Genomic DNA, 41,231 nt, shown 5'->3' on the forward strand with positions numbered 1-41,231 from the left:
ATGCCGGTCAAACGACTGCTCGCCGCCCTCGTGCCCGAACTATCCCCGCACCTCATCGAGGACGACCGGTGGGAGGTCCCCGAACCGTTGGCGAAAGCGCTGGTCGAGCGGACCGGAGTCGATCCCGGACACCTGAAGACAATGACGTTGGGCGGGTGGACGCCGTGGTTGCTCGACAAAGCCGGCGTGCGCGATTTCGAAGCGCAGGAAGTGTTCGACACCTACGTGCGGCAGAACTCGGTGCTGCTGCGCCCCGGCGAGGCCGGCCGCAACCATGTGACCGAGCGGCGCTGGCGCGGGCCCTGGATGCCGGGTCCCGCATACCGGCAGCGGCACTGCCCAGTCTGCGCCACCGACCCCGCGCGGCCCCAGGCGCTGGCGTGGAAACTGCCGCTGGTGACCGGGTGTGCCGAGCACGGATGCCGCCTCATCGACAACCGCGATAGGTGGAAGCTTCTTCTTCCCGAACACGAACGCCTACAACCGATCCCGGTTCCCGAACCGCTGGCAAGGCTGGACCGTCTCACCTACGAGGGCCTGGCCACCGGCCAGGTTCGCCTGCCCGGCCGCCCGATCCACGTGGCCGTGTGGCTGCGGTTGTTGCGGAGCTTGCTGGACGAGGTCAGCCTGCTCGGTCGCCGCCAGCGTACGAAGGCGCGCCTCGAACTGATCTGGCAGAGCACCGGCCGCGGGCCGCGCGGCGGGCTGAGCGCCTGGAAACCCTACGAACTGATGGACCCGCCGACGCAGGAAGCGATGCGCCACGCGGCGGCGGTCGCGCTCGACCTCGTCGCGGCGCGGCGGATCACCGCCGACGGCGAGTTCGCCTCGGCGCTGGTGACCCCGCCGCACACCCCGGTGTACGAGGGCGACAGACCGACACCGCTGGTGACCGCCTGGAGGACCGCGATCACCGAGGTGACCGCGGCGATCGACCGCGCCCGCGTAGATCCGGCGACCGCGCAGCAGTTGCTCGCGCTGGCGACCCTGTCGGTCCGGACACTGGAGCACTTCGAGCGCGAACGCGACTTTCTCGTCATCCTCGGCATCTCCACCGACTTCCTGCCCACGACGACCGAGTACGCCACACGGCTGTGCCCGATGTGCGACGACGACGTCTTCGCGGTGATCCGCAAGATGGGCATGCGCCTGGACGACCTCCCCCAGTGGATCGGCGACCGACATGGCCTGTCGGTCCAGGCTCGCGAGCGCGCACCCGACCGCCGAAACGGATCCGTTGATGTCGTCAAATGACCCTTTGAAGACATGTAGTCAGTGCGGCTTCCGCGCCGTCCGGATCATGCGGAAACGGCGCAATCGATCCAATGCGGTCCGTTCCCGATTGACGACAGGGTTTGACGACAGATAGAACGGTGAATGGAAGCTAATCGGGTCGAGGTGAAAGGGCGCTGCGATGGCCGAACTCGTCTACACACGGGTGTCCACCGACGAGCAAAGCACCGCACGCCAGACCCACCTGATCGGCGAGGCCGGTCTCGTCGACGGCGCAGACGGTGTGCAATTGTTCGCCGACCCGGCCACCTCATCGAAGATCCCCGCACTCGAACGCGACGGGTTCCGTCGGCTGGCCGGATATGCGCGCCCCGGTGACCAGCTCACCGTGTCCGAGCTGTACCGGCTGTGCCGCGACCTCGCCGACATCCTCACCGTGCGCGACTGGTGCCGGCTGCACGGGGTGAAGCTGCGGGTCCTGTCCGGGGCGCTATCGGGCATCACCGATCTTGCCGCGGCCGACGCGACCACCACCATGCTGGTCAACGTGCTGATCTCGGTCGGCCAATTCCAGCGCGACCTGCAAAACGAACTCACCCGCGAGGGCCTGGCCGCCGCCTGGGCACAAGGCGCCCGATCCGGACGCCGCCCACAGGTCGCCACGAACGGGGCGTTGGACCAGGTACGCCAGGAATTCCGCGAAGGGGCGACAATCGCTGCTCTGGCCCGCCGGCACCAGGTGAGCCGAGTTGCGATCCGCACCGCCCTCGCCGACCTTCTGCCCGGCCGCCCCGAACAACCCGCACCCGCCCGCATGGACGAACCGGGCCCGATCCGGATCGAGATCCCGGGCAAGATCGCCCGCCACCTGACCGGCCATACCGCCGACCTCGGCGAAACCGAGCGCCGCGCTCTGCAACAGAGCCGGGAGATACGACGCGGACAGGGCTACAGCCTGCACGTCACCGCGCCGCCGCACGTCCACCGGACGCTACTGGCTGCTGCCGAAACAGTCGGTGAGAGCGCGTCGGCCGCCGACCGCAAGGCATACCGGATCTACCGGGATCGACTGCACAACGCGACTACATGATGATCATGAGCGGGTGTTCGGATGTGCCCCAACATCACACGCCCGCCTGCGCCGGGACGGGCTCATGGATGCGCCTCGCCCCTGTCGGGGTGCCACAACCAACCACCACTGGGGAGGCGATCGACGCGATCGGTTGAATGTGACTCGTACGATATCTATCTCATATTTTCTAGCTTTTGTCCGCACCAGCGGGCACAGAACGAATGTGGAGTAGATGCGCACACTCACCCAGGCAGTCAGGCTGGCCTTCGCCGCGTCGGCGGTCGTCGCTGGCTCAATAGCTGTGGCCGGCCCGGCGAATGCGGTAGCGACCCCGGCCGAGGCATGCGGCAGCAACTACCACGAAATCGATCACCACGACATCCCCGGCGCACGTATCCACCTGCTCTACAACGGCACCACCGACTGCGTAGTCACGACGAAGAACAACCCCGGAACCAAAACCATGATGTTGGCTTCCATCGCGAAAGACGTAGACGGAATTTACAGCAACATCAATGACGAGGGCGAATACACTAACTACGCTGGCCCGGTGAAGGTGACCGCTCCGGGTGTCTGCATCATCTGGGGAGGCGCCTCTGATCCGGGGTGGAACGTCTGGTATTCGGAGCCTTCGCACTGCCGCTGATCGCCGCCAAGCACATTTACGGCAGGATGCCCGCAATCCCAGGGACTGGTCGCGGGCATCCCTGGCTTCCTGCAGCTACTGCAGTCTGCCCTCTTTGTAACGCATCTCTGAACTTCGCCTTGCATCCCCGAACAGGCAAGTCGGAACTGACATCCGGTGACGAATTCTACTGACATCTCACTCTGGACTGCCTGCACCAGATCCCGGCCACACCGAACCAGCCGGTTTTCACCGGTGGAACATGATGATCCGCTCTATCTCATCGACCGAGCAGGCGACGGTCGTCGCGATCTCGGCTGGGGTCTGCCTCTGCTGGTACAACGTCAGAACGCGCACGTGCAGGGCCCGGGTCGCAGCCACGGGCCGGGACTGGCAGAGCCTTCCACACCCGTGCGGATCGAACATCTGCCGGCCGCGCGCAGACCTCGCCGCGGTGTTGTGGACGGTGTGGAATCAGCCGGGCCACGCGATCCAGGCGACATCGGTTTTGTCCCGGGACGCCGCTCATATCGAACGCCATCACCGACGGCCGCCAGTCATACGTCGGATCATCGTCATCGGGTTCGGACAGATAGTCCGCAATCGGGTAGTCGTCGGCGACGTCGAGATCGACATCGAGCGCGGCGGCCAGCGCCCACCGGACGTCGCTGCACTCCATCGACAGGGCCATACCCGCAGCGTATCCACATCGACCGACATCACGAACGACCACAAACCAAGCCGAGAAAAACGTCCGGCGCTGCCGACTCGATGGCCCGCCGGGCTGCACGCACCGCAACTGCCCGAATTGACTAGTTTAACCCGCGTTTAACCCTTCTGATGGCGTGCCCGCGTTCTCGAATCACCTCGCCCACTCGGTTCTGCCGCCCACTGTCGCTGTTCGGCAGGCCCCTGAATGCGCAGTGCAGAGCACTCCGAACATCAGTGCAGACAACTTCGAACATCGACAGATTCGGCAGGACGACCGCGCTGGACCAGTGTTCAACAAACGTGTCGAAAACGATTGGTGTTCAACAAGTCCTGTCGGACCTTTCTCGTACAGTCCGGGGCATGGCAGCCAGTCAGACCCGCGCCCTCGATATCGCCGAACCGCTCACCCTCGACGGTGACGCGCTCGATCCGATCGGCGGAGGCGGTGCCCTCGTCGGCTACGGGCGAGTGTCGACCAAAGGCCAGCTGCTCGACCGCCAGCTCGCCGCGCTCACCGCGGCCGGGTGCCAGCGGATCTTCACCGACAAGAAGTCCGGCAAGAACGCCGAGCGCGAAGAGTTGTGGGCTTGCCTGGATTACCTGCGCCCCGGCGACACCCTCGTGGTGCCGTCGCTGGATCGGCTCGGCCGCTCCCTGCAGGACCTGATCTCGATCGTCGCCGGACTTCGCAAGCGCGGCATCGGATTCCGGTCCCTGCACGAAGCCCTCGATACCACCACCCCGGGCGGCCGGTTGGTGTTCCATGTCTTCGCCGCGCTGGCGGAATTCATTCGCGAACTGATCGTCGACGGCACCAACGAGGGCCTGGCCGCCGCCCGCGCCCGCGGACAACGCCTCGGGCGGCCACCAGCCATGACCGCCGAACAGATCCGTCAGGCACGCGCCATCCTCACCCGACCGGAGGAAACGGTGTCGTCGGTAGCGAGGCTGCTCGGAGTCTCGCGCGGCACCCTCTACAAACACATCCCCGAACTCGGCAGCGGTGCACGCGTGGCCATCGAGAGCTGACCACCGGTAGGGGCGGAGATGTGAACCTCGGCGGGGGTCAGCGTCCGGCCGGGCTGGTCAGACCGCGCGCTCAAGCATCGTGAACTTTAGCGCCGGATTTCACGACTTCGGTCTTCCCGACCGTTAAAACGCCTGGCCGGAGGCGGTTTCATTCGGCTAGCGCCGGATTCCGGGTGCCTGGACCTCCCCCGATTGCCGGCGAATTCAGCGCACCCGCACCCCGCATCATACGATTGTCCCCGGCCAGCCACAGGCTGGCCGGGGACGACACGCGAATAATTCAGTAGTCCTCCTGAGGCTTAAACCGTGACACCGAATGCGCCGGTGGGGACGCTGGCGACCAAGGTGGGGCTACCGCCGCCGATCGGTGCCGACACCACCCTCAGGTTGCCGCTGTCGGTGATGAACAGGGTGCTACCGGAAACGGTGACATCGACAGGGCCCGACAGACCGGTCGTCACCAGGGGGGTTACCGCGCCGCCGGTTACCGGCACCGACACCACCCTGTTGGCCCCGAATTCGGCGATGTAGAGGGTGTTACCGACGCGGGCCAGACCCATGGGCGCATTCAGGCCGGTCACCACGGGGGTTGCTATGCCGCCGGTTGCCGGCATCGAATACACCGTGCCGGGGTTGATGCCATCGCTGGCGTAGACAAGGCCGGGGCCATAGATGTAGGGCAGCGGGTTGCTCGTGCCGTCCAGATTTGCGGTGACGGTGACGTTTACCGTGCCCGTCCCAGGCGGGGCGATGGCCGTGATCTGGGTATTGGAGTCGATGGTGAATGTGGTTGCCGTCGTGCCGAAGCGCACAGTCAACGGACCGACACCGCTGAACCCGGAGCCGGTGATCACCACAGAGTTGAAACCCGATACAGGGCCGAAAGAAGGTGTAAGAGTAGTGAGAACAGGTGCCATGGGTCTACCGCCAAACGGTGAGGGGGTGAAAGGGTTATCCTGCAGCGGATGCCGATCTTGTCGTGACACCGCTATATCCAGTAACCCTCCAGCCGAGGCACTTCGGCAATGAACCCCCGGATCCATCTTCGGATGAACCCGGATCCGGACCGATCGGTCAAATCAGTTGCGGGCCGGGTGGGTCCGGGAGGGATCGGATTCAGCCCCCGAGGGGCTCCGCTACGTCTGCGCGCTGAGTCGCGCCGAGCTTCTCCAGGATGTTGTGCACCGATCGGTTCGCCCGACGATCACGGCGATCGCATGGCTACCCAAGCCGATAGCGATGTGATCGGCGACCCGCAACTCGCGCGATCTCCCACGGCCGCCGCAGGTCTGGGTCGGTGTGGGTGGTCTCGATGCATCAGCCCCGCCTCGATCACCGCACGCGCAAGCAAGACCGGTCGGTTATTCGGTTGTCTCGCAACAGCTTCCCGTCATCAGCCTGTTCGGGCCCCGGTGCCGGATTACCAGCTTTCGCCAGATCAGGCCGAACGGTCCGGATCTGGGTTCATCCGAAGATGGATCCGGGGATTCATTGCCCGGGTACCTGTGTCGGGGCGTTACTGAATGTAGCCACCCCATCACAAGAGTCGGCACCCCACGGTGCAGAGGACCGATATGACCCGGTCCCACGGTCAAGCCCGTAGGGCTCACCGATGTGGGAGCCCATCGACCGCGGGGCCTGCTGTTGGCGGTGGGGCGGTTACACCGACGTCACCGACGTCATTGGAGGACGGTCATGCTCAGAGGTCTCGATTACGCGGGGGGCCGCCCCGACCCCGCCGCTATCGCCGCGGCCGGATACAGCTTTGTCTGCCGCTATCTGACCGACGGGGGCCCGGGTCTGCCCGGCAAGCTGCTGCTGCCCGCCGAGGCCGCCGCATTGGGTGCCAACGGCATCGACATCGTCGCCAACTGGGAAACCACCGCCGACGCCGCACTCGGCGGCTACGCCCGGGGCGTCACCGACGCGGAAGCCGCCCTCGCTCGAGTGATCGCGTGCGGCGGATCACCGAACCGACCTATCTACTTCTCGGTCGATTTCGACGCGACGCCGCAACAACAGGACGCCATCAACGCCTACCTCACCGGCATCGGGTCCGTGCTCGGCGTCGCGCACACCGGCATCTACGCGGGCTATTGGCCGTTGTCACGCGCCCTCGATGCCGGTGTCGCGCAGTGGGGCTGGCAGACCGAGGCATGGTCGGGCGGCAACCTCGACCCGCGAGCACAGATCATCCAACGCAACAGCTGGGGCTACGCAACCGTCGACGGCGTCGGATGCGACATCAACGAATCCACCGTCAGCGACTACGGCCAATGGTCGGTGACCGAACCCGAGCAGGACACGATGCCTTCCAACATGCCGTCAACCGGCTGGCTCGACGCCACGGTCCCCACCCAATACAACGCCCAGGGCCAGCTGGTGGCGCCTGACGGCAGCAACGGCCCGAACGTGGGGATGCCGGTCTGGCAACTGCTGTCATGGCTCGATGGCCGCGTCGCCCGCGCCGAAACAGCGTTGTCGGCCCTGCAGGCCCAGAACGCGACCCTGATCACCCTGCTCGACCGGGTCGCCGCGAAAGTGGGTGCGTAATGGTCCGGATCGCCCCCTGCTACCACGCCATCATCACCGGGGTCGGTGAGATGATCACCACCACCACCGCGATCATCGCGCTGATCAGTCTCGCGCCCACGCAGTACCACGGTGTCGCTGTCGTCCTGTCGATCGCGCTCGCGGTGCTCGGTATCGCCAAAACCGCTCTCATCCGGCTCATCAGGAACGAGCCGCTCATCGAGCGGATCGACGCCATGATCCAAGACGCCGCACCTGCGATCGAGGCGATCCACAAGGCCGCGATCGCGATCACCCGGCATGCGCACGCGACGCCACCGCTGACATTGCCGCCACAACCGTCCGTCTCCCAGCCCGGACCCGACCCACAGCCGAACGAATCGGAGCAGTGATCTCCCATGCGGCGCCGATACAGCCCACACCTAGCGGTCAGTCCCGGCGGCGTCTGCGGTCAGCGCCAGAGTCGGCCGCAACGTCCTGCCCGGCCGGTGGACCTTCCAGATCGTCGAGGACGTCGCCAGTTCGGTAGAAGCGGCGCTTGCCGCGGTCCTCATGGATGGTGTGAGCGTCGAGGAATTCCCGGTATTGGGTGACGGTCTTTCCGGCGAGCCCGGCGAGTCGGGCGATCTCGCCGAGCGTGCGGAGCTGGTTCGGGTCGCCGTCGACCGTGAGGGCCTGCGGTTGATGCTCGCTGTTCCAGGTGGCGAGGAACTCGGGGTCGCCGTAGCATCGGCGGAAAAACAACGGAAATGCTGGTCAGAGGCGGTCTTTCGCGCTGAAAGGCGTGGCGCTCGGGTCTACCTCAGCGTCACATCCAGCGGGCATTCGAAGTGCGTCAGAATAGGCCGCCCACCAGGTATTTCCTGACGGCTGTCCAGCGGGCCCTGAGACTTCGGATTGACATCCGATGATCCGGGCCGCGTCATATCCGCCCGAAATTCGGCGAGTTCTACGGGAACCCCAACTGACGCCCTACATCCCCATCATCGAATATCGGTAACGAAAGTCAGTGGTGATACGAAAGTCGTCTTGCCCGTCGCCTGCGACGGGCAAGACGACCTCCTGGCTAACTGGGCTCAGAGGAGACAGGCAGCAGCCTTGAGTTTGGCGTACACCTGGTCGGAGACAGTGATGGTGGCGCCAGCACGGACAGTCGCCAGCGCATCCAAGACCACCCCGGTTTGGACGGAGCAATCCAGCAGTTTTGCGGTGACGGTGATGGTTTGGTCGGCGTATGCCGCACCGGCTCCAAGGATGGTTGAACAGGCGAGTGCCAGACCGATAGCACATGTTTTGACGAATCGCACGGGTGTCCTCCTTCGAATCGAAGTCGTGCACTACTTGCGTTGGTCTCTCGTCCGGGTGGTCGAACTGGGTACTGAAGGCGTCTGTCGTCCCGGGCCGACGTCTCGCCACCCGCATTTGCAGGCTCCAACAATAGGTGTTGTCTTATCTGCCGGCCGAGCGCGTCGAAAGCAGCGGCGATTCGTCACATAGATCCGGATAACGCGGTTGATGGGGGTCGAGGGCCAAGTGAGCGAAATCCGGCGCTAAGCAAACGAGGTTTCTGGATGCTGCTGGGCGGCAATGGGTTCGAACGTGATGCTGTGATGCTGCTACTGGTAAGGGCCCGTATACAAGTGTTCGGTATTCGGCACCATCGCCATGGATCTGTCGGCTCGGAAGATTCGCTGTCACGGGACAACAGGACCACGCCAATCCGACGATTTGCCTCATGTTCAATGAGACGAACCCGCCATTCGCCGTCTCGATATGTTGAGGCACCACAGGTCAACGCCAGTGAGGTGCCTCAATTTCGATAAGACAGGACAACTCCACCCCACCCAGCCTCAACCGCATCCGAACGCTCGACGGCGGTAACTCCGCTCAACCCGCCTCGCTATCGCCGTTGGCCGGTCGGTTGCTGCTCAAGCCCCGTGTTCGCGTTCGCCAGACGATCGCTTTCCGAACACGTGGCACTCAGCTTCCCGATCACGATAGATCCGCCACCGCGGCGAAATACTCCTGGTGCACCCGGTTGAGGACATCGTGCTCGCGGGCCTCGAACGTCGACGTTCCGGCCGTTCGGATCAGCTGGGTCAACTCGTCCACCATCGCCTGCTATCGAGCCACGCGGTCTGTGCTTGTCATGCGCGACACGCTATCGACCTGTTCGCCGACGATCTGGAAAAGGTACTACACCCGGTCGCGGCCCCTTTCCGGCGTATTCGGTTGCCACCCCCAGTAACGCCCCTGCACCGGTACCCGGGCAATGAATCCCCGGATCCGTTTTCGGGTGAACCCAGATCCGGACCGATCGGTCAAATCGGTGCGGGCCGGGTGGTCCGGGAGAGATCGGATTCAGCTGCCGAGGGGCTTCGTACGTCTGCGCGCTGGGCCGCGCCGAGTTTTGCCAGGATGTGGTGCACATGATTCTTTACGGTGCACAACTCGATTCCCAAGCGTGTGGCGATCGCACGGTTACTCAGTCCGAGCGCGATGTGATCGGCGACCTCCAACTCGCGCGCGGTCAGCCGCGGGCGGTGGAGGCGATGGTCGTTGGCGAGAGTGGCGACTCGACGCATCAGCCCGGCCGCGATAACCGGTGAGCACAGCGTTTCTCCCTGTGCCACATGCCATACCACCGCAATGAGATCCTCGATGGATCCTTCGCGCGGGACGTATCCGATCACCCCTGATTCCGCACAGGCGACGACACTCTGCTCGGTTTCGGGGAGCGCGAGAGCGACTATCTTGATCTCTGGTAATTCTCTGGAGAATAGGCGTGCGGCCGCCGAACTGCTCACCGCGGACATGTCCAACAGGAGGATATGCGGAACGACTCGATGAGCGAGACGGAGTCCGTCGACGACCTGCTCGCACGTGGCGACCTCCTCGATGCCGCCGAGCGCGGACAGCACCGACGCCACCCCCTCGCGGTACAGCCGGATCGGCGCGACGATGACTATCCGCAAGGAAAATTCTCCGCATCGGCGAACGGCGTGCGTCTCATTGAACATCGCCAACCTCCCCCCAGCCGTCCCTCCGCGCGGAGCATGCTTCCCATTCTCGCGCGCTCGCCGCAGGTCAACGAGGCTGCGGCGAGGGGACATCCATGGGACAACCGCATGACCGCCAGCAACCGGCCGGGAACCCATGAGCGTCGAATCAGGTGTCGTGTCCAGAGAATGTTGGCGAGGTCCAGAGAATGTTGGTGAGTGCGTGGCGAAGTCCAGGGGACCCAAGAGAGTCGGGTTGGACAGCAAGGGTTTTCGACATGTTTTTTAGACACTCGTCCGACGAGATCGACCGGGGTTTCGGCCTCATCTGCGTGGTGTCGGTAAACCGATCGGTTTAGGGGTACCGGTAGTTTTCGCGCAAAAAACAACGGAAATGGACGTATCCCCTGTTCAGCGCTCTGGGGCTGGCACAGATAGCAGGGTCGACTCGCGCGCTGCGCGAGAGGTGTTGCCGCTGGTCGGTTCTGGTGTCGCCAGGGGATAACAGGCCCCTATCCATGGCGACAGGCAACTTCGTTGGATTTCCGCCATTGCTACCGGGACCCCGATCACCTTGGAAAGGTCGGTACCCCACCCGTCCTCGTCGGGATGCACCCGCGCAAACACCGGCGCCGTGTACTGCACCCACCGAACGGGCGACCGGCCGAACCCGAAAACGGATACAAACCGGACGAAAACGGACCGGGAATGCATTGCCAAAGTGCCTCCGCTGGAGGGTTACTGGGTATAAGCGGTGTCACGACCCAGGCCTGTGCTGCTGCGGGACAACCCTTTTCGCTGATCACTGATTAGAGGCAAGAAATGGCACCTGCAATCACCTCGCTGACACCCTCGTCCGGCCCTGCAGCGGGTTTCAACTCTGTAATCATCACCGGCTCCGGATTCAGCGGTGTCGGTCCCTTGACTGTCCGGTTCGGCACGACGGCAACCACATTCACCATCGACTCCAATACCCAGATCACCGCCATCGCCCCGCCTGGAACCGGCACGGTGAACGTCACCGTACAGGCACTGCTGGACGGCACGAGCAACCCGCTGCCCTACACCTATGCTGCGGTTCCTACCTTGACCAGCATCAGTCCGGCCTCGGGGTCGGCGGCCGGTGGGACCACGGTCGTGCTCACCGGGACGAACCTGACCGGTGCGACCGCAGTGAGCTTCGGTGGCACACCGGCGACTTCGTTCACCGTCAACTCGTCGACGCAGATCACGGCGGTGACGCCTGCCCATTCAGTCGGGACGGTGTCAGTTACGGTCACCACAGCCAGCGGAACCAGCAACGGCGTCTCCTACACCTACGTCGCAGTCCCCACCCTGGCTACGGTCGTGCCGAATGTCGGTTCGGTGACCGGTGGGACCACCGTCGTGCTCACCGGAACGGGACTGACCGGAGCCACCGCAGTGAATTTCGGTGCCACCCCGGCGACTTCGTTCGTCGTGAACTCCGCCACGCAGATCACCGCCGTCGCTCCCGCCGGTGCGGCCGGGACTGTACTGGTCACGGTCACCACCGTGGGTGGAACCAGCACCGGGGTCTCCTACACCTACGTCGCGGTGCCCACCCTCACCACAATCGCCCCGAACGCCGGTCCGGTGGCAGGTGGGACCACGGTCGTGCTGACCGGCACAGCCCTGACCGGTGCGACCGCGGTCAGTTTCGGTGGGACACCGGCAACCTCGTTCACCGTCAACTCGTCGACGCAGATCACCGCCGTCGCCCCAGCCGGTGCGGCCGGAACGATACTGGTCACCGTCACCACCGTGGGTGGAACCAGCAACGGGGTCTCCTACACCTATGCGGCGGTGCCGACGCTGACCACGGTGGTGCCCAACGCCGGTCCGGTGGCCGGTGGGACGACAGTCGTGCTCACCGGAACGGGACTGACGGGTGCCACCGCGGTGAGTTTCGGTGGCACACCGGCGACTTCGTTCACCGTCAACTCGTCGACGCAGATCACCGCCGCCACCCCGGCAGGAACCGGAACCGTGCTGGTCACCGCGACCACACCAGGTGGCACCAGCAACGCGGTCGCCTACACCTATGTGGCGGTTCCCACCCTGACCGGCATCGCTCCCAATTCCGGGCCGGTGACCGGCGGGACGACCGTCACCCTCACCGGGACGAACCTGTCGGGTGCGACAGGGGTGAGTTTCGGTGGCACACCGGCGGCGTCGTTCGCCGTGGACTCCGCGACCCAGATCACGGCGGTGACGCCTGCTGGGTCGGCCGGGACCGTGTCGGTGGCTGTCACCACTGTGGGTGGGACGAGTAATGGTGTCGCCTACACCTATGTGGCGGCGCCCGCGCTGACCGGCATCGCTCCCAATTCCGGGCCGGTGTCCGGTGGTACGACGGTCGTGCTCACGGGTACGAACCTGTCGGGTGCGACAGCAGTCAATTTCGGTGCCACACCGGCGGCGTCGTTCACGGTCAACTCGTCGACGCAGATCACCGCCGTCACCCCAGCCCATTCGGCCGGGACGGTGCTGGTCACCGTCACCACCGGAGGTGGAACTGTTGACGGTGTCTCCTTCACCTATGCCGCGGTTCCCACCCTGACCGCGATCAGTCCGACTTCCGGGTTGGTGGCCGGCGGGACGACCGTCACCCTCACCGGGACGAACCTGTCGGGTGCGACAGGGGTGAGTTTCGGTGGCACACCGGCGGCGTCGTTCGCCGTGGACTCCGCGACCCAGATCACGGCGGTGACGCCTGCCGGGTCGGCCGGGACCGTGTCGGTGGCTGTCACCACTGTGGGTGGGACGAGTAATGGTGTCGCCTACACCTATGTGGCGGCGCCCGCGCTGACCGGCATCGCTCCCAATTCCGGGCCGGTGTCCGGTGGTACGACGGTCGTGCTCACGGGTACGAACCTGTCGGGTGCGACAGCAGTCAATTTCGGTGCCACACCGGCGGCGTCGTTCACGGTCAACTCGTCGACGCAGATCACCGCCGTCACCCCAGCCCATTCGGCCGGGACGGTGCTGGTCACCGTCACCACCGGAGGTGGAACTGTTGACGGTGTCTCCTTCACCTATGCCGCGGTTCCCACCCTGACCGCGATCAGTCCGACTTCCGGGTTGGTGGCCGGCGGGACGACCGTCACCCTCACCGGGACGAACCTGTCGGGTGCGACAGGGGTGAGTTTCGGTGGCACACCGGCGGCGTCGTTCGCCGTGGACTCCGCGACCCAGATCACGGCGGTGACGCCTGCCGGGTCGGCCGGGACCGTGTCGGTGGCTGTCACCACTGTGGGTGGGACGAGTAATGGTGTCGCCTACACCTATGTCGCAGTGCCGACTTTGATCACGGTGGTGCCGAACGTCGGTCCGGTGACCGGCGGGACAACGGTCGTGCTCACCGGGACGGGGCTGTCGGGTGCGACAGCAGTCAATTTCGGTGCCACACCGGCAGCGTCGTTCACCGTGGACTCCGCAACACAGATCACCGCGGTCACCCCGGCAGGAACCGGAACCGTGCTGGTCACCGCGACCACACCAGGTGGCACCAGCAACGCGGTCGCCTACACCTATGTGGCGGCGCCCGCGCTGACCGGCATCGCTCCCAATTCCGGGCCGGTGACCGGCGGGACAACGGTCGTGCTCACCGGGACGGGGCTGTCGGGTGCGAGTGTGGTCACTTTCGGTGCCACACCGGCGGTGTCGTTCACCGTGGACTCGTCGACCCAGATCACTGCGTTCGCCCCGGCGGGGGTCGGGACCGTGTCGGTGGCTGTCACCACTGTGGGCGGGACGAGTAATGGTGTCGCCTACACCTATGTCGCAGTGCCGACTTTGATCACGGTGGTGCCGAACGTCGGTCCGGTGACCGGCGGGACAACGGTCGTGCTCACCGGGACGGGGCTGTCGGGTGCGACAGCAGTCAATTTCGGTGCCACACCGGCAGCGTCGTTCACCGTGGACTCGGCAACGCAGATCACCGCGGTCACCCCGGCAGGAACCGGAACCGTGCTGGTCACCGCGACCACACCAGGTGGCACCAGCAACGCGGTCGCCTACACCTATGTGGCGGTTCCCACCCTGACCGGCATCGCTCCCAATTCCGGGCCGGTGACCGGCGGGACAACGGTCGTGCTCACCGGGACGGGGCTGTCGGGTGCGAGTGTGGTCACTTTCGGTGCCACACCGGCGGTGTCGTTCACCGTGGACTCGTCGACCCAGATCACTGCGTTCGCCCCGGCGGGGGTCGGGACCGTGTCGGTGGCTGTCACCACTGTGGGCGGGACGAGTAATGGTGTCGCCTACACCTATGTCGCAGTGCCGACTTTGATCACGGTGGTGCCGAACGTCGGTCCGGTGACCGGCGGGACAACGGTCGTGCTCACCGGGACGGGGCTGTCGGGTGCGACAGCAGTCAATTTCGGTGCCACACCGGCAGCGTCGTTCACGGTCAACTCGGCAACGCAGATCACCGCGGTCACCCCGGCAGGAACCGGAACCGTGCTGGTCACCGCGACCACACCAGGTGGCACCAGCAACGCGGTCGCCTACACCTATGTGGCGGTTCCCACCCTGACCGGCATCGCTCCCAATTCCGGGCCGGTGACCGGCGGGACAACGGTCGTGCTCACCGGGACGGGGCTGTCGGGTGCGAGTGTGGTCACTTTCGGTGCCACACCGGCGGTGTCGTTCACCGTGGACTCGTCGACCCAGATCACTGCGTTCGCCCCGGCGGGGGTCGGGACCGTGTCGGTGGCTGTCACCACTGTGGGCGGGACGAGTAATGGTGTCGCCTACACCTATGTCGCGGTGCCGACTTTGATCACGGTGGTGCCGAACGTCGGTCCGGTGACCGGCGGGACAACGGTCGTGCTCACCGGGACGGGGCTGTCGGGTGCGACAGCAGTCAATTTCGGTGCCACACCGGCAGCGTCGTTCACGGTCAACTCGGCAACGCAGATCACCGCGGTCACCCCGGCAGGAACCGGAACCGTGCTGGTCACCGCGACCACACCAGGTGGCACCAGCAACGCGGTCGCCTACACCTATGTGGCGGCGCCCGCGCTGACCGGCATCGCTCCCAATTCCGGGCCGGTGACCGGCGGGACAACGGTCGTGCTCACCGGGACGGGGCTGTCGGGTGCGAGTGTGGTCACTTTCGGTGCCACACCGGCGGTGTCGTTCACCGTGGACTCGTCGACCCAGATCACTGCGTTCGCCCCGGCGGGGGTCGGGACCGTGTCGGTGGCTGTCACCACTGTGGGCGGGACGAGTAATGGTGTCGCCTACACCTATGTCGCAGTGCCGACTTTGATCACGGTGGTGCCGAACGTCGGTCCGGTGACCGGCGGGACAACGGTCGTGCTCACCGGGACGGGGCTGTCGGGTGCGACAGCAGTCAATTTCGGTGCCACACCGGCAGCGTCGTTCACCGTGGACTCCGCAACACAGATCACCGCGGTCACCCCGGCAGGAACCGGAACCGTGCTGGTCACCGCGACCACACCAGGTGGCACCAGCAACGCGGTCGCCTACACCTATATCTGACCGCTGTAGTTCGGCTGGGCCGTCGGTGCGCTATTGCCGACGGCCCAGCCGCGTCGCGGTAGAAGGGGGTCGAGGAGCAGATCCGCCCGATCCGGCGCCAGCGGCTGAAAGTCGAGCGGCGATGGGCTGTCAGTGGTGTTGGACTGTACCCCAGATAGGCGGCGATTGCCGATAGCTCAACTGCTCGGTGGCGTTTGCTTGGGTGGGTAGGGGTGAAAGATTGTCAGGGGCGCGCGACGTACGCGGCAGCGCTGGAATGCTGCCGATATGGCATTCCGGAACAATCCCAAGATCCTGCTGGTGACGGGTTGCGTAGTCACCGTGCTTTGGATAGGCGTCATCGCAGGTTCCGTCTGGTTGGTAGCGGCGACTGATTGGTCGATTGTCCTTGGTTGTCTCTACGCGATGCAATGCGTCTTGTTCGGACTGATCGTTGTTCGGATCTGGCGAGGGTATCTTCTCGCCCGCCGATACCGCAGCGGCAGCACAGACCATCCGCGCGGCATCACGACCCGTTATCGCTGAGGTCCTGGATTACGTGCGTTCGCTGGCCTGGTGGCGACTGAACGGGGGTTGGTAGGGGTCCCGGTAGTAATCGCCGAAAAAACAACGGATATAGGCGTTGTCGCCGGTCAGCGACGGTGTATCGCTAACCCCCGAAGGGTCGAATTTGCCGCGTACACGGCATGCGTTACAGGCTCGAACTGTGGAAACACGTTGGGGCTGACAGTGTCTCGCGAACGAAGGTCTGCGGACACACCTGTTGCGGACTCGCATCGGATGCTGGCTTCTCGCGACCCATTGGACTGAGCCTGGAGCATCAACAAGTCGCCATCGCTGCTGGTCCAGCCAACTTCGTTGTTTTTCGCGCGATTACTACCGGAACCCCTAGAACTGCCAATAATCCGGGGAGCCACCGTGAACACAGCGACGCTGACCGAGGACGAGCGCCTGGCGCTGGCCGCCGTGGGCGGCTGGATCATCGCCGATGCCCTCGCGGGCCGGGATGAGAGCCTGTGGGACTCGCACGCCGGCGGGTCGCTCGACGACCTCGTGCTCATGCTCCGGCCCGGCTGGCGCGGCAAGATGTACAAAGCCGACAAGGGCTCACTGTGGATCGGCCAGGGCCTGGCCCGTGGCACCGGCCAGGCCGTCGCCCGGGTGACCCGCTGCCGACTCGCCACCTACGCCGCGAGCCTGCCCGCGCACATGCGCGAGCAGCTGCGCGCCGACCGCCGGACCCGCACCTACGCCGAGACGACTCGGCTGATCTGGTGGGCCCTCGACCTCGGTCGCCCACCTGCGGAGGTCCGCCCGGCCATGGCCTCCTACCGAGCCACCCCAGCCGGTCCGAGCCCGGTCCGGCAGCGCGCCGCGCTCGGCAGTCCTGCAACTGCTACCGTCCAGACCGTGACCACCGACCGCGCACCCGAGACCGTGTCCGCCGCCGACCGCGTCGCAGAGCTGCGCGCCGCTTGGTCGGCAGGAAAGCCCCTCACCGGCGGCAGCCTGTTCGGGCTGCCCGCGCTGCCGGACGGCGACGTGTGGGCCGACATCGCCGGGGCGACCGTCATCACCGGGCTGCACGCCAAGACGATCACGTCCTACCTCGCGCGTGACAAGCCGAAGTCGCACCCGTTCCCCAAGCCGTCGCAGTACCTCGGCCGGAACTACTGGCCTGCCTCGGTACTGCTCGCCTGGGCCGCCGAGCAAAACGACAGCTGACAGAATTCCCCCTGCTCGACGCATGCATGTACGACACATGTAATCGCACATGTGCCGTACTGCTACGCTGCCGTCAGTAGGGATGTCGGTAAGAACCGCCTCACGAACACCGTTAAAGTGTCCAATTTCCTGGACGGTTCCGGGCTTCACGAACGGGGTTGCACGACTCCCACGAGCCTTGGTCGGTCTCGCCTCGCTCGTATCGTTCGGTGTTCCAGGCGTCGTAGGCCCGCTCGAGCTGTGGGGTGGACTGGTGCGGAATCCCGCGGCGGCGGCAGAACGCGATGAATTCCAGGGCGGGCTCGGCCACCCGTCGGCGCCGCTCCGCGCGCGGATCCACGGCGACCGCCGCCCGGTCGAGGTCGGCGACGCGGCGGGATCGGGCCAGTTCGTGAACGTCGTAGGCGATGCGCCGCAGGATGGACACGACGCGGGGAAGGTCCACGGCGACGTGGAACCGCCGGGGCCAGTCCGACTCCGGACGCAGGTTCACCATCTTTGGGTACGGCTCGCGGTCCAGGTGGTCGAGCCAGTCGGCGCATTGGCGGATCCACTCCACCTCGTCATCCAGACGCCCGGCGATATCGACTCGGCCCGCCAGATCGCCATCATCGACGTCGGGATCCTCTGGCGCGGGCCAGCCCGCTGCCCGCAGGACACCCAGCGCGGCATCGAGCGCATCCACATCGGAATCGGCGACGAGCTGGTGGACCCGCGAGGACGACAGCCCCGCCGCTTTGGCGATCTCCCTGATCGACGCGCCCTGCGTCTTCGCCGCCGCCAACGCCCAAACCCGTTCCCGTTCGGCCTGCTCCAGCCGCCACGCCGCCCGAGTCACCTGAGCCAACACCCGACGTTTCCGCCTCCACGCCACCATGTCCACGACCGGCCCCCCAATCAGAGTGTTCAGGAAACTGGACACTTTAACGGTGTTCGTGGGGCGGTTTTTTACCGACACCCAGAACTTCTCGGGGACACTTTCGCCGGCCTCGATCCGCGCTGTCATCGCGGCTAGACCCGGTCTGCTCCTGGAGGTCACTGGCGCGGCCAATCGCCGCAGATCACAGCGCACATGTACGACACATGTTTGATACATGCAAATTGGCTACATTTCTACATACATTTCACATGCATGTAGGTAGACTGGTGGTATGACTCTCCCCGCTGACCACCTCACCGACCCGACCGACTTTGTACGTGGCCTGTGGCCGACGACCGGTCCACACACCGTCGACAGCGTCACCTCGGCGGCCGTCGCCATCGAGGAGCTGACCCGCTATCTCGCTCACGCCACCCGCTCAGCTGTGGGCGATGGCGATGGCGATGGCGATGACATCGCCGCGTTGCACGGCGTTGCAGGCTCCCTCTCACGCGCCTCCCACACCGCGGGCCAGGTGCTCAACCAGATCGCCGACGGCTGCAACCGTCTCGCGGTCCGTGACGATCTGGCCCACGACGAAGACCCGAACGGCGTCCAGCTCGTCGCCGGAGCCTCTACCGCGACCGCTGCTGCATCGACCGCTGCTGTCGCGCTGGAAGACGCCGAGCGGACCGTGGGCCTGCTGGGCAGGCAGCTCGGCGAGGCCTCCGGGCAGCTCAGTCACCTGTACCTGGCAGGAGACGGCGAATGAGCGAGTCGCCCCGCGTGATCGCCATCGCCCTGCAGAAAGGCGGCACCGGCAAAACCACCACCACGATCAACCTGTCCGCCTCGCTCGCCAACCTCGGGCTCAAGGTGCTGGTCGTCGACCTCGACCAGCAAGCCGACAGCACAGACGGGCTCGGCGTGACGGTCGGAGCCGACGACGCGACCATGTGGGAAGTGCTGCACCTCAACCGCTCCGAACGGGTGCCACTGACCCAGATCATCAAGCCCTCGCGGGTACCTGGCGTGGACGTCGCACCCGGACACCTCGCGCTGCGCGATCTCGAACGGACGGGGATGGGTCCAGGCGGCCAGCTACGCCTGGCGCGGCAGCTCGATGACATCACCGGCTACAACGTGGTCCTGATCGACTGCCCACCCTCGCTCGGAGAAATCACCACGGCCGCGCTCGCCGCCGCCGACGACGTGCTCACCCCACTCCTGCCCGGCCCCGACGAAATCAAGGGCCTGCGCCGCCTCGCCGAGACCGTGCTCGACGTTCAGGACGAACTGAACCCGGACGTGGACATTCGCTACTTGCTGATCGCCGGATACGACGGCCGGACCCAGGTCTCGCGTGACATCCGCACAACGCTGCGCCGCGACTGGGGGAGCTGGGACGACGACGGCGGCACCAGGGCCTACTTCGGCGAAGTCCGCCACACGGTCAAAGTCCCCGAAGCCAAGAAGGCCCAGCGCACGATCGCCGAGTGGGCGCCCGGCTCCACCGCCGCCGAGGACTATCAGACGATCGCCCGCCGCATCGCAGAAAGGATCTCCTCATGAACGCAGCAGCGAAGCCGGGCTTGGGCGACCTAGAGAGCACTCGCCCGCTCTCACGCGAGGAACGGCGGGCCGAAGCAGCCCGCGTCCGCGCCGAGCGTGAAGCGGCGGACGCAGCAGCAGCCGAGCAGCGGGCCGTCGCGGTCGTCAACGAGCCCGGGCCGACAGCCGCGCCGGCGGCCCCGAACATCACCATCCCGATGCGGAAACGTGGCGTCGACAAGCGACCGTTCTCCACCCAAGTGAGAGCAGAGACGGCCGCCCGGCTGGCTTGGCTCGTCGACCAGGGCGCGGTGCTCACCGACACCGTGGACACGGCGATCACGAACTACCTCGACGCCGCGGGCGTACCACGGCCGGGACCGGACGGAACCATGCCGACGACCGGCTAAACGATCGGGTTTCATACCCTCGAAGAGTCCGGCCAGTTCAGCCAGGAGACGGGGGATCAGATCGTGCAGAGCTTCGAGGACAGGTACCAGGCGATCCTGGATCTGCTGCGAGACAACACGCCAAACCTCGCCGAGGTCGATGCCGTCGAGCGGCAGGTCCGGCGACTCAACCACGATGTCGAGTACGCCGATCTTGATCCGGAACACCGGCTGGAGCTGATCAAGCTGCGCAACGAGACGATGACCGCGGTGAATGCCGCGCTGCACCGCGCCCGGATCGATGACGCCCGTGCGGTCGCTCGTGCGCTGGCTGCGGGCCGCTCTACTCCGGAAGAGCGCCGGCGGTATGCAGCCTGGCGCCAGGCCATCGGTGCTGCCTCACCCAGCGTCGAGATGCAGATGCCGCCCCGGCCCGCCCGGAGACCTGAACGCGGGATCTCTCGCTGACCGACTGCCGACCGGTAGCTGTTTCCGACGCTGCAAAGTTGCTGCCGGGGTCGCTACCCTACTGACTCGACAACCCGTCCGCCTGCTTGGAGCCGCGGTAGACCAACACACCCCTCGCCTGCGCACCCCGACCCTTTTGGGCGGCCTGCCCCCGCGGCGAGCGGACGCTTTCCCGCGGCCTCCGGCCGCGATCTCGAGCTGTAGCGCTGGCTGGTCTGTGTGCTGTGTGTCCCTCTCGGTGTGGCCTGAGGGCGCCTCGATCACCACGGCGGCGGGCGTCAAGGGTGGCGCAGCCATCGGCGTAGCCGACGCGACGCAGGAGCGCCCTTGATGCCTGGTGCCGTAGTGATAGCCCTTGTTCAGGCCACACCGAGAGGGACACACAGCACGCCCGCGCGCAGGCCCGCGCGACCGCCAGGTCGCGGTACCCGCTCCCTGATCGACAGCGCGCTGCACCAACCCGTGCAGCTGCACGAGTCAGCGCCCACGCACCCGCCGTCACACGCGCTACGCCAACAGGCCAGCACGCACAGCCGCGTGCAGTAGACCGCCACATACATACCTGACCAGACCACCACGGAGGCAGCGCAGCGCGCCGACTCGTCCCTTACGCAACCAACCAACAAACCCACCGATACCCACCCAACGCAACCCAAGTCTTTTTCTTTTTCTCTCAACCACCACCCCACCCATCCCCCTTATTTGATTTTTGATTTCTGATTTCTTCCACCCCCACCCCCGTCCGACATCTCGTTGACCACGAAGTGGGTGATGAGATGTCGGACGGGGGTGGGGGTGGAAGAGAGCAGAAATCCCGCCCGTAACCGCAGCTCAGGGGATGGGTGGGGTGGTGGTTGAGAGTGCCGATAGGTAGCCGACGCGTACGCCACCTATCGGCTATGTTTTTGCTGGGGTTTTGTCGTGCTATCCGGGCGCCGCAGCCACCAAGATCGACTGTCGACACCACGCGGTCGGCCCTTCCTCGGCCGGTGATTTTGAGCCCGGTTCGCCAGTCGTTCAAGGGCGCTCCTGCGTCGCGTCGGCTACGCCGATGGCCTTGCGGCCACCCTTGAGCGACCGCCGCTCCGGGCTCGGTTGGCCTGCGGAGGAAGGGGCCGGGGGAACAGTCGGGTAAAGAAGGCCCAGCCGAGAGGCTGAAGACACGAAGAAGCCCCGGCCGATTTCTCGGCCGGGGCTTCCGGGGTGTGGCGGATCTAGTCGGCGGGCGGAATGTAGGCGCTCAGGTCGTAGTTGCGGCCGTAACCACCGCCCTCGGCGGGGCCGACATACAGCAGCCCATCCAGGCGACCGCCGATCGCGACACCACCCGCGCGGGAGCGGCGCACGCCCGCGGCAATAGCGCGCTGCACGTCGCGATCCAACGTGATCAACCGCAGACCGTCGTCAGCGGCGTCCAGGCGCTCCTCGGTTTCGAGGATGAGGGCGGAGTCGATGACCGGATCCCCGGCCGCGGCGACCATCGGCTTGCGGTTGACCCAGTACAGCGGCTGACCCTTGCTGTTGTGGCGATGCCGGCGCACGACCGCGACGATTTCGCCACCGACCATCGCGCCGATCTCGACATCACGCCCGAACGGATTCCGGGCGCCCTGGCCCATCAGCTCGGCGTTGATCTGGTCCAGGTCGGTCAATGTGCTCGTCATGATGATGTCCTCCAATGAGTGATGAAGTGCTGCGGGAGAGAAGAGGGCAGGCAGACCGCCTGCCCTCGGCGATCGGTCAGCGAACCAAACTCAGCACCTCCGCCTCGCCGGTCTCGGCGATGTCGACATCGGCTGCGACAGACAGGATCTGGGCGACACGGGAATGCGACAACCCGACCGCGGCACCGATGCGGCGCGTCGATTCACCTGCCGCGCGGCGGCGGCGGATCTCCGCGTCACGCTCGGCCAGTGGGTCGGTGTCTACCGGTTCGACGGCGGTTGTCAGCTCGCTGTCCAGCGTTGTCCGGTCGCTGTCGAGTCCTGTCCACCCGGTGTCCAGCCGTGTGGAGTCCGCGTAAACCGGTGTCAACTCCGGCTCCGGGGCCGGTGCCGGAGTCCGGGGAACCTCGATCAGCGCGGTCAGCCCGTGCGTGGCGGCCAGGCCGAACAGCGGTGCGGCACCGGCGACACATGCCGCGATCGTCGCGGGCAGGATTCGTTGCCCGGATTCCGCAGCGTGCAGGCCATTTCCGATGACGCTGATCAGCTCGGCGGCGAACAACTCACCCCAGAAAAACCAGCGCGTCGCGGGTGGAATCAGGATGTTCTGGTGGGCGCGGCGTTGCAGCGAGACCAGGGCGACGGCGGACTGGACAATCGCGCCGTCCACGAAAATGGGTCCGGCCCACGCTAGACGCGATGTAATCCCGGCCATTATCGCCAGTTCGGTCAGTGCCGCGAACGACCACGCGAACGCTCCGGCGCCGATGACGAGCGTCATCGCCAACGCGGTCAGTTCGGCCAGATCGAATCGGGCGGTAGACGGCGTGGACACCGGGTGGACAGTGGCTGTCGAGTTCATCGGTCGTATCCCTCTCGGTCGGTTGACGCGGCCCACGGGCTCCACGCCGGAGTGCGGATCAGTCGTTCCTGCTCGGCGTGCAAGGCATGCCCGGACAGCTGATCCAGGGCGTTGTCCAGATCGCTGGCAAGTTCCCGGTTACGGTCGTCCAGCTGGGCGACTTGGTGCTCGGCGGCATCGCGCGCTGCGACCGCATCGGCCAGCTGCTCCTCCAGATCGGCGGTGCGCTGATGCGCCGCGATCAACCGCTGCGCCAACTCGCCGGCGGCCAGGCCTGCTACCGGCTCCGCCGCCGAACTGGTCTGCACCCGCGGCGCGGGTGCCTGGGAGCCGATCGGCTCGAACTCCCGCATCGGCGCCGGACGCACCGACATCGCCTGATCGGTGCCTGCATAGGCGGGCATCGTCGCGTCGATGGTCGGGGCGCTCACCGCTCCACTCCGTCACGCTCAGTGTTAGCCAGGGTCGCGGCCAGAGCATTGCCGGGCCGATAGTCGGCCAGCGGCGAGGGTGTGCCCGCGGCCGATTCGACGCGGGTGACGTAGTGAGAGGTCAGCAGACCGTGCTTGTCGCGTTCGATGCCGTGCTCGGCGATGTAGCGGGCCTGCTCCTCACTGCGCCGTTCGATCGGCGACATCACCGACTCGCGATGCCGCATGATCGTCTCGGCGGCGGCCGGGTCGTCGCGCCATCGCAGCGACGCGTCCGACAGGAACAGCCACTCGTTCGCCCAAGCGTCGTCACCGTTGATCCACGGATCTGCATATTCGCCGTAGCCGACCTCATCGGCCGGGTCGTAGTCCTCCGGCGTCATCCGCACCGAGTACGACCATGCGTGCATGAAGTCCGCGCGCATCTGCTGCTCGGTGTCGGATTCGGTCTCGTGCAGCTCCTCGCCTGTGGCGGCGTCGCGGGTAGTGTCGATCATCGGTTCGGCTCCTTCTCGATCTCGCATGGTTGTTGTGGTGTCGGGCCAATCCATGCCGGGCGGTCGCACGCCCGGCATGGCTGTTTCGGTGCTCATCGCTCGGCCCCGTTGCGCTCGGTGCTGCGCGCGACCGCGTCGGCCAAGGCATTGCCCGGCCGGTGATCCGCGAGAGCGGACCGGCCCGCCGACTCCTCGCGGGCCTCTCTGGCTTTGTGCATGTGGGCGAGATCCGCGGAGTACTCCTCGGCCTCGGCCCATGCCTGCTCGCGTTCGCGGTCCTGCTCTTGACGCTTCGCCGTGCGCGCCTCATCGGCCCGGGCGATCTCGTGTGCAAGTTCGCCGGTCGGCTCCTGCTCGCGGGTGCCGCGAGCGGCATCCCGAGCCTGTGCGGCTTGCCGCTCCGGGCTGCCGTACCGCTGCTCAGCTGGCGTGCGCTCGGCAAGCTTGTGCACCGCCTCGTTGCGCTCGGCAGTGACCCGGGTCAGTTGCTTGACCAGCTCGGCGTTGCGGTCGACCAGCTGGTTGTTGTACTGGATCGAGAGCCGGTGCCGGTCCTTCAGCGACGCGAACTCCCGGTCACGGTCGGTCTCCGCTGGGCTCTGCGCCTGTTGCTGCGGCGGAACGGCGGAGGTCGAGGTGTTGCGTTCCTCGATACCGGCCTGCCATTGGGCGACCTCCTCGGTGAGCACGCCGCGGGCGCCTTCGGCCCGGAACACCGGATTGGAGTCACGTTCGTCGTCGCCCTGGTAGGCAGCGATTTCGATCGCGGTTCCCGGTGCGGGTCGAATCGTGTCCAGCTGCTGGCGGGTCCACTTCGCCGATTCGGCTTCGCTGGGATGGGCGGCGGTCTCATACACCACCTGGTTCGCGTTCTCCGGCAGATAAGTGACGGCACTGCGGAACAGCCCATCGCCGATCTCCCCGGCCACCTCGCCGGTGCTGCTGAAACGCTCCGACTCCTGGCCGACATCGCGGGCCTGCACTGTGACCTGGTCGCGGTGCACCCACCCGGTCAGCGTCTGCTCACGCAACACGGCCTCCCGGGCGGCCAACCAGCCGGCCACGGTCTCGGGACGGCCCCGGTCGCTGTATTGCACCGCACCGTTGCGGGTGTCGGTGGCCTGGACCTGGAGGGTGGTGCCGTCCGACCACGCCGTGTGGCTGATAGTGCGCTGCAACCAGCTGGTGGCGGTGTGTTCGGTCGCGAACGAACGGGATTCGGTGAGCACACCGCCGTCCGGATCAGTCCACGTCATTTGCGCGGTGTAGCGGCGGCGGTGGACCTGGGCGGCGTCGACGCGGGCCAGCAGCGCCCCCTCGATGTTGGCGCGGCGCGCGGCGTCCAGGCCCTTCTGCCAGTCCTCACGCTCCAGCTCGGCGCGCTGGTTGACGTTGACCGTCTCGCGGGCGACACGAGCGCGGTAGTGCAGCGCCTCAATGCCTTTGACCTTGTGGGCGCGGGCGAACAGGTTCCCGGTCGGGAACTCCGGGAACACCGTCGCCGCGTCCAAACCGTCCAACGCGATGCCCTGCTCGGTGCGGGTCAAATGGCTGTTGCCGACGAACCGGGCGGCCAGGTCGTCGCGGTGCTGGGCCAGCAAGCGGGCGTCACGGGCCCGGCGCTCGTGATCCACCTGCGGGTCGTTCGCCCGCTGGCCGACGGCATCGGCGTGGACGCGGAAGCGATCCACCGCCTGCGTAGTCCACGTCAGGTGATTGGTGCGGGTCTGCTGCTGCTCGCGGTGCTCCTGGCGGACCAGGAGCTTGATCTCCTTGCGGGCCCGGCGGCGCTCCAGCCAGTTCGCGGCCTGGGCGTGGCGCTGCATCGCCGTGCGCATCGCGGCACTGAACTTGCGTGCCTCGGCGATCATCTCGTCTTCGACACTGTGATCGGACATGATCAGTTCTCCTTATCGGTGGCGGTGGCGGTGCGGCGGGACTCCAGCGCGGCGCGGCGCTGCGCCAGCTGTTCGACGTGACGGCGGATCCAGGAACCGGTGTCGGTGATGGCGTAGGCGACCATCCGCACCGACTCGCTGAGGCCGGGGCGTCCGGCGCAGTGCCACCACGCGAACGCCGCCAGCGCCAGCACGTACAGCGCGAGCGGGCCGGTCAGCGGCAGCACCGCAACCGTGGTGGTCGCGGCGGCCGTGGTCGCCACTGCTGGACCCCAGATCCGCACCCAGTCACGGGTTTTCGTGATCCGGTCGATGTGCGGTGCGACAGTGCGCCCGAGGGTCCCGCCGTCCGGAACGACCGGTGTCACCAGCTGCTGCGCCAGGCGCTGCGCGGCGGTGCCTTCCATGTCCGCGGTCAGCGCGTCAAGGATCTGCTCGGCGCTACGGCCACCCAGCTCCTCGCCGTGGTCTTCCGGATCAACCGGATTCTGCATAGCCATGATCTGAATCTCCTTGCTGTAAAACCGATTACGCCGTGCGGCGCTTGGACAGGTCGATCACCGGCGCCAAAGCGTCGGCGTCGCCGGTATCGGGGCCGGTGAAGCGGTCCAGGCCCGGCAGCGGGCGCAGACGCTTCAACTCGTCGTCGTTCAGGGGCGAGATGAAGCCCCAGCGGGCTCGCCCGCCCGAGACCTGCACCACGTCGCCTTTCTTCATGGCGCGCAGCCGATTCGGCGGAATCAGGAACTGATCCGAAGACTGGACGTTGCCCTCGTCGCCGTCGCGGTTGCCGCTGATCAACTTCCGCGACAGCTCGAACTTCGGGCGGGTGCCGTACTTCTTGGCCAGCGTCTCCGGATCAGCCGAACGCATCAGCAGCGAACCACCCGAGGAGGCAGCGACCAGCGCCGAACGGTTGTCGTCGTCATGGCCCAGCCCCTCCCAGGACTGCGCGATCCACCACGTACCGATACCGGCCTTACGCAGCCGCTCAACCCACTTCACCGCGCGGGTCTTGCCATCGGAGACCGCCGAGAATTCGTCCACCACCATCAGCGAGGTGCGGCCGTGCTGCTTGTCGGCCAGCTGCTCGAACATCGTGCCGAGCGCACCGAACTGGGCACGAGCACGGTCGGGGGTCTTCACACCCTCCAAGACGATGTAGAGGACATCGAAATCGGTCAGCGCCTTCTCGCCATCGAACGCATCACCCAGCGACCGGTACAGGTTCGCGAACTCCGCCCGCGCCGAATTCATCACCGGCTGCTTGCCATCGAGGGTCGAGGCGATCTCCATTTCGACACCCATGACGCCGGTCCACGGCGTCACCCCGACCTGACCACCCCACAACCGCGCCAGTTTGTCCGGATTGAACCGCGACAGGAACTCGATCCAGGACCGGGGCGGGTTCTGCCCGATCGGGGTCGGCACGCCATCGATCAGCTCGACACGCTCGGGAGCGTCCACGATCAGGTGGATCAGCGTCTCGCGGATCTCGTGGAAGTACTTCTCGGTGTCCGTCGTCGGCGTCGACCCGCCCGAGACCATCGCCGACAGGATCGAGCGCAGGTCATCGACGCTGGCATTCCACAGCCCCAGCGACACGTCATCAGGGAAGACGCCGATGCGGTCGGCGCGAACACCCAACGCACGGAACCACTTCCGCGCCCGGGCCGCGACCTTGCGGGACTCCGGTCCGCCGTTGCAATCCACGACGATCACCAGCGGCCGGCCGGGCCGGTCACTGCGCCACCACTGCCGATGCCGGGTCCATGTGGTGACGAACCACGACATCAGCACCCGCAGCATCAGCGTCGTCTTGCCCGAACCCGAACCCGCGACGGTGGTCTGATGCTCGGCGACGTTGATCCACGGCAGAATCAGACGGGTCTCGGTGCGCCCGGTCAGCGACCGCACCAGCGACCGCGGCGGTGCCTGGTCGTGCTCGACCGCCAGGCGCCCGATCACCAGCTCCGGATTCAGTCCGCCCGTCGTGAACGGCAGACGACGGCGCGACAACCGGGTCGCGGCCCGCTGCTCACGCTGAGCGTGGGCCCACAACGCCCGCTCCGTGCGAGCCGGAGACGCCAAACCCACCGTCGCCAGCTGCACACGCTTGCGGGTGTAGACGATGGTCGCGGTCAGCCACGCCGCCGGTATCAACAGCGCGGCCATACCGAACAGCCCACCGACATACTGGCCCGCGGTGAACTCCTGGGCCGCGGCGCTGACCTGGCGGACCGGTTCGAACACATCCCACGCCCACAGCGCGGTAGCGCCCGGCATCATCAACACCGAGGCGAACAACCAGTTCCGCAGGCGGGTCGGCTTCCACCCCAGCAGCGTCGTCGGAACCAGAATCATCAAGACCATCACCAGGATTGCCACGACGACAGCCGCGGTCAGCAGGGAGCCATCGGCCACCCCGTCCCAGCTCCACGCCGAGAAATCGGGCAGCCAACCCAACGGGTCGTGCTTGAGCCCGATCGGCGGCATCGTCGGCTTGATCTCGATCCGCGGCACCTCGGTCGGGGTCGGGGTCGGCGCGTAGGGCGCGCAATCGGCCGGGGTGATCATCGGAGAGCAGGTCATGATCAGACCGCCTTTCCTTCATCAGGGTCTGTGACCTGGGGGATTTCGTGATCAGAGGCTCCGCCCTCGATCACCCGGAGCCCGGGTCGCGAAGCGGAGGAAGGAGAAGCCAGCAGTTCGTCGACATCGGCGAGACGAACCTTCGGGCCATCCGAAAGGTCCAAAGCACCGGCCGCTGAACGGATTACGTTCTTGACCGCGTCGCCTCGGCAGTAGTAGGTGACCCCGGCGCAATCCGCAGCACGGGCAGCCTGCGCCGCCTGCGCCATCGCGGACTTCGCCGCCGTGAGGTTTTTCGGAGACAGTTCGACCTCGACCGCCCACAACTCACCGGAGCTGGTGACGTACCGGCCATCGTGAATGTGCGGCCGTGGCGTGCCGGGCCGCGTCGGCGGCTGCTCGGACCGCAGCGCCCGCTCCGAAATCCACCGATCCAGGTCCAAGCCGACCAAGGCCAGCCGGACCTCCAGCGTGGTCCGCACGTGCGCGGCCATCTTCGGTGTGGGCACCCAGGCGCGCGTCCATCGCCCGGTCAGCGCTTCGGCGGCAGTACGGGTCGGGTACACCCACGCCGATCCTGGAACCGGAGTCACCCGCTTGTCGGAGATCATGTTTGCTGCGGTCCACTTACGGACAATCCGATAGGTGCTGTCACGCGTGACACCCAGCATCTGTGCCACCAAATCAATTGGCGCGCCGTACATTTCGGCCAGAATCGTCAACATCGTCATGTCTCTGGGGGAAAGTTGGATCATCGCTCTACCTCGTTTCGCTCGGCGCTGCGCGCGACCGCATCGGCCAGGGCATTGCCGGGCCGGTAGTTCGCGAGAGCGCTGGTTTGTGTCCATGCCTGGCCCGGATCCCCGGCCTGATCGCGTCCATCACGGTCATGGCTGCGGTTGATCAAACCCGCGAATTCGGGCCCTGAGACCGGCTCACGCACTGGCTGTGTGGAATCGGCCCATTCGGGCCCCGGGTCCCCGGCCTGCTCGAACTCGGCGCGATCCACGCCGTGGCGTTCCGCCGCACGCAGCTGGTGCTCACGAGTCGCCTTCTCCAAAGCGGCCAGCTGTGCGGGGCTCGCCTGCCGCTTCTCGGCGGCAAGATTGATGTCGAACAGGTGAGCCACCTGCTCGCGGCCATGGCGGCGGAACGGCACCTTGCCCGCGATGTCCTGCCCATTCGGGCGCTTCCCCTCGGCCGCCAACTGGCGGCGCGTCCGCAAATGCTTTGGCGCGGTACGCCATTGATAGGTCGGGATGCCCTCGCTCATCGCTCGGCCCCGTCCCGCTCGATACCGTCACGGGCCACCGCCTCGGCCAGGGCATTGCCCGGCCGGTAGTCCGCCAACGCGCTGGCCTGCGGGGACGGCAGCATTTCACCCGACATCAGCCACTGACCGACTCGTCGGCGCGGCGTCCGAACCTGCGGCGGTACCGGAGCATCCACCCGAATCACCCGATCCGTCTGGCCGATCCGGCGCGCGGCCGGTGCCAGCTGCGGAATCTGGGTGATCGGGGTCGGTACCGAGGCGGGCTGGTCTTGCCGCGCAACCGGGCGCGGGCGGCGCGCGCTCACCGCGTCACCGTCTGAGCCGCGCTGACCAGGGAAATCAGCCCCAACACCTCGCGGCGATCGACTCGCGGCGAGCCCGCGATCCGGTACTCGCTCAGGCGCTGCTCAGTGATCCAGCGGCGAATGGTCGGATGAGTCACCCCCAGCAGTGCCCCAGCACTGCGAAAAGTGATCAGTTCGGTCGGGTCCGGCATAGTCACCGCGACACCCCCGCGCTGATCTGCCCCTGCGTCATTGGAGCGCAAGAGGCCGGCGCCGAACCTGGAGCAGGCGCGAACGGGTACGACGACGCCGGAGTGCACATCAGCACCACCGGCTGCGGTGTGCTCCGCCCGCCGAACAACAGACATCCCGCGAAAAGCCCCGAGGCGAAGATCCCCGCGGCGATATAGAAGACCACCCGCGAGCCGCCCTGGTAGCCCACCCGAATCGCTGGACGTCGGTAGTACGTCTGCGGCGAATACGCCTGCGGCACAGGCTGGATCACCTGAATCGGCTGCGGCGGCTGGTACACCGCCGGAACCTGCGAATGCTGGTGACCGACCGAGACGCCCTGCGCGCCCTGCGGGCTGTAGTAGGTGTCCAAAATCCCAATCGGCTCACCCGTGACCGTGTCGAACGTCCACTGGTAGCGGTCCAGATCGCTGCTCATCGCCGCATCCCCCGATGACGACCGAATGGGGTCAGAGCACGGACGAACCAATGCCCGATTAGCACAAACACGGCGGCGGCAACGACAACGCCGATCACGAATTCCGGATAGCGGATCAGCATGTACGCCGCGCTGAGCAGCGCAATCAGCGCGAAAATTGGATGTCTCATCATCTCCTCCAACATTGGAACATTCGAGTGACTCGATTAAATCATGGTTAATCGGGTAAGTCAATCGAGTCAACCGGTTGACTTGAGGTGACCCCCGAAGGGCTTAATCTTGATCTGTGAAGAACCCGCCGACGACGCCCAAGTACCTGCAGATCAGCACCCACTGGGAGGCCGAGATCGCCGCAGGCCGACTCCGACCAGGTGACCTGCTACCGACGAAAGAACAGCTCAAGGAACAGCACGACGCGTCGTTGAACACCATCGACAGCGCCCTGGGCATGCTGCGCGAAAAAGGTCTGATCGAGTCCAGGCAGGGCCGCGGGACCTACGTGATCGAACCTCCGAGTAGCCCCCCTACTCGTGAGGATGAGATCGAAGACCTGAAGGCCCGGGTTGCTCGCCTTGAGGCCCGAATGGATGAAAGGACCGCGGGCAGCGAGTCCGAATAACGGCGGGCCGTCTTGTAGGTCTGGGCTGATGCGGAAGAAATGGTTTGAAGTCATGTTTTCACCGTCGTCGCGCCGTCCGGCGTGTCGGGAGATAGCAAGGGTTAGCAGCCACGCGAGCACCTGTTCCCCGGTTAACCTGAACTGCGTGGCCCGCTCATCCGCTCCGTCTTTCCTGCCCGAGACAGTCGACGGGGTGCTGGATCGAGCGTGCCGAACAGCGGGCCTGAATCCTGCTAATGCGGTCATGCTGCGGTTGGGTGAAAACATGCTCTACCAGCTGACATCGGCGCCGGTGGTCGTCCGCATCGCCCGGAACATGAAGCACTGGGACGACGCCGAAAAAGAGGTTGCGGTCGCGAATTGGCTTTCCGCCCAACGATTCCCGGCCGCGCAGACCTACGGCACCGCCCACCAGCCGATCGAGATCAATGGGCATCCGATCACGTTTTGGCGACTCATCTCAGGCCGCCCGGCCGACGTCGCCGAGGCCGGTGTCCTCGGTCAGCTGCTGCGGCGGTTGCACCAGCTTGAGCGTCCGGCCGACCTGGAACTCCCTGCGGTGCAGGCTTTTGGTCACGTGTCGGCTCGTCTCGAGGCAGCTCCGATCCCGGCGGCGGACGCCGATTTCCTGCGGCATCGCGTGCGGGAACTTGAGCAGGAGATCGACTCGCTTACCTTCGAGCTGCCGCCGGCCGCGCTACATGGGGACGCGCATGTAAAGAACATCATGATCGCCGACGACGGGCAGGCGATCCTGATCGATCTGGAAGCGTTCGCGTTCGGGCCAACGGAATGGGATCTGGCCAAGACAGCCGCTGAGACGTCGATGGGCATGCTCGCAGAGCAGGACTACGCAGCGTTCGTCGACGGCTACGGCTATGACGTCACCGCGTGGTCGGGATGGCCTGTCATTCAGGCGGTTCAGCAGGTCAAGATGATCAGTTGGCTGGCTCAGAACGTCGATCACTCAGCCCGCTTACGCGGCGAGTACGAGAAACGGATCACCACGATTCGCACCGGTGTGCTGTCCGAGCCGTGGCGCGGCGCCTGACCAAGCGATGTCACCGCACCGCCACGATCGCAGGATGGTGCGTTTGCATGAGGTCGACAAATTCCGCGAGCGCGGGATGGCGCGCAGCACCCTTGGGCAGCCTGCGGTAGAAGTCAGCCAGGTACCGCAAGTAGCGCGCTGATCGCAGGTCGCCGCCGTTGACGACAGCCGCTGCCGCAAGCGTCCCGGCTTCCTCGAGGTCCCCAGCGAACAGTGATCCGTCGGCCGCGACCATCTGGATGAACGCTCGGGTCCGGGGTGGGGTGTTGTCGGTGAGAGCTGCAGCAACAAATGTCCGGGTCCGGGGTGCAATCTTCAGATCACGCCAGCAGTGGCTGGCGTCACCGGCGAGCTCAGCGCCGTCGTAGTAGCCGATCCACACTGGTTCGTCGATGTTGCGGCGCTCGTGCAGCTGCTCAGCCCGGTGGATCGCGGTAGCGGTGCCCTTCTGGTCAGCCAGGCTGGCCAGGCCACGCGCCTCCATCATCACGCACATGGTTTCGACGCTGGGTGTGCCATGCCCTCGCAGAGCCGACTGGGCAGCTCGCGCGTACATCACTGCATCGTTGTAGTTGCCAACGAAATTGGCTTGATGGGACAGGTTGGCCAACAACCTGGCGCCCATAAGGTGGTCGCCCGCCTCCTCGGCAAGCTTCAACCCTTGGACGAAATATCGGATTGCAACCGGATGACGACCGACGTCATAGGCGCTCCACCCCAAGAGTTGCGCGACTTCGGCAGCGGCGGAAAAGATTTCACGTCGGGCTACCCCTGGATGCACTGCGTGCAACTCGGGCAAAACTTGGTTTCGAAAGAACTGGAGCAGCGCCCGGCGGGTGTGGCCACCACCTTTCTGGAAATCCATCGACATCATGGTCGACACCGTGCTGCGGATCCTCTCAGCAGCTGCAACCCCGAAGACAGGCTCACCTGGGAGCACCAGCGCAGGAGATTGGGCAAATAAGTAACTCGTTACGACTCGGGACGCACCCAAACTGCTGATCGTGCCTGCTCTGGCTAAGGCGGGGTCGTTACTGCTGTCACTTTCGGTCAGTGCCCCCATCACGGTGATCGCCGAAACAACGTCACGCTGATACTCGCGCCCCTCCTCAAGCGGATCGCCAGCATGCGGCAGGTGTAGCACTCGGGCTAACAGTTGAGAGTGAAGCGCATCCGGCTTGGTGTGGCCGTTCTCCCAACGTGACACCGCAACTTTCAGACTGACTGGAGTCATCAAGCGGAAGCCCTCGCGCTCGGCGGCCGAGTTCAGCGCAGCAACAAGAACGGGAACCGACCAACCCCGGGCTTTCCGAGCCGTTCGGATGTCCTCGCCTCTCATATCACTCCCCAGCTCCAGGCTGTCTGCCGACGCTACTCCAGTTCACGCGGTAGATCTGGAAGTCTGATTGGGGTGAAGGCCTTCGTGGTGGCATGCCTGACTTCACTACGGCTGCAACCGCATTGGCCAGCACCGAAACCGCGCGGCCGACCATGGCCCGGCAAGGCTGATAACCCCACCCAGTAGGCCCCGGAATCCTGAAGCTGGCCCCGGCCGCAAGGTAGCGGGTGTGTCGTCCGACGAGTCGCCGGTAGCGTCACCGCCCGACCTACGGATTCCAGGCTCCATCCCGGAAGCGTCTACGCCGCAATGGTTGTCGTGGCAGCTGTCTGCTTCCATTGGCCAGGTGGGAGCAGAACTACTTACAGGGTTGATCGGTGTGGCGGGCGCGCTGGTCGGTGGCCTGGCGTCATTCAGCGGAACTGCGTTCAACGCGAGGTCTGCGCGGCAGCAGAGCACTGCTGCCCGTGCCCATGCTGTGCAGGATCGCCGATACGAGGCTCATCTCGACTACATCCGGGGCGTTGCTCGGTTCTACGAAGTCGCGCGGGAGGTGCGAGAAGCACTGGGGGAACAACGCAACGCACAGGAGGCGCAGCGCCTTCACATCGAGGCATACAGCGCGCTCCGGGAACTTGAGGGCGCCGCGGAGTTCGCTGGACCGCGCGAGCTGAGGGAAAGCCTGCGCGACCTACACGACCACCTCCGCGCCTACTCCATACAGGTTGATAAGTGGTACTCAGCCGCGGTGGCGGCCGTGGAAGATACTGGCGAATGGCTGGACAACGGGGTCAACCGCCGCTTCGGAAGTTCCTGCGGTGCCGAGTGGAGCAAGGCCGAAAAGTCCCGGGCGCGCTTTCTCGATAAGGCACATGAGGTGTTCTCTGTCTGACCGCCGGGGAGCCTGAAATCCGTAGGTCGGGCGGTGACGCTACCGGCGACTCGTAGTAGGACGACACACCCGCTACCTTGCGGCCTGGACCAGCTTCAGGATTCCGGGGCCCAGTAGGGCCGCCAACGGACGACGGCTACCCGTTAGCTGTGCCGCCGAATCCGGAACCTGTCGGTGCCTGGTGTGACACTGCGGCCATGTCTGCTCACGATAACCCCGCTTTTCGTGAGCAGATACGATCTATGCAGTAATGCGCATATGCATATTAACGCATATTTTTGCTATTAGGCTTGGCGTGTCCTACTCCAATATTTTGTAAATCCCCAGGTGGTGAGCCGCCGGAGCCGAACTATCTGATTAGGCTTGGCGTGTCCTACTCCAATATCGCAAGAACCAGAGCAAGGTGTGCGGGGTGACCCTTGATGTGTCCCTCGAGCTGGCGGACGACCCCCAGTCTGAATGGTGTGACCCGACTCAGCTGACATTTGATGCCGTCTTTGAGGGCAAGTGGCTCCCCCGGTACCCCATGGCGGGAAACCGAAAGGATGGTCCGAAGTATCGGATGCCGCGTGAGCATGCGCTGACCAAGGCGTACGTCGAAGCGAATCCACTGTGCATGCAGTCGCTGATCATCACCGACCACGACGGCGGACGGGCGGACGAAATCGTAAGCATGACCGGGTTGCCAGCGCCGTCGTACATCCCGATGAATCCGCACACGAAGGGCGGGCACATCGTTTTCGCGCTGGACGCACCCGTGTGTCTGACTGACGCGGCCCGTCGAGCACCGGTGAACCTGCTAGCACGCATCGAGCAGGGCCTGAACGACGTCCTCGGCGGCGATGTGTCCTACGCCGGGAGGTTCACGAAGAATCCGATGCACGCGGACCACATGACGCTGTGGGGCCCAGTGACGGCCGTCTACTCGCTCAATGATCTAGCCAGCCCGCTGCGCAGGATGGGAGCCTTGCCGCGTCGCGCCGCGAGCCAGCGCGATCAGCGGACGTTGCTGCAGAACTCCACTACTGGCCGCAACTGCGCGCTTTTCGAACTTGAGCGCAAGTGGGCATATCCGCGGGTGCGTGACTACAAGGACTCGGTGGAATGGGACGAGGTCGCCTTCGCTTACGCCTGGGACCGCAACCAGGCCATTATCGGCCCAGCATTCACCGCGGGTCCGCTCGGCTGGACAGAAACAGTCTGCCTGTCGCACTCGGTTTCACGCTGGACATGGCGAAACATCAAGAGCACCCTGAGCCAGGAGCAGGCCCGTCGTGGACGCAACGGCGGGAAGAAGGTGACGGACGCGAAGCGTGAAGCTAATCGCGCCCGCGCAACCAAGGTAGATCGCGAGCTCGCGAAGGCGGTGCTGCTGTGAGCACTGGCAAGGCTGAAACTACTGCGCGACGGGCGGTGTCCGCGCGCGAAGGCGCCGCGAAGCTCGGAGTCTCCGCTCGGACCATCCGCCGACTGGTCGCCGAACCACGCAACGACTTCGAGACTCGAGCGCGCGAACGCCGTGCGCGCGCCGCTGAACTCAGAACTGCCGGATGGTCGTATAAGCAGATCGCGGACGAACTGGGGTGCTCAGTCGGAGCAGTCGGCGGCCTGCTGCACATCGCACGGCGTGACGGCCTGCTGTCGGAGAAGTCGCCGGCGAGCGCCTGAAAAGGACTGCACGTATGTCCGTTTCTGGCCGCCGATAAGCGGGCAAACACGGGGGGTTGGGCAGGCCCGTCCCGCGGCGAGCCGGTCGTGTACACCAGCAGCGCCGCTCGATAGCGGCTCGAAAAGCACTGCTGCGCAGGGAATAAGCGCACCTGGCATCTTCGGATCTCGCCCTGTTGTCGGCGTGGTGGTTTACCTTCGATCCAGGGTTCCTCGGTCACCGGATGGGGGTTGGATCGGTTATGACCAAGCGTGAGACACGACGGGCACGGGCACGGCGGCAGAACATGGAAGCAAGGCAGCAGCGAGCCCTGGTGCCCCGATCTCCGCAAGCCCCTATCCCCCAGTCCCCGCGAAACCTTGACGGCAACGTCCAGATACGTCCATGTCGTGCGGCGGACCTTCCCGCCGCCGGCGCACTGCTGACCCAGCTGGACGACGTGGTGCTGGAGGAGTGGGTCAGTGCCGCAGTCCGAGCGGACAGCTTCGGCCAGGGACTGCCCCTGGTTTACGGCGACAATCGGTCAGGGCTGTTCGCACTGATCCAGCTCGCCTGGAACCGAGCGATGGACGCCGACACATTCCTGAAGATGTGTGTGCCCTCCGGGATGCTGCTCGTCGCCGACCACCCCGACCAGGGCGTCGTTGGCGCCCTGCTGGCTTATCCGCCCGCGTCTGTGATCATGCAGGCCACCCAGACCGCCGCCATGGTTGGCTACTCCGCCGACGAAGTGATGCACGCGATGCGGACAGGTTTGACCGAGACAGTCCGTATCAAAGCTCTCGTCGTGCAAAAAGATCAGCGTGGCAAGGGGGTTGGCGCGGCGCTGCTGGACCGCTGCGTGCAGACGTACGACGCGGCAGGGTTCCGGCTCATCTACGGCCAGCTCGTTACCGCAGAGCGGTTGGCCCCGTACTACTCCAGTCGCGGTTTCACGGTGCTTGAGCCCGACGAGGGTGTGCGGCTCGACCGCGTATTCGGGGTCAACTTCGGCTTCGGCCCCGGACTGGGCGAGCAACTGTTCGCGCGCTGGCATGGCAATGCCCCCACCGGCTGGCGGGTATCGACATCCCGTTCCCGTTGACCGCCGTGCTGTTTCCTTCGTCGACGGCCGCTGCTGCGGGACGGCCATGCCGGAACACTTTCCGTTCCGTCTGGATACCTTCTTGTTCCAGATGGAACGGCGCGCTGTATCATCGGTGCTGCAGGATGCACTAGCGTCCTTGAAGTGGACCCGGCAGCCATCCGGACGGTTGGTGAGCCGGGTTTCGCGTATCTAAGACAGCTTGCGGACCTGCGTGATGAGCGGGTCCACGCGTCGGCGCCAGTCACCGCCCTTGGCGACACACCAGGCCACCGCGTCCGACACCCACAGCAGCGGCTCCTGATTCGGGCGCATGTGCTCATAGGCCAGTGTGTCGGCGACGTCGAACTTCCGTACGGCGGCATAGAGGGTCCGGCGGTCGCTGTGGACCAGTGAATCGTCTTGTTCGATCGTCAACCGCTGGCCGCCGACGGCGGCCAGGTCCTCGACAATCGCGGTGAGGCAACCGGTTCGGGCCTCGGCCGCGTCCCGGATGCCGGTGGCGTCGTACACGGTCACCTGCACCTCGAGGGTGCACAGCGTCGAACAGATCGCGCGACGGCGTGAGTCGTCTTCCTTCTTGAAGTGGATTCTGTTCTGCCCCTTGGCGCGCTGGGCCTGGAGCACCTTGCGCGACTGCTGGATGTGGCGGACCTCGGCGAGGGTGGAGACGATCAACAACCCGTTCTGCTTGGTCTCGTCCACGAACGCGTGCATCTACGGCGACCCTCGGCCTTTCCTCTGCGCCTGGCGACCGGCGCGCTACTTCGTCGGATCAAGCGTAGGACCCTCGCTGAAGGTGTTTATGCATCGTTCAGAGCCTCGTCCTGTGTGTTGAGAATTGATCGTTTGTTGAACACTGACCCAGCCGGACGGATTCTGTCAATGTTCGAACTCCTCTGCACTGTTGTCCTGGGGTTCGGTTCTGTTTGCAGTGGACTTCGGACATCGGCGTGTCGCGAACTCGTCTGCACTACCGTGCTTTTCGTTCGAACTCGTGTGCACGAGAGAGCTGCGGTATGTCCGAGAATACGGCCACGGCTGTGGATCGCGGTGTGGTCACCGCGGATGAGTCGCGTTGGCAGTCTGCAGTGCGCCGGGCGGAGGTGATCGGTCGTCTCGCGCGCCACGATCGGGTGAGCGCAGCGGCTGCCGGTGAAGCCGGTGCGGAGCTGGGGTTGAAACGCCGGCAGGTGTATGCGCTGGTGAAGCGGTGGCGGGCGGGGGACGGTCTAGCCTCGGATCTGCTGCCCGGTAGGTCGAGTGGTGGTCGTGGTGGTGAGCGGCTGGGCGATGAGGTGGAAGCGATAGTGCGGAAGGTGCTGCGGGCGAGGTATCTGACGCGGCAGCGTCGTTCGGTGGCGGTTATCTGCCGCGAGATCACCCATGAATGCCGGGCCAAGGGCCTGCGGCCGCCGTCGCGGTCGGCGGTGGTGCGGCGGATCGGCCGGTTGGACCAGGTGAAGGCGATCACCGTGCGGGAGGGCTCCGACGCGGCCCGCTCACGCCGCGCGGCGGGTGGTTCCACGCCGCCGGTGGAGGGTCTGTTGGAGCGTGTGCAGATCGATCACACTCCGGCGGATGTGATCGTGGTCGATGAGCTGCACCGGTTGCCGATCGGCCGGCCGTATGTGACCGCGGCGATCGACGAGGCGTCGAAATGCGTTCCTGGGCTGGTGATCACCCTCGAAGCGCCGTCAGCGGCGTCGGTCGGGCTGTGCCTGGCGCATATGGCGATCGACAAACGGGCCTGGCTCGAACGCCTGGGGCTGGATGCGGTGTGGCCGATGAGCGGCAAACCGGCCAAGTTGTATGTCGACAACGCCAGCGAGTTCAAGAGCGAAGCCCTGCGCCGCGGCTGTGAGCAGCACGGCATCGACATCGACTACCGGCCGCCGGGCGCACCGCACTACGGCGGCATCATCGAACGCCTGGTCGGCACCATGATGCGGCTGACCCATGAGCTGCCGGGCACCACGTTCTCCAACCCAGGGGAGCGCGGCGGCTACGACAGTGACGCGAAAGCCGTGCTCACCCTGACCGAACTGCAGCGGTGGATGGCCCTGGCGGTGGCCTGCTATCACGGTGAACCGCACGACGGGCTGGGCGGTCGGCCCCCGGGCGGGGTGTGGACGGACAAGGCAGCTGAGCAGGGAACCCCGAAGACCGTGACCAACGCGACCGCGTTCTTGGTCGATTTCCTACCGGTGATCCGGAGATCTCTGACCCGCAGCGGATTTCGGCTCGACCACGTCCAATACTATTGCGACGCGCTGAAACCGCTGATCGCGCGCCGGGAACCACTGGGCAAGTTCGTCTTACGCCGCGATCCGCGCGACATCTCCCGCATCTGGGCCCTGCATCCCGACACCGGCGAATATCTGGAGGTGCCGTATCGGACGTGGTCACGGCCTGCGATCAGTGTGTGGGAGCAGACCGCGGCGGTGGCGCGGCTGCGGGAGCAGGGCCGCGGCGAGATCGACGAGAACGCGCTGTTCGCGATGGTCGAGCAGATGCGGCACATCACCGACGCCGCGACCTCGGCCAGCCGCAAGGCCCGCCGCGACGGGCAGCGCCGCCGCAACAACACCCCGCCGCGCCAGGGACCGTCTCTGGTTGCGCCGCAACCACCCGCCGACACAGCGCCCGGACCCGTGAAGCCGTTCGAGGTGATCGAGCAATGGTGAACGGTGAACCGGACCTGTCGCATCTGCACCCGTCGGCGCAGCCGATCGCTATGCTGCCGGGCGAGGAGCGGTTGCGGTATGTGCGTGGGGACCGGTGGATCGGCTACACCCGCGCCACCGAAGCCCTGACCAGGTTAGAAACGCTGCTGGACACGCCCAGTAAGCAGCGGATGCCGAATCTGCTGATCGTCGGCCTGACGAACAACGGCAAGTCGATGATCATCGAGAAGTTTTGCCGGACTCATCCGCCGGTGTCACATTCGGATCGTGAACAGATCCCGGTGCTGACGGTGCAGATGCCCTCCGAGCCGTCGGTGACCCGGTTCTACACCGCGCTACTGGCCGCCCTGGGCGCGCCGATGCGGGCCCGCGCGCCACGGTTGGCCGACCTCGAGCAGCTGGTGCTGAGCCTGCTGCGGGCTACCGGTGTCCGTGTGCTGGTGATCGATGAGCTGCACAACATCCTCGGCGGCCGCAACAGCGCGGTCCGGCGGGAGTTTCTGAACCTGTTGCGGTTCCTCGGCAACGAGCTGCGGATTCCGCTGGTCGGGGTCGGCACCAACGACGCCTATCTGGCGATCCGGTCGGACCCGCAACTGGAGAACCGGTTCGCCCCGTTCCTGCTTCCTCGGTGGCAGCCCGACGCTCAGGGGTGTGCGTTGCTGGCCAGCTTCGCCGCCGCGTTCCCGCTGCGCCGGCCCTCGGCGATCGGGACCGCGGAAATGGCCACCTATCTGCTGACTCGCAGCGAGGGCACCATCGGCGAGCTGACCGCGCTGCTGACCGATGCCGCGATCGCGGCCATCGAGTCCGGCCAGGAGGCGATCAACCAGAGCACGCTGGTGATGGCGTCCTATGCAGGGCCGACCGAACGCCGTCGGATGTTCGAACGCGAACTGGCGTGACCGCGCCATCCACGCGATGGCCGCTGCATCCGCAACCGGACCCCCTGGAGTCGCTGTCATCCTGGCTGGGGCGACTGGCCGGGATCTACCGA

41 protein-coding genes are annotated in these 41,231 nt (G+C 65.8%); 21 read left to right on the forward strand and 20 right to left on the reverse strand.

Going from position 1 to position 41,231, the window contains the following annotated elements; translation table 11 throughout:
- The 4 genes from ACV7NQ_RS47480 to ACV7NQ_RS47495 all read left to right on the forward strand — a co-directional run.
- Positions 1-1,254 (forward strand): TniQ family protein (locus ACV7NQ_RS47480; RefSeq protein ID WP_463366158.1); only part of this gene is annotated, 1,254 nt, incomplete at its 5' end.
- A 160-nt stretch (positions 1,255-1,414) separates the two neighbouring features.
- On the forward strand, positions 1,415-2,323 hold the full coding sequence (locus tag ACV7NQ_RS47485) for a recombinase family protein (protein ID WP_463357686.1): 909 nt from the start codon (positions 1,415-1,417) through the stop codon (positions 2,321-2,323).
- A gap of 214 nt (positions 2,324-2,537) precedes the next feature.
- A complete protein-coding gene (locus ACV7NQ_RS47490; protein ID WP_463357687.1) occupies positions 2,538-2,951 on the forward strand; it encodes a hypothetical protein in 414 nt (137 codons plus the stop codon).
- A gap of 1,050 nt (positions 2,952-4,001) precedes the next feature.
- Positions 4,002-4,670, forward strand: a complete 669-nt coding sequence (locus ACV7NQ_RS47495) for a recombinase family protein (protein ID WP_463366159.1) — start codon at positions 4,002-4,004, stop codon at positions 4,668-4,670.
- A gap of 299 nt (positions 4,671-4,969) precedes the next feature.
- Here ACV7NQ_RS47495 and ACV7NQ_RS47500 read toward each other — a convergent pair whose 3' ends face one another.
- Positions 4,970-5,713 (reverse strand): IPT/TIG domain-containing protein, encoded by a 744-nt coding sequence (locus ACV7NQ_RS47500; RefSeq protein WP_463366160.1) that lies wholly within the window; start codon positions 5,711-5,713, stop codon positions 4,970-4,972.
- 652 nt (positions 5,714-6,365) lie between these two features.
- On the opposite strand from ACV7NQ_RS47500, the gene ACV7NQ_RS47505 reads away from it, so the two are divergent.
- Both ACV7NQ_RS47505 and ACV7NQ_RS47510 read left to right on the forward strand, forming a co-directional pair.
- Positions 6,366-7,223, forward strand: coding sequence for a glycoside hydrolase domain-containing protein (locus tag ACV7NQ_RS47505; protein WP_463366161.1), 858 nt, complete (start codon positions 6,366-6,368; stop codon positions 7,221-7,223).
- On the forward strand, positions 7,223-7,594 hold the full coding sequence (locus tag ACV7NQ_RS47510) for a hypothetical protein (protein ID WP_463366162.1): 372 nt from the start codon (positions 7,223-7,225) through the stop codon (positions 7,592-7,594). Before ACV7NQ_RS47505 ends, ACV7NQ_RS47510 begins: the two co-directional genes overlap by 1 nt.
- Positions 7,595-7,631: 37 nt before the next feature.
- Here ACV7NQ_RS47510 and ACV7NQ_RS47515 read toward each other — a convergent pair whose 3' ends face one another.
- The 3 genes from ACV7NQ_RS47515 to ACV7NQ_RS47525 form a co-directional block, all read right to left on the reverse strand.
- Complete coding sequence (locus ACV7NQ_RS47515; RefSeq protein ID WP_463366163.1) at positions 7,632-7,946, reverse strand: hypothetical protein; 315 nt, start codon at positions 7,944-7,946, stop codon at positions 7,632-7,634.
- Between the two features lie 332 nt (positions 7,947-8,278).
- On the reverse strand, positions 8,279-8,509 hold the full coding sequence (locus tag ACV7NQ_RS47520; protein ID WP_463366164.1) for a hypothetical protein: 231 nt from the start codon (positions 8,507-8,509) through the stop codon (positions 8,279-8,281).
- 1,014 nt (positions 8,510-9,523) lie between these two features.
- Entirely contained in the window at positions 9,524-10,177 is a 654-nt protein-coding gene (locus ACV7NQ_RS47525; RefSeq protein WP_463366165.1) for a LuxR C-terminal-related transcriptional regulator, read from the reverse strand.
- Positions 10,178-11,023: 846 nt separating this feature from the next.
- Here ACV7NQ_RS47525 and ACV7NQ_RS47530 point away from each other — a divergent pair.
- The 3 genes from ACV7NQ_RS47530 (at position 11,024) to ACV7NQ_RS47540 (ending at position 17,455) form a co-directional block, all read left to right on the forward strand.
- Positions 11,024-15,730 (forward strand): beta strand repeat-containing protein, encoded by a 4,707-nt coding sequence (locus tag ACV7NQ_RS47530; RefSeq protein WP_463366166.1) that lies wholly within the window; start codon positions 11,024-11,026, stop codon positions 15,728-15,730.
- 267 nt (positions 15,731-15,997) lie between these two features.
- Entirely contained in the window at positions 15,998-16,255 is a 258-nt protein-coding gene (locus ACV7NQ_RS47535) for a hypothetical protein (RefSeq protein ID WP_463366167.1), read from the forward strand.
- A 393-nt stretch (positions 16,256-16,648) separates the two neighbouring features.
- Positions 16,649-17,455, forward strand: coding sequence for a hypothetical protein (locus tag ACV7NQ_RS47540; RefSeq protein ID WP_463366168.1), 807 nt, complete (start codon positions 16,649-16,651; stop codon positions 17,453-17,455).
- 112 nt (positions 17,456-17,567) lie between these two features.
- On the opposite strand, the gene ACV7NQ_RS47545 is transcribed toward ACV7NQ_RS47540, so the two are convergent.
- Positions 17,568-18,302 (reverse strand): hypothetical protein, encoded by a 735-nt coding sequence (locus ACV7NQ_RS47545; protein WP_463366169.1) that lies wholly within the window; start codon positions 18,300-18,302, stop codon positions 17,568-17,570.
- A gap of 304 nt (positions 18,303-18,606) precedes the next feature.
- Here ACV7NQ_RS47545 and ACV7NQ_RS47550 point away from each other — a divergent pair, with 304 nt between their 5' ends.
- From ACV7NQ_RS47550 to ACV7NQ_RS47565, 4 genes are all read left to right on the forward strand, one after another.
- The gene (locus tag ACV7NQ_RS47550) at positions 18,607-19,086 is read left to right on the forward strand and encodes a hypothetical protein (RefSeq protein ID WP_463366170.1); all 480 of its coding nucleotides are present in this window, start codon (positions 18,607-18,609) and stop codon (positions 19,084-19,086) included.
- Positions 19,083-19,886 carry a ParA family protein gene (locus tag ACV7NQ_RS47555; RefSeq protein WP_463366171.1) on the forward strand — a complete coding sequence of 268 codons (804 nt, stop codon included), beginning with the start codon at positions 19,083-19,085 and terminating at the stop codon, positions 19,884-19,886. The genes ACV7NQ_RS47550 and ACV7NQ_RS47555 overlap by 4 nt, the downstream gene beginning before the upstream one ends.
- A complete protein-coding gene (locus ACV7NQ_RS47560; protein ID WP_463366172.1) occupies positions 19,883-20,275 on the forward strand; it encodes a hypothetical protein in 393 nt (130 codons plus the stop codon). The genes ACV7NQ_RS47555 and ACV7NQ_RS47560 overlap by 4 nt, the downstream gene beginning before the upstream one ends.
- Before the next feature lie 63 nt (positions 20,276-20,338).
- On the forward strand, positions 20,339-20,722 hold the full coding sequence (locus ACV7NQ_RS47565; RefSeq protein ID WP_463366173.1) for a hypothetical protein: 384 nt from the start codon (positions 20,339-20,341) through the stop codon (positions 20,720-20,722).
- 1,214 nt (positions 20,723-21,936) lie between these two features.
- Here the strand turns inward: ACV7NQ_RS47565 and ACV7NQ_RS47570 are convergent.
- From ACV7NQ_RS47570 to ACV7NQ_RS47630, 13 genes are all read right to left on the reverse strand, one after another.
- A complete protein-coding gene (locus tag ACV7NQ_RS47570; RefSeq protein WP_463366174.1) occupies positions 21,937-22,386 on the reverse strand; it encodes a hypothetical protein in 450 nt (149 codons plus the stop codon).
- A 76-nt stretch (positions 22,387-22,462) separates the two neighbouring features.
- Complete coding sequence (locus ACV7NQ_RS47575; protein WP_463366175.1) at positions 22,463-23,248, reverse strand: DUF2637 domain-containing protein; 786 nt, start codon at positions 23,246-23,248, stop codon at positions 22,463-22,465.
- Positions 23,245-23,679 carry a hypothetical protein gene (locus ACV7NQ_RS47580; protein WP_463366176.1) on the reverse strand — a complete coding sequence of 145 codons (435 nt, stop codon included), beginning with the start codon at positions 23,677-23,679 and terminating at the stop codon, positions 23,245-23,247. Before ACV7NQ_RS47580 ends, ACV7NQ_RS47575 begins: the two co-directional genes overlap by 4 nt.
- On the reverse strand, positions 23,676-24,272 hold the full coding sequence (locus tag ACV7NQ_RS47585) for a hypothetical protein (protein ID WP_463366177.1): 597 nt from the start codon (positions 24,270-24,272) through the stop codon (positions 23,676-23,678). The genes ACV7NQ_RS47580 and ACV7NQ_RS47585 overlap by 4 nt, the downstream gene beginning before the upstream one ends.
- Positions 24,269-26,074, reverse strand: a complete 1,806-nt coding sequence (locus tag ACV7NQ_RS47590) for a hypothetical protein (protein WP_463366178.1) — start codon at positions 26,072-26,074, stop codon at positions 24,269-24,271. The genes ACV7NQ_RS47585 and ACV7NQ_RS47590 overlap by 4 nt, the downstream gene beginning before the upstream one ends.
- Before the next feature lie 2 nt (positions 26,075-26,076).
- The gene (locus tag ACV7NQ_RS47595; RefSeq protein WP_463366179.1) at positions 26,077-26,574 is read right to left on the reverse strand and encodes a hypothetical protein; all 498 of its coding nucleotides are present in this window, start codon (positions 26,572-26,574) and stop codon (positions 26,077-26,079) included.
- A 28-nt stretch (positions 26,575-26,602) separates the two neighbouring features.
- Positions 26,603-28,666: a type IV secretory system conjugative DNA transfer family protein gene (locus ACV7NQ_RS47600; RefSeq protein ID WP_463366180.1), complete on the reverse strand. Its 2,064-nt coding sequence runs from the start codon at positions 28,664-28,666 to the stop codon at positions 26,603-26,605.
- A 2-nt stretch (positions 28,667-28,668) separates the two neighbouring features.
- Complete coding sequence (locus tag ACV7NQ_RS47605; RefSeq protein WP_463366181.1) at positions 28,669-29,421, reverse strand: hypothetical protein; 753 nt, start codon at positions 29,419-29,421, stop codon at positions 28,669-28,671.
- Positions 29,418-29,939 (reverse strand): RRQRL motif-containing zinc-binding protein, encoded by a 522-nt coding sequence (locus tag ACV7NQ_RS47610; RefSeq protein WP_463366182.1) that lies wholly within the window; start codon positions 29,937-29,939, stop codon positions 29,418-29,420. Before ACV7NQ_RS47610 ends, ACV7NQ_RS47605 begins: the two co-directional genes overlap by 4 nt.
- Complete coding sequence (locus ACV7NQ_RS47615; RefSeq protein WP_463366183.1) at positions 29,936-30,244, reverse strand: hypothetical protein; 309 nt, start codon at positions 30,242-30,244, stop codon at positions 29,936-29,938. The genes ACV7NQ_RS47610 and ACV7NQ_RS47615 overlap by 4 nt, the downstream gene beginning before the upstream one ends.
- Positions 30,241-30,441, reverse strand: a complete 201-nt coding sequence (locus ACV7NQ_RS47620; RefSeq protein ID WP_463366184.1) for a MerR family transcriptional regulator — start codon at positions 30,439-30,441, stop codon at positions 30,241-30,243. Before ACV7NQ_RS47620 ends, ACV7NQ_RS47615 begins: the two co-directional genes overlap by 4 nt.
- Entirely contained in the window at positions 30,438-30,893 is a 456-nt protein-coding gene (locus tag ACV7NQ_RS47625) for a hypothetical protein (RefSeq protein WP_463366185.1), read from the reverse strand. The genes ACV7NQ_RS47620 and ACV7NQ_RS47625 overlap by 4 nt, the downstream gene beginning before the upstream one ends.
- Positions 30,890-31,078 (reverse strand): hypothetical protein, encoded by a 189-nt coding sequence (locus ACV7NQ_RS47630; RefSeq protein WP_463366186.1) that lies wholly within the window; start codon positions 31,076-31,078, stop codon positions 30,890-30,892. Before ACV7NQ_RS47630 ends, ACV7NQ_RS47625 begins: the two co-directional genes overlap by 4 nt.
- A 101-nt stretch (positions 31,079-31,179) precedes the next feature.
- Here ACV7NQ_RS47630 and ACV7NQ_RS47635 point away from each other — a divergent pair, with 101 nt between their 5' ends.
- Both ACV7NQ_RS47635 and ACV7NQ_RS47640 read left to right on the forward strand, forming a co-directional pair.
- Positions 31,180-31,512, forward strand: coding sequence for a GntR family transcriptional regulator (locus tag ACV7NQ_RS47635; protein ID WP_463366187.1), 333 nt, complete (start codon positions 31,180-31,182; stop codon positions 31,510-31,512).
- On the forward strand, positions 31,457-32,563 hold the full coding sequence (locus tag ACV7NQ_RS47640) for a phosphotransferase enzyme family protein (RefSeq protein ID WP_463366188.1): 1,107 nt from the start codon (positions 31,457-31,459) through the stop codon (positions 32,561-32,563). The genes ACV7NQ_RS47635 and ACV7NQ_RS47640 overlap by 56 nt, the downstream gene beginning before the upstream one ends.
- Positions 32,564-32,573: 10 nt before the next feature.
- Here the strand turns inward: ACV7NQ_RS47640 and ACV7NQ_RS47645 are convergent, their stop codons facing one another.
- Positions 32,574-33,902 (reverse strand): helix-turn-helix domain-containing protein, encoded by a 1,329-nt coding sequence (locus tag ACV7NQ_RS47645; RefSeq protein ID WP_463366189.1) that lies wholly within the window; start codon positions 33,900-33,902, stop codon positions 32,574-32,576.
- 379 nt (positions 33,903-34,281) lie between these two features.
- Between ACV7NQ_RS47645 and ACV7NQ_RS47650 the strand changes: the two genes are divergently transcribed.
- The 4 genes from ACV7NQ_RS47650 (at position 34,282) to ACV7NQ_RS47665 (ending at position 37,547) form a co-directional block, all read left to right on the forward strand.
- Positions 34,282-34,794 (forward strand): hypothetical protein, encoded by a 513-nt coding sequence (locus ACV7NQ_RS47650; RefSeq protein WP_463366190.1) that lies wholly within the window; start codon positions 34,282-34,284, stop codon positions 34,792-34,794.
- 562 nt (positions 34,795-35,356) lie between these two features.
- Positions 35,357-36,172 carry a replication initiation protein gene (locus tag ACV7NQ_RS47655; RefSeq protein WP_463366191.1) on the forward strand — a complete coding sequence of 272 codons (816 nt, stop codon included), beginning with the start codon at positions 35,357-35,359 and terminating at the stop codon, positions 36,170-36,172.
- Complete coding sequence (locus ACV7NQ_RS47660) at positions 36,169-36,462, forward strand: helix-turn-helix domain-containing protein (RefSeq protein ID WP_463366192.1); 294 nt, start codon at positions 36,169-36,171, stop codon at positions 36,460-36,462. The genes ACV7NQ_RS47655 and ACV7NQ_RS47660 overlap by 4 nt, the downstream gene beginning before the upstream one ends.
- Before the next feature lie 242 nt (positions 36,463-36,704).
- Entirely contained in the window at positions 36,705-37,547 is an 843-nt protein-coding gene (locus tag ACV7NQ_RS47665; RefSeq protein ID WP_463366193.1) for a GNAT family N-acetyltransferase, read from the forward strand.
- A 192-nt stretch (positions 37,548-37,739) separates the two neighbouring features.
- On the opposite strand, the gene ACV7NQ_RS47670 is transcribed toward ACV7NQ_RS47665, so the two are convergent.
- A complete protein-coding gene (locus ACV7NQ_RS47670) occupies positions 37,740-38,264 on the reverse strand; it encodes a hypothetical protein (protein ID WP_463366194.1) in 525 nt (174 codons plus the stop codon).
- A 302-nt stretch (positions 38,265-38,566) separates the two neighbouring features.
- Here ACV7NQ_RS47670 and ACV7NQ_RS47675 point away from each other — a divergent pair, with 302 nt between their 5' ends.
- Together ACV7NQ_RS47675 and ACV7NQ_RS47680 are read left to right on the forward strand one after the other, a co-directional pair.
- Positions 38,567-40,234, forward strand: coding sequence for a transposase (locus ACV7NQ_RS47675; RefSeq protein WP_463357683.1), 1,668 nt, complete (start codon positions 38,567-38,569; stop codon positions 40,232-40,234).
- The gene (locus ACV7NQ_RS47680; protein ID WP_463357684.1) at positions 40,228-41,139 is read left to right on the forward strand and encodes a TniB family NTP-binding protein; all 912 of its coding nucleotides are present in this window, start codon (positions 40,228-40,230) and stop codon (positions 41,137-41,139) included. Before ACV7NQ_RS47675 ends, ACV7NQ_RS47680 begins: the two co-directional genes overlap by 7 nt.
- The last annotated feature ends 92 nt before the right edge of the window (positions 41,140-41,231 follow it).

The sequence above is a fragment of the Nocardia sp. Tas62D01 genome (genome assembly GCF_055232035.1).

Coding starts and splice junctions, on each gene's coding strand:
- ACV7NQ_RS47555 (WP_463366171.1), top strand. CDS start 19,083: ATGAGCGAGTCGCCCCGCGTGATCGCCATCGCCCTGCAGAAAGGCGGC.
- ACV7NQ_RS47625 (WP_463366185.1), bottom strand. CDS start 30,893: ATGAGCAGCGATCTGGACCGCTACCAGTGGACGTTCGACACGGTCACG.
- ACV7NQ_RS47655 (WP_463366191.1), top strand. CDS start 35,357: ATGCCGCGTGAGCATGCGCTGACCAAGGCGTACGTCGAAGCGAATCCA.
- ACV7NQ_RS47630 (WP_463366186.1), bottom strand. CDS start 31,078: ATGTTGGAGGAGATGATGAGACATCCAATTTTCGCGCTGATTGCGCTG.
- ACV7NQ_RS47530 (WP_463366166.1), top strand. CDS start 11,024: ATGGCACCTGCAATCACCTCGCTGACACCCTCGTCCGGCCCTGCAGCG.
- ACV7NQ_RS47590 (WP_463366178.1), bottom strand. CDS start 26,074: ATGTCCGATCACAGTGTCGAAGACGAGATGATCGCCGAGGCACGCAAG.
- ACV7NQ_RS47645 (WP_463366189.1), bottom strand. CDS start 33,902: ATGAGAGGCGAGGACATCCGAACGGCTCGGAAAGCCCGGGGTTGGTCG.
- ACV7NQ_RS47675 (WP_463357683.1), top strand. CDS start 38,567: ATGTCCGAGAATACGGCCACGGCTGTGGATCGCGGTGTGGTCACCGCG.
- ACV7NQ_RS47665 (WP_463366193.1), top strand. CDS start 36,705: ATGACCAAGCGTGAGACACGACGGGCACGGGCACGGCGGCAGAACATG.
- ACV7NQ_RS47680 (WP_463357684.1), top strand. CDS start 40,228: ATGGTGAACGGTGAACCGGACCTGTCGCATCTGCACCCGTCGGCGCAG.
- ACV7NQ_RS47495 (WP_463366159.1), top strand. CDS start 4,002: ATGGCAGCCAGTCAGACCCGCGCCCTCGATATCGCCGAACCGCTCACC.
- ACV7NQ_RS47510 (WP_463366162.1), top strand. CDS start 7,223: ATGGTCCGGATCGCCCCCTGCTACCACGCCATCATCACCGGGGTCGGT.
- ACV7NQ_RS47575 (WP_463366175.1), bottom strand. CDS start 23,248: ATGAACTCGACAGCCACTGTCCACCCGGTGTCCACGCCGTCTACCGCC.
- ACV7NQ_RS47500 (WP_463366160.1), bottom strand. CDS start 5,713: ATGGATCCGGGGGTTCATTGCCGAAGTGCCTCGGCTGGAGGGTTACTG.
- ACV7NQ_RS47570 (WP_463366174.1), bottom strand. CDS start 22,386: ATGACGAGCACATTGACCGACCTGGACCAGATCAACGCCGAGCTGATG.
- ACV7NQ_RS47505 (WP_463366161.1), top strand. CDS start 6,366: ATGCTCAGAGGTCTCGATTACGCGGGGGGCCGCCCCGACCCCGCCGCT.
- ACV7NQ_RS47485 (WP_463357686.1), top strand. CDS start 1,415: ATGGCCGAACTCGTCTACACACGGGTGTCCACCGACGAGCAAAGCACC.
- ACV7NQ_RS47550 (WP_463366170.1), top strand. CDS start 18,607: ATGACTCTCCCCGCTGACCACCTCACCGACCCGACCGACTTTGTACGT.
- ACV7NQ_RS47595 (WP_463366179.1), bottom strand. CDS start 26,574: ATGGCTATGCAGAATCCGGTTGATCCGGAAGACCACGGCGAGGAGCTG.
- ACV7NQ_RS47535 (WP_463366167.1), top strand. CDS start 15,998: ATGGCATTCCGGAACAATCCCAAGATCCTGCTGGTGACGGGTTGCGTA.
- ACV7NQ_RS47600 (WP_463366180.1), bottom strand. CDS start 28,666: ATGACCTGCTCTCCGATGATCACCCCGGCCGATTGCGCGCCCTACGCG.
- ACV7NQ_RS47610 (WP_463366182.1), bottom strand. CDS start 29,939: ATGAGCGAGGGCATCCCGACCTATCAATGGCGTACCGCGCCAAAGCAT.
- ACV7NQ_RS47670 (WP_463366194.1), bottom strand. CDS start 38,264: ATGCACGCGTTCGTGGACGAGACCAAGCAGAACGGGTTGTTGATCGTC.
- ACV7NQ_RS47560 (WP_463366172.1), top strand. CDS start 19,883: ATGAACGCAGCAGCGAAGCCGGGCTTGGGCGACCTAGAGAGCACTCGC.
- ACV7NQ_RS47490 (WP_463357687.1), top strand. CDS start 2,538: ATGCGCACACTCACCCAGGCAGTCAGGCTGGCCTTCGCCGCGTCGGCG.
- ACV7NQ_RS47605 (WP_463366181.1), bottom strand. CDS start 29,421: ATGATCCAACTTTCCCCCAGAGACATGACGATGTTGACGATTCTGGCC.
- ACV7NQ_RS47585 (WP_463366177.1), bottom strand. CDS start 24,272: ATGAGCACCGAAACAGCCATGCCGGGCGTGCGACCGCCCGGCATGGAT.